Origin of the sequence: Streptomyces sp. NPDC059224, assembly GCF_042754285.1 — a bacterium.
In the GTDB taxonomy this organism is placed as follows: Bacteria; Actinomycetota; Actinomycetes; order Streptomycetales; family Streptomycetaceae; genus Streptomyces.
On record NZ_JBHZAN010000013.1, the window covers coordinates 57,672 to 113,252 of the forward strand.

General features: G+C 71.7%; 49 protein-coding genes, 7 tRNA genes, 1 other RNA gene and 6 pseudogenes (2 of these 63 running past the window's edge). 35 read left to right on the forward strand and 28 right to left on the reverse strand.

Annotated features, from left to right (window positions below; translation table 11 throughout):
- The 7 genes and pseudogenes from ACFXI4_RS15765 to ACFXI4_RS15795 all read left to right on the forward strand — a co-directional run.
- Positions 1-143 carry the final stretch of an Lsr2 family protein gene (locus tag ACFXI4_RS15765; RefSeq protein ID WP_351695523.1) on the forward strand. Its footprint begins 175 nt before the window's first position, so 143 of the gene's 318 nt are visible here — the last part of the coding sequence; the start codon falls outside the window, past its left edge; the stop codon is at positions 141-143.
- A gap of 135 nt (positions 144-278) precedes the next feature.
- A tRNA-Gly gene (locus ACFXI4_RS15770) sits at positions 279-350 on the forward strand.
- An 81-nt stretch (positions 351-431) separates the two neighbouring features.
- Positions 432-507 (forward strand) — tRNA-Gly (locus tag ACFXI4_RS15775).
- 173 nt (positions 508-680) lie between these two features.
- Positions 681-970 (forward strand): annotated as a pseudogene (locus tag ACFXI4_RS15780) (ATP-binding cassette domain-containing protein); the annotation flags it as partial.
- Positions 969-2,162 (forward strand): annotated as a pseudogene (locus tag ACFXI4_RS15785) (sensor histidine kinase); the annotation flags it as partial. The pseudogenes ACFXI4_RS15780 and ACFXI4_RS15785, both read left to right, overlap by 2 nt.
- Positions 2,159-2,739, forward strand: a pseudogene (locus ACFXI4_RS15790) (response regulator). The pseudogenes ACFXI4_RS15785 and ACFXI4_RS15790, both read left to right, overlap by 4 nt.
- Before the next feature lie 22 nt (positions 2,740-2,761).
- Positions 2,762-2,837, forward strand: a tRNA-Gly gene (locus ACFXI4_RS15795).
- Positions 2,838-2,876: 39 nt separating this feature from the next.
- Here ACFXI4_RS15795 and ACFXI4_RS15800 read toward each other — a convergent pair.
- The 6 genes from ACFXI4_RS15800 to ffs all read right to left on the reverse strand — a co-directional run bounded on the left by ACFXI4_RS15800 (position 2,877) and on the right by ffs (position 11,355).
- Positions 2,877-3,776 (reverse strand): phosphoribosylaminoimidazolesuccinocarboxamide synthase, encoded by a 900-nt coding sequence (locus ACFXI4_RS15800; RefSeq protein WP_384990812.1) that lies wholly within the window; start codon positions 3,774-3,776, stop codon positions 2,877-2,879.
- Positions 3,777-3,846: 70 nt separating this feature from the next.
- Positions 3,847-5,340 carry a N,N-dimethylformamidase beta subunit family domain-containing protein gene (locus ACFXI4_RS15805; protein WP_384990815.1) on the reverse strand — a complete coding sequence of 498 codons (1,494 nt, stop codon included), beginning with the start codon at positions 5,338-5,340 and terminating at the stop codon, positions 3,847-3,849.
- A 263-nt stretch (positions 5,341-5,603) separates the two neighbouring features.
- Complete coding sequence (locus tag ACFXI4_RS15810; RefSeq protein ID WP_384990818.1) at positions 5,604-7,391, reverse strand: hypothetical protein; 1,788 nt, start codon at positions 7,389-7,391, stop codon at positions 5,604-5,606.
- A gap of 278 nt (positions 7,392-7,669) precedes the next feature.
- Positions 7,670-8,941, reverse strand: coding sequence for a phosphoribosylamine--glycine ligase (gene purD, locus ACFXI4_RS15815; RefSeq protein ID WP_384990820.1), 1,272 nt, complete (start codon positions 8,939-8,941; stop codon positions 7,670-7,672).
- A 71-nt stretch (positions 8,942-9,012) separates the two neighbouring features.
- Positions 9,013-11,211, reverse strand: coding sequence for a DNA polymerase III subunit gamma and tau (locus ACFXI4_RS15820; protein ID WP_384990823.1), 2,199 nt, complete (start codon positions 11,209-11,211; stop codon positions 9,013-9,015).
- Between the two features lie 45 nt (positions 11,212-11,256).
- Positions 11,257-11,355, reverse strand: an RNA gene (gene ffs, locus ACFXI4_RS15825) — signal recognition particle sRNA small type.
- Positions 11,356-11,427: 72 nt separating this feature from the next.
- Here ffs and ACFXI4_RS15830 point away from each other — a divergent pair.
- A tRNA-Ser gene (locus tag ACFXI4_RS15830) sits at positions 11,428-11,515 on the forward strand.
- A gap of 260 nt (positions 11,516-11,775) precedes the next feature.
- Here the strand turns inward: ACFXI4_RS15830 and ACFXI4_RS15835 are convergent.
- Positions 11,776-12,581, reverse strand: a pseudogene (locus ACFXI4_RS15835) (ATP-binding protein); the annotation flags it as partial.
- Between the two features lie 490 nt (positions 12,582-13,071).
- Between ACFXI4_RS15835 and ACFXI4_RS15840 the strand changes: the two are divergent.
- A complete protein-coding gene (locus tag ACFXI4_RS15840) occupies positions 13,072-13,755 on the forward strand; it encodes a hypothetical protein (RefSeq protein ID WP_384990825.1) in 684 nt (227 codons plus the stop codon).
- A gap of 1,499 nt (positions 13,756-15,254) precedes the next feature.
- Here the strand turns inward: ACFXI4_RS15840 and ACFXI4_RS15845 are convergent.
- From ACFXI4_RS15845 to ACFXI4_RS15865, 5 genes are all read right to left on the reverse strand, one after another.
- Entirely contained in the window at positions 15,255-17,120 is a 1,866-nt protein-coding gene (locus ACFXI4_RS15845; protein ID WP_384990827.1) for a copper resistance protein CopC, read from the reverse strand.
- A gap of 86 nt (positions 17,121-17,206) precedes the next feature.
- Positions 17,207-17,965, reverse strand: coding sequence for an SDR family NAD(P)-dependent oxidoreductase (locus ACFXI4_RS15850; protein ID WP_384990829.1), 759 nt, complete (start codon positions 17,963-17,965; stop codon positions 17,207-17,209).
- Positions 17,962-18,435, reverse strand: a complete 474-nt coding sequence (locus ACFXI4_RS15855) for a cupin domain-containing protein (protein ID WP_384991105.1) — start codon at positions 18,433-18,435, stop codon at positions 17,962-17,964. Before ACFXI4_RS15855 ends, ACFXI4_RS15850 begins: the two co-directional genes overlap by 4 nt.
- Entirely contained in the window at positions 18,422-19,012 is a 591-nt protein-coding gene (locus ACFXI4_RS15860) for a GNAT family N-acetyltransferase (RefSeq protein WP_384990832.1), read from the reverse strand. The genes ACFXI4_RS15855 and ACFXI4_RS15860 overlap by 14 nt, the downstream gene beginning before the upstream one ends.
- Positions 19,009-21,096 carry a penicillin acylase family protein gene (locus ACFXI4_RS15865; RefSeq protein ID WP_384990834.1) on the reverse strand — a complete coding sequence of 696 codons (2,088 nt, stop codon included), beginning with the start codon at positions 21,094-21,096 and terminating at the stop codon, positions 19,009-19,011. Before ACFXI4_RS15865 ends, ACFXI4_RS15860 begins: the two co-directional genes overlap by 4 nt.
- A 136-nt stretch (positions 21,097-21,232) precedes the next feature.
- On the opposite strand from ACFXI4_RS15865, the gene ACFXI4_RS15870 reads away from it, so the two are divergent.
- The 4 genes from ACFXI4_RS15870 (at position 21,233) to ACFXI4_RS15885 (ending at position 23,286) form a co-directional block, all read left to right on the forward strand.
- Entirely contained in the window at positions 21,233-21,883 is a 651-nt protein-coding gene (locus ACFXI4_RS15870; protein WP_384990836.1) for an HhH-GPD-type base excision DNA repair protein, read from the forward strand.
- A 66-nt stretch (positions 21,884-21,949) separates the two neighbouring features.
- The gene (locus ACFXI4_RS15875) at positions 21,950-22,660 is read left to right on the forward strand and encodes an HdeD family acid-resistance protein (protein WP_384990839.1); all 711 of its coding nucleotides are present in this window, start codon (positions 21,950-21,952) and stop codon (positions 22,658-22,660) included.
- Positions 22,661-22,754: 94 nt separating this feature from the next.
- Entirely contained in the window at positions 22,755-23,099 is a 345-nt protein-coding gene (locus ACFXI4_RS15880) for a hypothetical protein (protein WP_384990841.1), read from the forward strand.
- A gap of 58 nt (positions 23,100-23,157) precedes the next feature.
- The gene (locus ACFXI4_RS15885; RefSeq protein ID WP_384990843.1) at positions 23,158-23,286 is read left to right on the forward strand and encodes a hypothetical protein; all 129 of its coding nucleotides are present in this window, start codon (positions 23,158-23,160) and stop codon (positions 23,284-23,286) included.
- 58 nt (positions 23,287-23,344) lie between these two features.
- On the opposite strand, the gene ACFXI4_RS15890 is transcribed toward ACFXI4_RS15885, so the two are convergent.
- Positions 23,345-24,865 (reverse strand): helicase HerA-like domain-containing protein, encoded by a 1,521-nt coding sequence (locus tag ACFXI4_RS15890; protein WP_384990845.1) that lies wholly within the window; start codon positions 24,863-24,865, stop codon positions 23,345-23,347.
- Positions 24,866-24,976: 111 nt separating this feature from the next.
- Here ACFXI4_RS15890 and ACFXI4_RS15895 point away from each other — a divergent pair, with 111 nt between their 5' ends.
- Together ACFXI4_RS15895 and ACFXI4_RS15900 are read left to right on the forward strand one after the other, a co-directional pair.
- Positions 24,977-25,273 (forward strand): type II toxin-antitoxin system VapB family antitoxin, encoded by a 297-nt coding sequence (locus tag ACFXI4_RS15895; protein WP_003999914.1) that lies wholly within the window; start codon positions 24,977-24,979, stop codon positions 25,271-25,273.
- A gap of 154 nt (positions 25,274-25,427) precedes the next feature.
- Positions 25,428-26,075, forward strand: a complete 648-nt coding sequence (locus tag ACFXI4_RS15900; protein ID WP_384990847.1) for a LytR C-terminal domain-containing protein — start codon at positions 25,428-25,430, stop codon at positions 26,073-26,075.
- Between the two features lie 159 nt (positions 26,076-26,234).
- On the opposite strand, the gene upp is transcribed toward ACFXI4_RS15900, so the two are convergent.
- Positions 26,235-26,870 carry a uracil phosphoribosyltransferase gene (upp, locus tag ACFXI4_RS15905; RefSeq protein WP_362731575.1) on the reverse strand — a complete coding sequence of 212 codons (636 nt, stop codon included), beginning with the start codon at positions 26,868-26,870 and terminating at the stop codon, positions 26,235-26,237.
- 117 nt (positions 26,871-26,987) lie between these two features.
- On the opposite strand from upp, the gene ACFXI4_RS15910 reads away from it, so the two are divergent.
- From ACFXI4_RS15910 to ACFXI4_RS15950, 9 genes are all read left to right on the forward strand, one after another.
- Positions 26,988-27,185 (forward strand): hypothetical protein, encoded by a 198-nt coding sequence (locus ACFXI4_RS15910; RefSeq protein WP_362731573.1) that lies wholly within the window; start codon positions 26,988-26,990, stop codon positions 27,183-27,185.
- A gap of 361 nt (positions 27,186-27,546) precedes the next feature.
- Positions 27,547-28,074 (forward strand): hypothetical protein, encoded by a 528-nt coding sequence (locus tag ACFXI4_RS15915; protein ID WP_351316212.1) that lies wholly within the window; start codon positions 27,547-27,549, stop codon positions 28,072-28,074.
- Positions 28,075-28,130: 56 nt separating this feature from the next.
- Complete coding sequence (gene tadA / locus ACFXI4_RS15920) at positions 28,131-28,562, forward strand: tRNA adenosine(34) deaminase TadA (RefSeq protein WP_384990851.1); 432 nt, start codon at positions 28,131-28,133, stop codon at positions 28,560-28,562.
- A 76-nt stretch (positions 28,563-28,638) separates the two neighbouring features.
- A tRNA-Ser gene (locus ACFXI4_RS15925) sits at positions 28,639-28,723 on the forward strand.
- A 227-nt stretch (positions 28,724-28,950) separates the two neighbouring features.
- On the forward strand, positions 28,951-29,127 hold the full coding sequence (locus ACFXI4_RS15930) for a hypothetical protein (RefSeq protein ID WP_362731395.1): 177 nt from the start codon (positions 28,951-28,953) through the stop codon (positions 29,125-29,127).
- 21 nt (positions 29,128-29,148) lie between these two features.
- Positions 29,149-29,442 carry a Dabb family protein gene (locus tag ACFXI4_RS15935; RefSeq protein WP_384990853.1) on the forward strand — a complete coding sequence of 98 codons (294 nt, stop codon included), beginning with the start codon at positions 29,149-29,151 and terminating at the stop codon, positions 29,440-29,442.
- A 212-nt stretch (positions 29,443-29,654) separates the two neighbouring features.
- Positions 29,655-30,542: an RNA polymerase sigma factor SigF gene (locus ACFXI4_RS15940; RefSeq protein WP_362731391.1), complete on the forward strand. Its 888-nt coding sequence runs from the start codon at positions 29,655-29,657 to the stop codon at positions 30,540-30,542.
- Positions 30,543-31,210: 668 nt separating this feature from the next.
- Entirely contained in the window at positions 31,211-32,125 is a 915-nt protein-coding gene (locus ACFXI4_RS15945; protein ID WP_384990858.1) for an RNA polymerase sigma factor SigF, read from the forward strand.
- Positions 32,126-32,175: 50 nt separating this feature from the next.
- Positions 32,176-32,940, forward strand: a complete 765-nt coding sequence (locus ACFXI4_RS15950; RefSeq protein WP_384990861.1) for a hypothetical protein — start codon at positions 32,176-32,178, stop codon at positions 32,938-32,940.
- Between the two features lie 114 nt (positions 32,941-33,054).
- Here the strand turns inward: ACFXI4_RS15950 and ACFXI4_RS15955 are convergent, their stop codons facing one another.
- A complete protein-coding gene (locus ACFXI4_RS15955) occupies positions 33,055-33,261 on the reverse strand; it encodes a hypothetical protein (RefSeq protein ID WP_362730095.1) in 207 nt (68 codons plus the stop codon).
- 193 nt (positions 33,262-33,454) lie between these two features.
- On the opposite strand from ACFXI4_RS15955, the gene ACFXI4_RS15960 reads away from it, so the two are divergent.
- The 4 genes from ACFXI4_RS15960 to ACFXI4_RS15975 all read left to right on the forward strand — a co-directional run bounded on the left by ACFXI4_RS15960 (position 33,455) and on the right by ACFXI4_RS15975 (position 38,054).
- Positions 33,455-34,030, forward strand: coding sequence for a MarR family winged helix-turn-helix transcriptional regulator (locus ACFXI4_RS15960; protein ID WP_384990864.1), 576 nt, complete (start codon positions 33,455-33,457; stop codon positions 34,028-34,030).
- A gap of 20 nt (positions 34,031-34,050) precedes the next feature.
- Positions 34,051-36,588: an MFS transporter gene (locus ACFXI4_RS15965; RefSeq protein WP_384990866.1), complete on the forward strand. Its 2,538-nt coding sequence runs from the start codon at positions 34,051-34,053 to the stop codon at positions 36,586-36,588.
- Positions 36,589-36,699: 111 nt separating this feature from the next.
- Positions 36,700-37,521: a YceI family protein gene (locus tag ACFXI4_RS15970; RefSeq protein WP_384990869.1), complete on the forward strand. Its 822-nt coding sequence runs from the start codon at positions 36,700-36,702 to the stop codon at positions 37,519-37,521.
- Between the two features lie 59 nt (positions 37,522-37,580).
- On the forward strand, positions 37,581-38,054 hold the full coding sequence (locus ACFXI4_RS15975) for a PPOX class F420-dependent oxidoreductase (RefSeq protein WP_384990872.1): 474 nt from the start codon (positions 37,581-37,583) through the stop codon (positions 38,052-38,054).
- Here ACFXI4_RS15975 and ACFXI4_RS15980 read toward each other — a convergent pair.
- The 8 genes and pseudogenes from ACFXI4_RS15980 to ACFXI4_RS16015 form a co-directional block, all read right to left on the reverse strand.
- On the reverse strand, positions 38,051-38,779 hold the full coding sequence (locus ACFXI4_RS15980; RefSeq protein WP_384991107.1) for a TetR/AcrR family transcriptional regulator: 729 nt from the start codon (positions 38,777-38,779) through the stop codon (positions 38,051-38,053). The genes ACFXI4_RS15975 and ACFXI4_RS15980 overlap by 4 nt on opposite strands.
- A gap of 35 nt (positions 38,780-38,814) precedes the next feature.
- Positions 38,815-40,184, reverse strand: a pseudogene (locus ACFXI4_RS15985) (MFS transporter).
- An 87-nt stretch (positions 40,185-40,271) separates the two neighbouring features.
- The gene (locus tag ACFXI4_RS15990; RefSeq protein WP_384990874.1) at positions 40,272-42,521 is read right to left on the reverse strand and encodes a glycosyltransferase family 39 protein; all 2,250 of its coding nucleotides are present in this window, start codon (positions 42,519-42,521) and stop codon (positions 40,272-40,274) included.
- A complete protein-coding gene (locus tag ACFXI4_RS15995) occupies positions 42,518-44,008 on the reverse strand; it encodes a glycosyltransferase (RefSeq protein ID WP_384990876.1) in 1,491 nt (496 codons plus the stop codon). Before ACFXI4_RS15995 ends, ACFXI4_RS15990 begins: the two co-directional genes overlap by 4 nt.
- Before the next feature lie 14 nt (positions 44,009-44,022).
- Positions 44,023-45,654: an ATP-binding protein gene (locus ACFXI4_RS16000; protein WP_384990879.1), complete on the reverse strand. Its 1,632-nt coding sequence runs from the start codon at positions 45,652-45,654 to the stop codon at positions 44,023-44,025.
- Positions 45,651-46,391: a response regulator transcription factor gene (locus ACFXI4_RS16005; protein WP_384990881.1), complete on the reverse strand. Its 741-nt coding sequence runs from the start codon at positions 46,389-46,391 to the stop codon at positions 45,651-45,653. The genes ACFXI4_RS16000 and ACFXI4_RS16005 overlap by 4 nt, the downstream gene beginning before the upstream one ends.
- Before the next feature lie 294 nt (positions 46,392-46,685).
- Positions 46,686-47,561: a DUF2797 domain-containing protein gene (locus ACFXI4_RS16010; RefSeq protein ID WP_384990884.1), complete on the reverse strand. Its 876-nt coding sequence runs from the start codon at positions 47,559-47,561 to the stop codon at positions 46,686-46,688.
- Positions 47,562-47,677: 116 nt separating this feature from the next.
- Positions 47,678-48,046, reverse strand: coding sequence for an HGxxPAAW family protein (locus ACFXI4_RS16015; RefSeq protein ID WP_384990887.1), 369 nt, complete (start codon positions 48,044-48,046; stop codon positions 47,678-47,680).
- Positions 48,047-48,219: 173 nt separating this feature from the next.
- On the opposite strand from ACFXI4_RS16015, the gene ACFXI4_RS16020 reads away from it, so the two are divergent.
- Together ACFXI4_RS16020 and ACFXI4_RS16025 are read left to right on the forward strand one after the other, a co-directional pair.
- Positions 48,220-48,696, forward strand: coding sequence for a MarR family transcriptional regulator (locus ACFXI4_RS16020; RefSeq protein ID WP_362728997.1), 477 nt, complete (start codon positions 48,220-48,222; stop codon positions 48,694-48,696).
- 83 nt (positions 48,697-48,779) lie between these two features.
- Positions 48,780-49,295, forward strand: coding sequence for a hypothetical protein (locus ACFXI4_RS16025; RefSeq protein WP_384990890.1), 516 nt, complete (start codon positions 48,780-48,782; stop codon positions 49,293-49,295).
- A gap of 558 nt (positions 49,296-49,853) precedes the next feature.
- On the opposite strand, the gene ACFXI4_RS16030 is transcribed toward ACFXI4_RS16025, so the two are convergent.
- Positions 49,854-50,075 (reverse strand): hypothetical protein, encoded by a 222-nt coding sequence (locus ACFXI4_RS16030; protein WP_362728991.1) that lies wholly within the window; start codon positions 50,073-50,075, stop codon positions 49,854-49,856.
- Positions 50,076-50,246: 171 nt separating this feature from the next.
- Positions 50,247-51,137, reverse strand: a complete 891-nt coding sequence (locus ACFXI4_RS16035) for a GNAT family N-acetyltransferase (protein ID WP_384990893.1) — start codon at positions 51,135-51,137, stop codon at positions 50,247-50,249.
- A gap of 158 nt (positions 51,138-51,295) precedes the next feature.
- Between ACFXI4_RS16035 and ACFXI4_RS16040 the strand changes: the two genes are divergently transcribed.
- Entirely contained in the window at positions 51,296-51,370 is a 75-nt protein-coding gene (locus ACFXI4_RS16040; RefSeq protein WP_384991109.1) for a 50S ribosomal protein bL37, read from the forward strand.
- A gap of 296 nt (positions 51,371-51,666) precedes the next feature.
- Here the strand turns inward: ACFXI4_RS16040 and ACFXI4_RS16045 are convergent, their stop codons facing one another.
- Complete coding sequence (locus ACFXI4_RS16045; RefSeq protein ID WP_384990895.1) at positions 51,667-52,902, reverse strand: ice-binding family protein; 1,236 nt, start codon at positions 52,900-52,902, stop codon at positions 51,667-51,669.
- Between the two features lie 345 nt (positions 52,903-53,247).
- Here ACFXI4_RS16045 and ACFXI4_RS16050 point away from each other — a divergent pair, with 345 nt between their 5' ends.
- On the forward strand, positions 53,248-53,427 hold the full coding sequence (locus ACFXI4_RS16050; protein WP_384991117.1) for a hypothetical protein: 180 nt from the start codon (positions 53,248-53,250) through the stop codon (positions 53,425-53,427).
- 4 nt (positions 53,428-53,431) lie between these two features.
- Positions 53,432-53,586, forward strand: a pseudogene (locus tag ACFXI4_RS16055) (protein kinase); the annotation flags it as partial.
- 218 nt (positions 53,587-53,804) lie between these two features.
- On the opposite strand, the gene ACFXI4_RS16060 reads toward ACFXI4_RS16055, so the two are convergent.
- Positions 53,805-53,877 (reverse strand) — tRNA-Arg (locus tag ACFXI4_RS16060).
- 195 nt (positions 53,878-54,072) lie between these two features.
- A tRNA-Ser gene (locus ACFXI4_RS16065) sits at positions 54,073-54,163 on the reverse strand.
- A gap of 168 nt (positions 54,164-54,331) precedes the next feature.
- Here ACFXI4_RS16065 and ACFXI4_RS16070 point away from each other — a divergent pair.
- Together ACFXI4_RS16070 and ACFXI4_RS16075 are read left to right on the forward strand one after the other, a co-directional pair.
- Positions 54,332-54,751 carry an SSI family serine proteinase inhibitor gene (locus tag ACFXI4_RS16070; protein ID WP_384990898.1) on the forward strand — a complete coding sequence of 140 codons (420 nt, stop codon included), beginning with the start codon at positions 54,332-54,334 and terminating at the stop codon, positions 54,749-54,751.
- A 300-nt stretch (positions 54,752-55,051) separates the two neighbouring features.
- Positions 55,052-55,581, forward strand: the start of a protein-coding gene (locus tag ACFXI4_RS16075) for a PAS domain-containing protein (RefSeq protein WP_384990900.1). It continues 3,409 nt past the right edge of the window; 530 of the gene's 3,939 nt are visible here — the first part of the coding sequence; it begins with the start codon at positions 55,052-55,054; the stop codon falls past the right edge of the window.

Below are 55,581 nucleotides of genomic sequence, written 5' to 3' on the forward strand. Positions count from 1 at the left end.
AGTCGGGCAAGGCGTACAAGCAGACGGAGGTCGCCCCCGACCCGGCGGCCGTCCGCGCCTGGGCGCAGGCGAACAAGATGGACGTCCCGGCGCGGGGCCGCATCCCGAAGAAGGTCTACGAGGCGTTCAGCGCCGCGCAGTGAGGCGCGGTCCGGGCTGTCCTCAGGGACCGTCACCGACCCCCGAGGACAGCCGACTTGCGCTACCCCCCTGCTGATCAGCTAATGTCTGGAGCACGCCGAGGGGCGCGGCCGAAAGGCCAAACCCACGGAGTACACGCGGGTGTAGTTCAGTAGTAGAACATCCCCCTTCCAGGGGGAAGGCGCAGTGTGCAATTCCTGTCACCCGCTCTGCACCGCCGGTCCTGATCAAGCTTGTGGATCAGGTAGGCTGGTGCTCGCACCGATCGGTGGGAGTCGATCGGAGGCAGTGCGGACGTAGCTCAGTTGGTAGAGCGCAACCTTGCCAAGGTTGAGGTCGCGAGTTCGAGCCTCGTCGTCCGCTCCAGCTCGAAGAGGAAACCCCAGTCATGCGACTGGGGTTTTTTCGTGTCCCATGGCGCGCGCTCTGACATTTGTCATGGCGAGTGATGACACCGCGCACTGCTGCCGGGCCCGGTCCCCGGGGACGCTCGTCCCATGGAAGCCATCGAAGACACCGTCGAAGACAACGGACACGTGATGGGCGAACACGTGATTGAGGTCACAGATCTCCGGCGTTCCTACCGAGGCGGGTTCGAGGCGGTCCGCGGAATCACCTTCTCCGTCGGCCGCGGGGAGATCCTCGCGCTGCTCGGCACCAACGGCGCCGGCAAGACCTCCACCGTCGGCTGGAGGGCCTCGCACCGCCGAGCGGGGGCCGGGTGCGGGTACTGGGCCGCGATCCGTACCGGGAGCGGGCCGCCGTACGGCCGCGCACCGGCGTGATGCTCCAGGAGGGCGGCTTCCCGTCCGAGCTGACCGTCGCCGACGTACACGAGGCGGTCGTTCCACTTCTTCGCGGTGATCGAGGTGCTGGCCATCGCGCTGCCGGCGGCCGGGCAGGCCCGGGGGCCGGTGGCGGTCTGGCTGATGACGACGGTCGTCGTCCACGCGGCGCCCTGCGCGGTGACCGCCTCCCGGTCGCTGGACTGGGCGCGCGGGCGGCGGGACCGGCCGGTGCGGCTGCTGTGGGCGCTCGGTGCGGTCACCTGCGTCCTCGCCGTCACGGCGCCGGCCCTGTGCGAGCACGGCACCCCGGACCAGGACACCGGGAGCGCGGCGACCACCGTCTTCGTCGGGATCCTCGCCTTTGGAGCGGGCACGTCGGCGCTCGGCGTCCGCGACCGGCGGCGGGTGCTCGCACAGCTCGCGGGTTCCGCCCTCGGAGCGGGCGCGGTCTCCCTCCCGCTGAAGTTCCCCGCGATGTCCGCGTCGGTCACGGCGTTCGTGGTGTTCCTCGCCGGCGGTTTCCTCGCGGCCACCTCGGTCTTCTCCATCTGGCTGCTCAACGCCGTCTACGCGCTCGACGAGGCCCGCGAGACCCGCACCCGGCTCGCCGTCGCCGAGGAACGGCTGCGGTTCGGGCGGGATCTGCACGACGTCCTCGGCCGGAACCTGGCCGTCATCGCCCTCAAGAACGAGCCGGCCGTGCAACTCGCTCGGCGGGAACGGCCCGGGGCCGTCGAGCAGATGATCGAGGTGCAGCGGATAGCCCAGGAGTCGCAACGCGAGGTCCGGGACGTCGTGCGGGGCTGCCGGGATGCCGACCTGGGCGCCGAACTCTCCGGAACACAGGGGGTGTTGACTGCCGCGGGGTTCAGCTGCGAGGTCACCGGCGAGAGCGCCTGACTGCCCGCCGAGGTGCAGTCGGCCCTCGGCTGGGTGGTCCGGGAGGCGACGACCAACGTGCTGCGGCACGTGGACGCGGGACGGTGCACGGTGGGACTGCGGGTACAGGAGGGGTGCGTGGTGCTGAGGGTGGAGACCGACGGGGTGGTACGACGGGACGGCGGGGGCACCGGGCGCGGCGGGTCCGGGCTGGCGGGGCTGCGGGAGCGGCCGGCAGGGGTGGAGGGCACGTTGGAGGCGGGGCCGGCGGGGACGGACGGGTTCCGGGTGGTGGCATCGGTGCCGCCGGCCGGACGGACGGCCGACGTGCGTGTGAGCGGAGTCACCTCATGACGGCCGCGGTCCGGCTGCTGCTCGTCGACGACGAGTTTCTGATCCGGGGTGCGCTCGCCGCGCTGCTCGGCCTCGAGGACGATCTCGTCGTGGTCGCGGAGGCCGCCACCGGCCCGACGTGGCGGTCCTGGATCTGCAGATGCCGGGGGCGGACGGTGTGAAGGTCGCCACATCGCTGCGGGCCGAACTGCCCGGTTGTCAGGTGCTGATCGTGACCGGTCACGGCCGCCCCGGACATCTGAAACGGGCCCTGGCCGCCGGGGTGCGGGGGTTCGTCCCGAAGACGGTCAGCGCGCAGCGGCTCGCGGAGATCATCCGTACCGTGCACGCGGGAAACCGCTACGTCGACACCGAGTTGGCCGCCGACGCGATCTCCGCCGGGGACTCGCCGCTGACCGCGCGGGAGGCGGGGGTGCTGGAACCGGCGGCCTACGGGGCGCCGGTCGCGGAGATCGCCGAGCGGGCCGCGCTGTCGCCGGGAACCGTCCGGAACTACCTCTCCTCCGCCGCCACCAAGCTCGGTGCGGAGAACCGCCATACGGCAGTGCGTCTCGCTCGGGAGCGAGGTTGGGTATAGTTGCTCTCGCGCCACGGCGCATGCGGACGTAGCTCAGTTGGTAGAGCGCAACCTTGCCAAGGTTGAGGTCGCGAGTTCGAGCCTCGTCGTCCGCTCCACGAAGAAGGCCCCCGGTTTCCACCGGGGGCCTTTCGCGTTCACGACCAGGTGTTGCCCGTCAGGCGCTCGTACGCCTCGATGTACTTCGCCCGGGTCGCCTCGACCACCTGCTCCGGCAGCGGGGGCGGCGGCTGCTCGCTCCTGCGGTCCCAGCCGGACCCGGCCGAGGTCAGCCAGTCGCGCACGTACTGCTTGTCGAACGACGGCTGGGCGCGGCCCGGCTCCCACTCGTCGGCCGGCCAGAAGCGGGAGGAGTCCGGGGTGAGGACCTCGTCGGCGAGGACGAGGGTGTCGCCCTCGAAGCCGAACTCGAACTTGGTGTCGGCCAGGACGATGCCCCGGTCTCGGGCGATGTCCCGGGCACGTCCGTAGACCGCGAGGGTGGCCTGGCGCAGCTGGGCGGCCGTCTCGGCGCCGACCTGCCGGGCGACCTCCTCGTATGACACGTTCTCGTCGTGCTCGCCGACCTCGGCCTTGGTGGCCGGGGTGAAGATCGGGGCGGGCAGCTCGGAGCCGTCGACCAGGCCCTCGGGGAGGGCGAGCCCGCAGACCGTCCGGGACTCCTGGTACTCGGCCAGGCCCGAGCCGGTGAGATAGCCGCGGGCCACGCACTCGACCGGGAGCATCTTCAGCGACTTGCAGATCAGCGTGCGGCCCGCCCAGTCGGCGGGGGCGCCCTCGGGCAGCTCCGTGCTGAGGACGTGGTGGGGCACGAGGTCGGCGAGCCTGTCGAACCACCACAGGGAGAGCTGGGTGAGTACCCGGCCCTTGTCGGGGATCTCGGTCGGCAGCACCCAGTCGTAGGCGGACATGCGATCGCTGGCGACCATCACGAGGTCCCCGGCCGCGTTCTGGTACAGCTCGCGCACCTTGCCGGTGTGCAGATGCACCAGGCCCGGCACCTCGACGGGCTCGGGCTTTTCGACGAATCCGGACACGGTTCCTCCCCGTGGTTCTGTACAGGTGCCCCCGATTCTCCCGTATGCCGGGTTGTCCTCGGACACGGGGTCAGTCCCGTTTGCAGATGCGGTCCAGGAGGTTGGCGGTGGCGCGCTGGACGCGGGGGTCCACATGGCCGGGGCGGTCCAGCGCCGGTGACCAGGCGAAGGTGCCCGAGGCGAAGACCAGGGCGCCGGAGGGAGCCCGGTACAGGGAGGTCTCCTGGTGGCGCACGACGCCGTCACCGTCGGTGTAAGGGGAGTGGGCCAGCAGCATGCGTTCCTCGTGCTCGGGCAGCGCGGTGCGCGGGAAGTAGCGGTCGGCCTCTCCCGCCACCAGGCCCGGCAGTTCGTCGCCCTCCTGGGCGCCGGTGGCCTCCCAGAGCCAGTGGCCGGCGTTGCGCACGATCAGGGGATGCGGCTCGGGCACCCGTCCCGCGTACTGGATGCCGACCGTCTGCTGCTCGGACCGGTCGATCTCGCGCCAGAGCACGGGCCTGCCCGGCCCCTTGCGCTTCCGGCAGGTGAGCAGGCGGTCCTCGACACCGGACGGGGACGGCCCCAACTCCACCTGCCAGTACATGGTGTTGGCGGAGAGGAAGACCAGCGAGGTGCCGCTGTCCCGGGCCAGGTCGACCGTGCGGCGCATCCGCGGGGACCAGTACTCGTCGTGGCCCGGAAAGACCAGGCCCCGGTAGCGGGCCGGGTCGATGCGGCCGGCGTGCAGGTCGCGGGCGTCGGCATAGGCGAGGTCGTAGCCGTAGCGCTCGGCCCAGCGGATGAAGTCGTACGCGTGGCCGACGTGCAGGGGCAGGCCCGCGCCCGCGTACGGCCGGTCGAAGGAGACCGTGGTCGCAGCGTCGGCCTCGCCGAGCAGCCGGCCCCGTTCGTCCCAGGCGTGGTAGAGGCTGGCGCCGGTGCGGCCGTCCTCGGGGTAGAGGTTGTAGGCCTGCCAGGTGATGTCCGGCAGCAGCAGGAGCAGGTCGGCGGGGTGGTTGTCGCGGATCGTGAAGGGCACGTGCGAGCGGTAGCCGTCGGCCGTGGTGAGGACGGCGACGTACGCGCCGATGCTCCAGTACGAGGGGACCTGCAACCGCCAGGACAGCCACCAGTGGTGGCAGGAGACCGTCCGGTCGGCGGCCAGCGGCGGCGGCTGCACGATGCCGGACAGCCGCGGGCTGGTGGTGATCTTGGCGGCGCCGTCGCCGCCGTAGTGGCCGATGCGGTAGATGTCGACGCTGAATTCCTGCGGCGGGTCGACGGTGATGTGGAAGTCGACGGCATCGCCGGGGGAGACCGCGCCGGTCGAGGTGAATCCTTTGATCTGCCGGTGCACGTCGTCCGCCGAGCGGGGCCCGACGGCACTGCGTGGCGCCGGGATCCGCGGGTTCTCACCGGTGGGCTGCGGCCGGCTCGGGTCGACGTACCAGGGGACGACATGACCGGTGTCGTCGAAATAGGTCTCGCTGCCGCGCAGCCAGGGCACGGGACCCTGGCCGAAGGGGTCCGTGACGGCGTGCGCGAGTGCTCCCGACTCCCAGCGGCGGATGTGGTCCGATGCCATGGTGGCTCCCCTCCCTCGTGCCCCCGTGAAGTGCGCTGATACCAGTCGTCGTGCGGGGTGCGGTGGTGCCGTGTGCGGTGGTGCGGTGCCTCGTGGCCGAGCGTGTGCCGTTCCGGACCGTGGCGTATGTCGTATGTCGGATGCGCTTGCCAGTTCACCGAACGATCCCAGCACATCACATAACGCACGCGTACGGTCACGATTCGTTGCGAATTCGCCTTAAGTGGAAGGGTTCGCTCCGCTACAGCGTCGAAACGCCGAGGTCAGACCAGCCGTACGGGCTTCTCCGGACGTATCCCGGACTCGACCAGCCAGGCCCGCAGCGGGGCCGGGTCTCCCTCCTCGACGAGGCTGAGGACTCTGGGCGTCAGGTCGGCGGCTCGTTCGCCGTCGACCAGCAGGGACGGTCCGTCGAGCCAGTCCAGACCGGGGGCGGCTCCGGCGGTGTCCATGGCCGCGCAGCACACCATCGCCGTGACGTGGTCGGCGAGCAGCTCGCGGGCGGTGCGCGGGGGCTGGAGGGGGAAGAGGGGCAGCGCGCGGTCGTCCCACAGGGCGCTGTCGGGGCCCTGCCCGGCGGGCGCGGACGTCTCGGGGGCGGGGCTGACGGCGGCGGCTTCCTCACGGGCGAGGGCCGCGGCGAGGCCGGCGGCCAGAACGGCGCTGCACTCGGTGCCGGCGGCTTCGTCGCCGTCCTCGTCGTAGGCCGGGAGTTCCCTGGGCCGGCGGTGGGCGGCCGGGTCGGTCAGGTGGTCCAGGACCCGGGCCAGCGTGGGCCCGCCGGGGTCGGGGGCGGCGGGGTCGGGGGCGACGGGGTCGGGGGCGACGGGGTCGGGGGCGGCGCGGACGCCGAGGGAGTCCAGGACGCGGTGCAGCCGGGCCGCCTCGGTGCGCCAGGTGCGGTCGACCACCTCGTCCGGATACTCCTGCCAGGCCACCGGCGACCAGTCCGGTCCCGGCTCGGCGGGGCCGCCGTGGAAGAGGCGCGCGGCGAGCAGCGAGGCGGCCTCGTCCACCAGGCCCGGCTCCTCCAGCAGGTCGCAGGCGGGCCGCTCACCGAGCCGGGAGGCGAAGCCCTCGGCCAGCCGGTCCCGCCGGGACAGCTCGGTGAGCGCGGCGACGACTCCCGCGTCCAGCCGGGAGGGCCAGCGCCCCATCCGCCAGGCGGGCAGCGCGACCCGGGTGAGCAGGCGGTCCCAGCCCGCGTAGGCGAGGCCGACCTGTTCCTGGGCGACGATCCGCAGTCCGTAGTCCACGGCCTGTGCCCGCTCGGCGGCCGCGGCGGCGACCCCACGCTCCATCAGCGCCGCGTGCTCCCGGCAGCCCCGCAGCAGCAGCCGGGCCACCCAGCCCAGGCCCGCGCACAGGAGGCGGGTCGCCCGACATCGGCCGGTCGCCGAGGAGACGGCGACCGTCGCGTCCAGCCCGCGCACGAAGCGGCGGGCGGCGGCTATGTCCGGGTGCGCCGAGGGTCCCGTACCGGCGACGACCGGGGCGAGGACCGCACGCAGCTCGCCGACGCGCATCCACCACAGGAACGGGGAGCCGATGACGAGCACGGGTGCGGCCGGGACACGGCGGTGCGGGCCGGGGTTGCCGAGCTCGTCGCCGCCCTTGGGCGCGGGCGGGCCGTGCGCCGGATGGGTGCGGTCCTCCAGCCAGCTGTCGCAGTCGGGGGTGAGCGCTATCGCCGAGGGCACCGGGACGTCGAGGCGGTCGGCGAGGTCGCGCACCATCCGGTACAGGTCGGGAGCGGACTCCTCGGGGATCGGGACCGTCGGGCTCACGGCCGGCCGGGCACGGGCCACGACCACGGAGATACCGGCGGCGGCCAGCAGGACCAGGACGGCGATCATGCCGACGGTCCAGCGCGCCGTGTCCCAGCCCGGGCCCACGAAGTGACCGGTGGAACCGCCGGTCAGCAGGATCACCGTGGCCGCCGCGGGCAGCAGCGCCACGGCCAGGGCCCGGCCGCGGACGCGCAGCACGGCGAGGGCCCGGGTACGCGCTGCCTGCGCTCCCGCCTCCACACCGATACCGGTACTGGTCACGTCCGGACCTCACCCCCTCCCTGCTGTCCTCGGCCTGTCCTGGCTGTTGCTCACTCCCCCACTGTGGCACCCGCCGCTGACATCGCAATGCCGGTGGGCCAAGTGCCGGAACGCTTGCGCCGCACCCTAGTTGGGGCCTCGGCCCCCGTCAGCCGGTTAGAGCATCGGTCACTCGATGGAATGGCTTTGGTCAGAGGTGATCGACAGACAGCAACGATCAGGCCCCGGATTTCTGGGGTCCGGGGCCTGATCAGGAGCGGTGCACGCGTGAACGGCGCTCAGGCCCCGCCCACCTCGGCCGCCTCCGCCGCCGCCTTCGCCGCGATGTCCGTGCGGTACTGGGAACCGTCGAGCCCGATCCGCCCCACGGCCGCGTAGGCCCGCTCACGCGCCTGGGTCAGATCCTCACCGGTCGCGGTCACGGAGAGAACGCGGCCACCCGCGCTGACGACCGCCTCGCCGTCCCGCCTCGTCCCCGCGTGCAGGACGTAGGCGTGCGGGGCGTCCTCGGCGGCGACCGCGTCCAGGCCGGTGATGCGATCACCGGTGCGCGGGGTACCGGGGTAGTTGTGGGAGGCGACGACCACGGTGACCGCGGACTCCTCGCGCCAGCGCAGCGGCGGGAGGTCGTCGAGGGTGCCGTTCGCGGCGGCGAGCAGGACGCCGGCCAGCGGGGTCTTCAGGCGGGCGAGGACCACCTGGGTCTCGGGGTCGCCGAAGCGGGCGTTGAACTCGATGACCCGGACACCGCGCGAGGTGATCGCGAGGCCGGCGTACAGGAGCCCGGAGAAGGGGGTGCCGCGCCGCCGCATCTCGTCGACGGTCGGCTGGAGGACGGTCTCCATGACCTCGTCGACCAGCTTGGGGTCGGCCCAGGGCAGCGGGGAGTAGGCCCCCATGCCGCCGGTGTTCGGCCCCTGGTCGCCGTCCAGGGCGCGCTTGAAGTCCTGGGCCGGCTGGAGCGGGAGGACCGTCACGCCGTCGGTGATCGCGAAGAGGGAGACCTCGGGGCCGTCGAGGAACTCCTCGATGACGACGCGGTCGCACCCGGCGGCGTGCGCCGTCGCGACCGCCAGGTCGTCAGTGACGACGACACCCTTGCCGGCGGCGAGACCGTCGTCCTTGACGACGTAAGGCGCTCCGAAGGCGTCGAGTGCCTCGGCGACCTCGTCGGCGTCCGTGCAAACGTACGAACGGGCGGTGGGCACCTGGGCCGCCGCCATCACGGCCTTGGCGAACGCCTTGGACCCCTCGATCTGCGCGGCTTCCCCGGAGGGTCCGAAGACCGGGACACCCGCCTCGCGCACGGCGTCGGCGACCCCTGCCACGAGCGGGGCCTCGGGGCCCACGACGACGAGGTCGGCGCCGGTCTCCCGGGCCAGGGCGGTGACGGCGGCACCGTCCAGGGCGTCGACCGGGTGCAGTTCGGCGACCTCGCCGATACCGGCGTTGCCGGGGGCGCAGTGCAGCGCGGTGACGTCGGAATCGAGGGACAGAGAGCGGCACAGGGCGTGTTCGCGGGCGCCGCCGCCGATGACGAGGACCTTCACGGGGGCCAGCGTAGCCGGGCGCACCGACTGGAGGTTTCTACAAGGGGGTGCGGGCGGGCCGCGGCCGCCCGTCACTCGTTCCGGAACTCGTCCACCACGGTCGCCCCCAGCTCCCGCACGATCAGTTCGTGGCCGGAGAGGGCCGACTCGTCGAGGTCGGGGTCGTCCTCCTCGGGGATGTCGTCCTCGGGGGACACCGGGGGCGGTTCGGGAGCCGCGGACGGCGCGGTCGGGGCCGCCGCCATCGGTGCGGACGGCGAGGCGCCGCGGGGCGGAGCCGCTTGCGGTGCGGGCTGCGGAGCGGCCGTACGGGCCGGGGCGGCCGCGGCGGGGCTGCCGTAGCCGGACGCCGCCGCGGGTGCGCCGCCGTACCCGGGGCCGGCCGGGGCCGCGCCGCCGCCGGTCGGGTCGACGACCGCCTCGATCCGCCACTGCACGCCGAACTGCTCGGTCAGCGCCTGCCGCAGCACGTCCTCGCTGCCGCTGCTCGCGAAGTTGTCGCGGGCACCGGCGTTGACGAAGCCGAGCTGGAGGGTGGTGCCGTCGAAGCCGACGACCTGGGCGTTCTGGCTGAGCAGGATCCAGGTGAAACGGCGGCGGTTCTTGACCGCCTCCAGGATGTTCGGCCAGAGGTCACGGGGGTTCGGCCCGCCGGCCGGGGCGGCGGCGGGGGCGGCCGGCGCGCTCGGGGCCGGGGCCGCGGCCGGCTGAGCCGCCGGGGTTCCCGTGGCGGTGGCCATGGCCGTGGGCCAGCCACCGGGGCGACGGGCCACACCGCCGCCCGCGGAAGCGGCCGTCGGCCAGGCACCGGGGGCGGCCGCCGTGGGAGCGGGGGCCGGCGGAGCCGCCGGGGCTGGCGCGGGCGGCTGCGGGGCCGGTGCCGCCTGCGTGGGTGCGGGTGCGGGCTCGGGCGCCGCTCCCCCTCGTACCGCCGCGCGGGCGGCCGCGGGCCCGCTCCCCTGCGGAGCCGGAGCCGGAGCCGGAGGAACCGAACCTGGAGCCGCTCCCGTCGGAGACCCTCCCGGGCCTCCCGGGCCTCCCGGCGCCGCCAGGTGTGCCTCGGGTCCGGGGACGTACCCCATCGCGGGCGCGGCGCCCCCGCCCGAGAAGCCGATGCCCCGCTCCAGCCGGTCGAGGCGGGCCATCAGGGACCGCTCGTCGCCGTACGCGGCCGGCAGCAGCACGCGCGCGCAGATCAGCTCCAGCTGGAGGCGGGGGGAGGTGGCCCCGCGCATCTCGGTCAGGCCGTCGTTGACGAGGTCGGCCGCGCGGCTGAGCTCGGCGGCGCCGAACGTGCCGGCCTGGGCCTGCATCCGCTCCAGGACGTCGGCGGGGGCGTCGAACAGTCCCTTCTCGGCGGCGTCAGGCACGGCGGCGAGGATCACCAGGTCCCGCAACCGCTCCAGGAGGTCGGCGACGAAGCGGCGCGGGTCGTTGCCGCCCTCGATGATGCGGTCGACGACCTCGAAGGCAGCGGCGCCGTCCCCGGTCGCGAAGGCCTCGACGACGGAGTCGAGCAGCGATCCGTCGGTGTAGCCGAGGAGGGAGGTGGCCATCGCATACGTCACACCCTCCGCTCCGGCGCCGGCGAGCAGCTGGTCCATGACGGACATGGAGTCACGCACGGACCCGGCGCCGGCCCGCACGACGAGCGGGAGCACTCCCTCCTCGACGGGGATGTTCTCCTTGCCGCACACCTCGCCGAGGTACTCCCGCAGCGTGCCGGGCGGCACCAGCCGGAAGGGATAGTGGTGGGTCCGTGACCGGATGGTCCCGATGACCTTCTCGGGCTCGGTGGTGGCGAAGATGAACTTCAGGTGCTCCGGGGGCTCCTCGACGACCTTGAGCAACGCGTTGAAGCCGGCCGACGTGACCATGTGGGCCTCGTCGATGATGTAGATCTTGTAGCGGCTCCCAGCGGGCCCGAAGAACGCCTTCTCGCGCAGCTCACGGGCGTCGTCCACACCACCGTGAGAAGCCGCGTCGATCTCGATGACGTCGATGGATCCCGGGCCGTTGCGCGCGAGGTCCTGGCAGGACCGGCACTCCCCGCACGGGGTCGGTGTCGGCCCCTTCTCGCAGTTCAGACACCGGGCGAGGATCCGCGCGCTGGTCGTCTTCCCGCACCCACGCGGCCCGCTGAACAGGTACGCGTGATTGACCCGGTTGTTCCGCAGCGCCTGCTGCAACGGGTCGGTGACATGCTCCTGCCCGATGACCTCGGCGAACGACTCCGGGCGATAGCGGCGGTACAGCGCGAGAGACGACACGCTTACGAGGTTATAGGCGCCCACTGACAACCAGCCCCGCCGGCAAACGCAAGCGCCCCCCACGCACCCGCCAGAGCCAACCTACCCTTGCTGCCTTCCGGCCCTGGGGGAGTTCAGTCAGATAGCGCCGCGTGAGGGGCTCTGCACAGAGTACCCGACGTCAGCGGCTGGGAACGAGTTCGCGAGCACTCCTCTCGGTCATGTAATGTTCCGACCGGAGGATTCGCCTAGAGGCCTAGGGCGCACGCTTGGAAAGCGTGTTGGGGGCAACCCCTCACGAGTTCGAATCTCGTATCCTCCGCCAGTGCCTCACCGGGCACGATGTCGAAGGGCCCCCTGGAAACAGGGGGCCCTTCGACGTTGTCCTCAGACCCCGTTGTCCTGGTCTTTGTCCACAGCGGGTGTCTCCGGAGATCCCCAGATGGCTTCGGCGATCTTCCGGGCCACGTCCTTGAGCATGGCGTCCGGCACGTGCAGGTACCGCGCCCGCATGCTCGCGGAGGTGCCCGGCTCCCATCCCATGATCTGGTCGATTACCCGGGCCGGGACGCCGAGCAGCATGAGCACAGTGGCAGCGGTGTGCCGGGCGTCGTGCAGCCGGCCGCCCCACGGCGCCTTGCCCTTCTTGTAGTCGGCGGTCATCGTCTCGTCGGTGACCAGCGGAGACGGACCGATCGGCTCATCCAGCGCACCCGAGTCGGCGACCCACAGGCGGACCGTGCAGGCGGCCGGCGGGATCGTGATGAACACCTCGTGCTCGTGCCGGGTCAGGTTCTCGGCAAGCTTGCGGCGCCGGTTCTGCACCTCGATCGTGGACACCCCGGAAGGCAGCGTGACGTCCACCTCGACACCACAGCCCGCGATCCGGATCGGCCCCAGCATGCTCGCCCCAGCGTCGCCCATCTCCTTGATGGCGTTGCGCAGCGCGGGCACTCCGAGGTCGCGCAGGGCATTGACCACGATCGACGGGGTGATCGGCTCGCCGTCGCTCGATCGGTGCTGCTCGGGCAGCGACCACGACGGGGCCGCTTTCTAGTGGGCGCCGACCGACCAGAGGGCGAGCAGGGCGAGGAACGGGCCGATCGAGAGGGCCGGGCCCAGACGACCTGAACAATGGTGATCATCAGGTTGATGAACTTGATGACCGCCATGAGCGGGGTGATGACCTCGGTGGCGTCCTTGGTGGCGATGGCCATGCAGACCCCGAGCGCGACCAGTAACCCGACCCCGGTGCCGGCGGACACGGCGGCGCCCTTGGCTGCCTCCACGGGCGAGTGGAGGAAGTCCATGCGGCGGCGGTGGCGTGCCTCGCGGAAGTGCTGGCCGCGCTCTTCCCACTCGCGGGCCTCTTCCAGGTTCCCGGCCGCATCCGGTCGCGCTGGCCCAGCGGCACCGGCCTTCGCCGCGTAGATCACCCCCCTGCAGGCCCGCCTGCGGGCCGGCGCACACTCAACAACCAGGAGGCGATCACGCTTCACGCTCAGGCCCGCCTCGGGCCGATACACCGGACCAGGCCTGATCCCGACCCCAGTCTCCACACCGCCAGGCCCGACCTGGGCAGAGGGTGCCCCGCACGCTGTCGTGCGGGGCACCCTTCACGTAGCGGTTCCGGCCATTGCGGTCGGCAAAGCGGCTCGAAAAGCTCCATGAACGCTCACCACTGCTCGTGTACCGGCCATACCCAGTGTCCGCCACATCGGGGCCGCTTTCCCGTTTCTTGAGCAACTGATGAACAACCTTCGATTACGCGTCTCAGATCTCCCTCAAATCGTTCGCATTTACTTGACCAACTGAAGAGTCATAGATGAGTGTTCTGCGCATGCCATCTCCCACGGGGGGAGAGACGGCGAAAGGATGAACATGCATCTCGCTGCGAAGCGTGCTGGAACCATCGCCTCTGCCGCGCTGCTCATCGCGCTGGGGGCTGGAGGAGGCATCGCATCTGCAGATGACACGCCCACCGACACTGACGTAGTGATCAACAGCGCGCCGCCGCAAGAAACTGATCCGGCGGACACGGACCTCGTGGACGTCCCCGCAGACCAGGTGAACGTTGAGCCCGATATTCCGGGCAGCGACAGCACTGGGGACGGAAACCACCCGGGCGCCCAGAGGTGCGAGGTACAGCGTGTCTACACTCCCACCAACAAGGGCGGGGACCATCACAAGGGCGTCGGGGCTCCCCAGGCCAACACCAACAACACTCCACACAACGCCAAGTCGACCTTCACTTCCGAGGTCTCCGGCACGGTGGGGGTGACGTATACCGGGCATCTCTCCATCAGCGTGGAGGCCATGATCGGTAAGGTCGAGGCCAAGTGGGACTTGAGCCTGTCAGCTTCGATGACAGCAAGGCTGGGCAATTCGATACAGGCTGACACTCCGGCACACAAGATTACCCACGCTTCGTACGGCGTCTACCGTGTACGGACCCAGGGCACGAGCTACGTAATAACCGAAAACTGCAAAATCACTTCGAAGAGCAACGTCACGAGCTACACCCCTCATTACGTCGGCTGGTACATCTGGGAGTCGAACGCCTGATGGCGACCATGCGGCGGTCCGTCCGCCTAGCCGGTTGTGTGTTTGCTGCCGCTTTGGCGACAGCAAGTTGTAGCTCCGGTCATCGCGAAAGCACCTCGGCAACCCACCCTGTCCGAGGTACCACTCCATCACCCATCCCGTCGTCGGACAGTGCAACGTCGGATCCTCACAGTCCTTCTGTCCACAAGGCACCGACGATCAGTTCTGACGGAATTACGGCCTTGGTCAGCGGCACTGCGGTCAAAAGCAACGCCATCTACCCGATTCCCGGTGGGATCAAGGCGGGCAAGACCCTTGCGATCGCCATCAACTGCCAAGGTCCGGGTCGCCTCACTGTCCAGGTGAAGCCAACAAGCGCTTCCTTTCCGCTGCTGTGCGAAAAGGGCAGGGTTTTGCCCACGATGAACGAGATACACATGTCGGGGAACCACTCAACTAGTTCTCTGCATTTCACTTCGGAGCCCGGCGTCACGTGGTCGTTCGCAGTCGGCTGGGATCCTGATCCGCCCAAGCAGCAGTAAGTCATCCGCCTCGTCACCATCTCGGCAGGAGTCCCATGCTGCTTTTCGAGCTGGCCGCCAGCGTAACCGCCTAGTCACCGGCCAGTGGCACCGGCGGGCACGACGCTGAGGCGATCCGCCTACCAAGGCAGACAGATCCCGTGCCAATTTCGTGCCAGAACGGGCGACGACTCACGGGGAACCGCAAGGCCGAGCGGGGCGACGAGATGAGACCGGCCTAAGTGCGGACCTCGCAGGTCACGCCCGTGATCGTCCAACCTCGCTCCTCAAAGCGGGTGTTGGTCGCCTCGTTGTCCTGGTCTTTGTCCAGTGCACCCACGGCCACCACCGTTCACGGGCGTACGCGCACCCCGTGTGCCTGCCCCGCGGACCCCCGCGAACGCCCCGGGATGGCCGCGCGGACAGTTGGAAAGCGTGTTGGGGGCAACCCCTCACGAGTTCGAATCTCGTATCCTCCGCCATTGCTCTCACCGGGCAATACGTCGAAGGGCCCCGCTGTTCGCAGCGGGGCCCTTCGGCGTTGTCCTCGTGTGAGTCGGGCGGTGCCGCCGGTTCTGCGGGAGCGATAAGGTCCCGGGCATGGGTGGGGAGATCAAGGCGCACGGTGCCGTCGCAGGGGAAAGCAGTACGTCCGCGGGCGACGCCGAACCACCTTCGGCACGGCGTGCCGGGCGCGCGTTCTCGTGGCGCGGTGTCGCCGGGAAAGCAGCGGGCGCAGCAGTTGTCCTGGCCGTGGCGGCGGACCGGTTGGGCCTGCACTCCTTTCTGTTCTGCGCGCGCGTCGCCGTGCGTGCCTATTCGTGGTTCGGCCCTGGGCACTGAACCGGAGCCGCTCTGCCGGACCGGGCAGGCCGTGCGAACGCGGGTGGCCGTCTCCCGGTACGGCCGGGCCCGCCTCCGAGGCGAGACACACCCAGGTTCCGGACGCCCGCTCGTGATCCGGGCAGGGCGTCACGCGGCACGGCTGTCCGCCCCCGGTCAGCCGGCGATCCGGATCCTGTGTGTCACCGTCACCTGGTCCAGGTCCGACACCCGTACCGTCAGGTTCATCGTCCACTCGCCCGCGATCGGCAGGTTGACGGAGTCGGCGGCCCAGTAGCCGCCGCGGTCCGTGAGGCCGGCCGGGAGGGGGCCGATCTTCTGGGCGGCGAGGGTGAAGGAGAGGCGGAGCTCGGGGACGGCGGAGATGCCGTCGTCGGGGCCGAAGACGACCGCTTGTACGGAGTTGTCGCCGACCCGGCCGGGGTCCAGGGTGATCTGCACCTTGCCGTGGCCGTTCGGGGTGCCGACGTCGAAGGGGACCATCGCGACGGAGGCCGCCGGGATGCCGCCGGCCGTGGCCGTCGCCGTTCCCGAATCGGCGGCTTCGGCGGCCGCGCGGCCGGGCAGCGTGCCGGTCAGGATCGTGGTGACGACCAGGACGGCGACGCCGACGGCGACTTCGGCGAGGACCGAGCGGCGCAGCGCCCGGTGGTCCGGCGTGGGGGCCGGCTCCGCCTCGGCCGGCGGGGTCTCCCGGGGCGGTGCGCCGACCGTCTGCGGGACGCGGTCGCGGGCCGTCGCCGCGGCCGGTGTGCTCACCAGCCTCGCCGTCCAGCGGCGGGACTGGGAGGCCGCAGCCAGCAGCAGGGTCACGGCGGCGAGTTTCACGAGCAGGAGACGGCCGTAGGTGGTGTCGGTGAGTGCCTGCCAGGAACCCAGGCCGCGCCAGGACTGGTAGACGCCGGTCACCACGAGGACCGTCACCGAGGCGAAGGCCACCCGGGAGAAACGGGTGACGACGGCGGCCGGGAGGGGGGCGGCGGTGGCCCGGTGGAGGGTGGTGAGGAGGGCCGTGAGGCCGCCCAGCCAGAGCGACATCGCCAGGAGGTGCAGCACCGAGGACGTCATCGCCAGGGGCACCTGGATGCCGGCCGACGCGTGTTCCGCCGTCGCCCAGGTCAGGGCCAGGGCGACGGCGAGGACGGCGGCCGTCACCAGGAACGGGCGGGACGGCGGACGGAGCCGGTGCTCCCGCCCGCGGACGAGTAGGGCGTACAGGCCGGCCGTGATCGCCAGCAGGGCGACCCTCGCCAGTAGCACCAGGCCGGGGCGGCCCGTCGCGGTCCTGCCGAGCGCGGCGAGGTCGAGGGCCGTCGCCGGGGAGGTGCCCTCCTCGTACGGGGAGCGGAGGACGAAGAGGAAGAGGGTGGCGGCCAGCAGGGTCCACCAGGCCGTCCGGACCGGTTTGCGCAGCGGGGCCGTGTCCGGCGGGCGGCACAGGGCCATGAAGGCGACGCCGCCTGTCAGCAGCGCCACGGCGAGGTACGCGACGTAGCGGCCGATGTCGTAGAGGCTGCCGGTGGCCGGGTTCTCGTCCGGGCCGGTGGGGACGGCGGCCGTGGTCGCCGACGGTTTGCCCACGGAGAAGGTGAGGGCACCGGAGACGGGGTGGCTGTCCGCCGACACGACCCGCCACGCCACCGTGAACGTGCCGGTGGCGAGCTTCTTCGGGAAGGTGATCCGGGCGGTGTCCGCGCCTGCGGGGCCGTGTTCGGCGTCGCCGGTGGTCACCCGGTGGTTGGTGGGGTCGTACACCCGGAACGAGTCGGCGAGCAGGCCGACGGACTCGGTGAAGGTCAGGGTGACGGACCCGGGCGACGACTTCAGTACGGCGCCGTCGGCCGGGTCGCTGCCGCGCAGGGCCGCGTGTGCGGAGGCGGGCGCGGCCGAAGCCAGGAGGAGAGCGGTGAGGAGGCTGCCGAGGAGGGCGAGGGCGCGCAACGCTCCGCGCGGGGCTGCCCTGTGCCACCAGCCTTGTTCTTCGCTCACGTCACCGTCCTGAGTTCGGAAGCAGGCGTTCATGGGTCATACGGATGGCAGGCGTGCGGTGCTCATTGTGCCGAGGGGGCGGGGGTGTCAACGCGGCCGAGGGGTGCCGAGGGGTGCCGTCACCACGTCGGGCGGGCGGACACCCCGCCGTCCACCACCAGGTCGTGGCCGGTGATCCACGACGCCAGCGGCGAAGCCAGGAAGACCACCGCGTCCGCCACGTCCCGCGGACGGCCCAGGCGGCCGGTCGGCACCGCCTCCTGCCATCGGCGCACCCCCTCCGGCCAGGCGTCCGCCAGGCCCTCCCGGTCGATCAGGCCGGGGGAGACCGCGTTGACGCGGATGCCGAGGCGGCCGTACTCCAGGGCGGCCGCTCGCGCGTGCATCACCACCGCCGCCTTCGCCGCGCAGTAGTGGGCGTGGCCGGGGGCCGGGTGGGACGCCTCGATGGAGGCGATGTGGGTGATCGTGCCGCCGCCGGGCCGGCCGCTCATGATCTCGGCGGCCGCCTGGGTGCAGGCGAAGACACTGCCGAGGTCGGTGTCGACGACCGCACGCCAGTCGGCCGCGGTCATGCCGGGCAGGGGCTGCACGGGTTGCACGGCCGCGTTGTTGACCAGCGCGGTCAGACGGCCGCCGCACCGGTCCGCGGCCTCGTGGACGACCCGGTGGCAGGTCTCCTCGTCGCTCAGGTCGCCCTGCACGACGACCGCCCGGTCACCGATGGCCGAGGCGACCTCACGCGCCGCCGTCACCGCCGTACGGCAGTGCACGGCCACCGTCGCGCCCTCCTCGGCGAGGCGCAGCGCGATGGCCCGGCCGATGCCGCCGCTCGCGCCCGTGACCAGGGCGACCTGTCCGTCCAGTAGGTGGCTCATGGACGGCAGAGTCCCGCGATGCGGTCGGCTTCGGAGGGGTAACGCGCCGTGAGGTGGCCCGCGTTCCCGTGTTCGTACCCCTCGAAGGTGAATCCGGGGGCCATGGTGCAGCCGAACAGCGTCCAGGCTCCGTGCGGTGCCACCCGGGCGCCCATCCAGGTGCCGGCCGGGACGGTGAGCTGGATCTGCTGGCCGCCCAGCAGGTCGGGGCCGAGGACGGCGGTACGGGTGGTGCCGTCGGGGGCGAGGAGCAGCAGGTCGAGGGGGTCGCCCAGGTAGTGGTGCCAGATCTCGTCGGTGGGGAGGCGGTGCAGGGCCGAGAAGTCGTCGGCGGTCAGGAGGCCGACGATCGCGGTGCCCTCGGGGCGGCCGTCGGCACGTTCGGGGCCGGCCCAGGTCTCCCGGAACAGACCGCCCTCGCGGGGGATCGGCTCCAGGGCGTAGTGGGCGATCAGGTCATCGGGGGTCAGCATCCGGGAAGGCTACCGCCCGGGTGAGGAATGCCAGCTGAGCGTGCTTCTCGGGCAGTTGGACGTCCGGGAGGTCGATCTCCGGGAGAAGGACGGCCGGGCCGCGGGTGAAGCCCTGGCGGGTGAAACGGGCGATCGCCTTCGCGTTGCGGACGTCCGGGTCCACGACGACGCGGTCGCGGTCGAGGGTGCGCAGGGCGAACTCCGTGAAGGCGGACAGGAGGGAGTCCGTCCAGCCGGAGCGGGGACCCTCCGGTCCGGCCGGGGCGAGCAGGACGTGGATGCCGATGTCGCCGGGGCGGACGTCGTAGCACTCGCTCACCCGGTCTGCCGCCGGCTCGTACGTCTGGAGGAGCGCCACCGGGGTGCCGTCCTTCTCCGCGAGATGGGCGTGGTGGGTGTCGAGGGTGGCCATGTGGGCGTAGACCTCGGCGACCTGGGCGCGGGTGAGGCCGGTCATGCCCCAGAAGGCGGCGCGTTCCTCGCCTACCCAGGAGTGGACGACGTCCGCGTCCCGCTCGGGGTCGAGGGGGCGGAGCCGGACGGTGCCGAAGCCTCCGACGGTGTACTCGGTCATGGGGTCTCCTCCACGAGGTCAAGCCGGTCCCAGTCGGTGCTGACCGGGGCCAGCCCGCCCTGGAGCCACAGGGCGAGCTGGTCGGTGTGGTGCGGTGCGCCGGGGACGCCGTCGGCGCCGAACGGCACCACCCAGGCGCTGTTGTCCCGGTCGGCCAGGTCCCAGACGTACCGGGCGGCCGGGCCCCGCGCGGAGAGGTCGGTGAGACCGGGGACGGCCGAGGTGCACAGCACGCAGTCGTGGTCACCGGACAGGGCCGGCCCGACGTACGACGGTTCGGGCAGCGCCCGCCAGGGGGCGAGGCGGTGGGTGTCGCCCCAGGTGCCGGCGGGTCCGCTCGCGGCGGCTTCCTCGACTGCCGCACGGACGGCGGCGGGACGGTCGATGCCGAACAACTCCTCCGCCTTCAGGAGGTGTTCGAGGGCGAAGGCGATCCGGGGGGTGAGGGCCAGCCAGGGGAGCAGGACCTCGGGGTGGGCGGGTGGTGCGGCGAGGGCGGCGAAGGCGGGGTGGGCGGCGAGGTGCCGTACGACCGCGGTGCGCACGGCCGCGTAGGCCGCGGCGCCGGTGCTGCCGGCGTCCATCCTGCGGTCCCAGGCGAGGAGTCGGTCGCGGAGTCTGGCGGCGCCGGGGGTGAGGTCGTCGAGGGCGGCCAGATGATCGAGAAGGGAGGCGGCGGAGGCCAGGTGGGTGTCGGTGTGGATCGCGGGCAGGTCGGCGGCGGACCAGGTGCGGCGCTCGTCGAGGAGGGCGCGGATGCGGTCGGCGCGGTGCGGCGGGGCGAACTCGACGCCCAGGGGGGCGGCCGGGCCGCGCTGGTTCGCCATCACGGCCACGCCGTCGGTGAGTTCGCCGTACGGCATCTCGTGCCAGCCCTGCCAGGCGTGGCCGGGAAGCCAGGCAGGGGCGAGGCGGGTGCGGTTGGTGCGGGAGCGGACGGGGACACGGCCGGCGACGCGGTGCAGGGTGCCTCCGGCGGTGTCGGCGGCGTGGACCACGTTGACGGGCTCGGTCCAGGCGTCGAAGGCGCGGTCGACGTCGGTGACGTGGCGGGCCCGGAGGAGGGGGAGCAGGGCGCTGAAGCCGAGGTCTTCGGTGACGCGGGGCGGGTAGCGGAGCGCCAGCGCCTCGGCCTCACCGTCGGCGTCGGCGTCGGCGACTGCCGGGGCGGGGGACGTGATCACCGGGCCCCGTTCGGTCTCGATCACCTCGATCCCGAGCGGCGGTTCGCCCGCCACCTCCACCGTCTCCGTGTGCCGTTCCGCGCGGTGCCAGGCGCCGTCCGGGCCCAGGGCCTCGATCCCGGCCGCCGTGCGGCGCAGGCGTTCGCGGTAGAGGTCCTGGTAGTCGGCCATCGCGTGGGTGACGGACCAGGCGACCGTGCCCGTGTGGGCGAAGTGGGCGATGCCGGGGACGCCCGGGACGGCCAGGCCGATCACGTCGAACTCCGGGCACGAGAGGCGGATCTGCTGGTAGACGCCGGGTGCCTCGATGAAGCGGTGGGGGTCACCGGCGAGGAGGGCCTGACCGGTGGTGGTGCGGGAGCCCGCGAGGAGCCAGCCGTTGCTGCCCGCGGTCCCCGGCCCGTCCGTGGCGAACAGGGGGACCGCGTCCTCCCCCAGGTGCCGTATCGCCTCCTCGCGCCACAGCTTGGCCGGGAAGCCGGCGAACAGGATGTGCGTGGCCAGCCAGACGCCCAGGGGGTGCCAGGGCTCCCAGGTGCCGGGGTCGAGGCCGGTGCGGGCGAACTCGGGCGTGCGGGCGGTGCCGGTCGCCAGGCCCTCGTTCACGCCGGTGACGTACGCCCGCACCCAGTCCGCCGTCGCCGGGTCCTGTCTCTCCAGCGCCTCGAAGCAGCGTCTGGCCGTGTCCGCGAGGCGGGCCCGGCGGGCGAACACGTCCCAGGCGACGGCCGCCGAGCCGAGGTAGGACGCCGAGGTGCCCTGCGCCCGGTGCCGTTCCGTCTCCAGTTGCCAGGCCCGGTCGTGGGCGGTGACCCGGCCCTGCGCACGGGCGAGTCCACGGGCGTCGGCGGCTCGCAGGTGCGGGATGCCCCAGGGGTCTCGGTAGGTCTTGACGGTCACCCTGCGACACCTCTCGTCTAAGGTTAGGCTTGCCTAAGTTGAATCGTAGGGGAATCGTACGTGAGGGGTGCCGAAGCGGCGCGTGCCGGGCCACGGCGAGCGCGCGCGGCCGCCGCGGGCGCGGGATCATCGGGCCATGGACGCCAACCCCGAGGCCGGCACCGAGCCCGCCACCACGGCCCACGCCACGACCCTGCGCCTCGCCCAGGACCCCGAGGCGGACGGACTCCTCAGCCGCAGCAAGCTCGCCGCGCTCACCGGCATGCTGCTCGACCAGCAGGTTCCGATGGAGTGGGCGTTCAAGGGACCTGCGGCCATCGCCCGGCGGATGGGGACGGACGAACTGGACGCGCACGAGATCGCCGCCCAGGAACCCGAGGCCTTCGCCGCGCTGCTCTCCGAGAAGCCGGCGGTGCACCGCTACCCCGGCTCCATGGCCAAGCGGATCCAGCAGCTGTGCCAGTACCTCGTGGAGCACTACGACGGGGACGCCGAGGGCATCTGGCGCGACGTCGGCAGCGGCGCGGAACTGCTGAAGCGGCTCCAGGAACTGCCCGGCTTCGGCAAGCAGAAGGCGCAGATCTTCCTCGCCCTGCTGGGCAAGCAGCTCGGGGTCCGGCCGCAGGGCTGGCGGGAGGCGGCGGGGGCGTACGGGGAGGCGGAGTCGTTCCGTTCCGTCGCCGACATCACGGGGCCCGAGTCGCTGGCGAAGGTGCGGGCGCACAAGCAGGAGACGAAGGCGGCGGCGAAGGCGGCGAAGGCCGGGGAGAAGCAGCCGGGACGGTAGCGGATCCGTCACCCGATCGGCCGTCTCCTGCTGGCAGGGGCGATCCCACCGGTTTCAGCTGGAGACATGACCGAGCCTCCCAGCACCGGCCCCGCCGACGACGACCGCACGGCTCACATCGCCCCGGCCTCGGCCGCAGCCCCCGCGTCCGCCCCCGTCTCCACGCCCGCGCACACGCCGGCGACCGCCTCGCGGCATGAGCCCGAGCCGCCCTTCGAGGGGCCCCTGCACGCCCTCTCCAAGGCGGCCTGGCAGACCGTGCTGCTCACCGGGATCGCCTCCCTGGTCCTGGGCGTCCTGGTCCTCGTGTGGCCGGGCGCCTCGCTGCTCGCCGCCGGTGTGCTCTTCGGCATCTACCTGCTGATCAGCGGCATCTTCCAGCTGGTCTCGGCGTTCGGCACGCACAAGACGACCTCGCTGCGCGTGCTGGCCTTCATCAGCGGCGCGCTGTCGATCCTGCTGGGCCTGTTCTGCTTCCGCGGCCCGCTGGAGTCGATCCTGCTGCTCGCCCTGTGGATCGGGATCGGCTGGCTGATCCGCGGCATCACCCAGACCATCGCCGCGGTGCACGACCCCGGGATGGCCGCCCGCGGCTGGATGGTCTTCCTCGGGATCGTCACCTTCATCGCCGGCATCGTGCTGATCGTCTCGCCGTTCGAGTCGGTCGCCGTACTGACCCTGGTCGCCGGTATCTGGCTGGTGATCGTGGGCATCGTGGAGATCATCTCCTCGTTCGGCATCCGCAGCCGGGCCAAGCACATCCCGCAGGCCCTGTGAGCGGCGTCAACCTCGCGCCTCACCGGTACGCCGAGCGGGCGGATCTCGCGCCGGGTGCGGGGAACACCGCCCACCGCATGGGGAGATGACCGCCATGAGCAGCGGTTCCCCCTCCGGGCGCCCGCGGCCAGGACACACCTGGCCGCGGGCACTCGTGCTGCTGCTCACCCTGCTGCTGGCCGGCGCCCCGACCGCGGCCGGGGCCCTCACCGCGAGCGCCGCCCCGGCCGGCTCCGCCGAGACGGCCGAGTACGACGTCCTCGACACGCCGCTACGGCTCCCCGCCCGCGCCGTCCACCGGGCCGACGTACCCCAGCGTCCCGCGCCGCTCCCCGACGCGGCACCCGCCGGCCCGGCGGACCGCGGCCGGCCTCCCGCGGCGGCACCGTGTCCGCCGTACGCCACGCCCCTGCTGCGCACCGTGGTCCTGCGCTGCTGACCGACCGACAGGTCCCGCCGTCCCCCAGGTCAGTCAGCCCTACGCAAGGAACACAGTCATGTCCTCAGACCCGTACGCGGTCCTGCGCGCCCTGCTGCGCGCGGAGGCCGTCCGCAGCACGCCGAAGCCGCAGGCGAAGACGGCGCAGCCGCCGAGGCCGCTTCATCAGGAGCAGAAACGCGGTTGATCCCGGTACCGGTGGCCGGGCGGCCCGTGCGGGGCGCCCGGCCCGGGCCGCGCCCGGCTCACCTGCGCCGGCGCGCCGTACCGAACAGCGAGCGGGTGATCTCACGGCCGAGCTGTGTGCCCACGGAACGGGCGAGGGACCTGAACATGCCGCTGCCGACCACTTGTTCGACGAGCGAGGGTTCTTCCTCGGGGGCGGACCCGCTGGTGCGGGGCGCGGCCTTCGGCGCGGCGGCCGGGGCCCGCCGCAGCTTCTCGTACGCCGACTCCCGGTCCACAGCCTGTGCATAACGTCCGTGGAGCGCGGAGGCCCGTACCGCCTGGTCGAGTTCCGCCGCGTCGACCGGGGCCATCAGGGACTCCGGGGCCCGCAGCCGGGTCGCCGCGACCGGTGTCGGGGCGCCGTTCTCGCTGAGCACGGTGACCACGGCCTCGCCCGTGCCGAGGCCGGTCAGCAGCTCTTCGAGGTCGTACGACGACTTCGGGAAGGTCTGCACGGTGGCCCGCAGCGCCTTCTGGTCCTCGGGGGTGAAGGCCCGGAGCGCGTGCTGGACGCGGTTGCCGAGCTGGGCCAGGACGTCGGACGGTACGTCCTTCGGGGTCTGCGTGACGAAGAAGACGCCGACCCCTTTCGAGCGAATCAGGCGCACCGTCTGGGTGATCGCCTCCAGGAACGCCTTCGAGGCGCCGCTGAACAGCAGGTGCGCCTCGTCGAAGAAGAAGACCAGTTTCGGCCTGTCGGCGTCGCCGATCTCGGGGAGGTCGTGGAAGAGGTCGGCCAGCAGCCACATCAGGAAGGTGGAGAAGAGCAGCGGCTTGTCCTGCACGGCGGCAAGTTCCAGGACCGAGACGACGCCCCGGCCGTCCGGTGCCGTACGGAGGAGGTCGGCCGTGTCGAACTCCGGCTCGCCGAAGAAGTCCGCCATGCCCTGTGCCTCGAAGGCGGTCAGGGAACGCAGGATCACCCCGGCCGTGGCCGTCGACAGCCCGCCGAGATCCTTCAGCTCGGCCCGGCCCTCGTCGGAGGTCAGGAACGCGACGACCGCGCGCAGGTCCTTGAGGTCGATCAGCTCCAGGCCCTTGGTGTCGGCGTAGTGGAAGATCAGGCCCAGGGACTGCTCCTGGGTCTGGTTCAGCCGGAGCACCTTCGAGAGCAGGACCGGACCGAAGCTGGTGATCGTGGCGCGGACCGGGACGCCGTGGCCGAGGCCGCCGAGGGCCAGGAACTCCGCGGGGAAACCGGTCGCCGTCCACTCCTGCCCCACGTCAGCGGCCCGTTGGAGGACGCTCTCGGCACGCCGCCCCGGGCGGGCGATGCCCGACAGGTCGCCCTTGACGTCCGCCAGGAACACCGGGACGCCCTGCGCCGAGAGCTGCTCGGCGATCAGCTGCAGCGTCTTGGTCTTGCCGGTGCCGGTGGCGCCGGCGACCAGGCCGTGCCGGTTGAGCATGGGGAGCGGGACACGGACCGGGGCGTCGGCGTGGCACCGGCCGTCCCAGAGGACGGCACCGAGGTCCAGGGCCTGGCCGGTGAAGGCGTACCCGGAGGCGATCGCGGCGGCTTCACCGGCACTCGTCATCGGACCCCCTGTTCCGTTTTGCCTTTTTGATGACCTTTACGGCGTCTTTTCCAGCGTCGCACTCCGTCGCCATGGCTGCGCCCGGAACGTCAGGACCGGTAGGCTTTCCGTGTGATCTTCAAGCGCATCGGAAACGGCCGGCCGTACCCCGACCACGGCCGGGAGAGCACCCGGCAGTGGGCGGACGTCGCACCGCGCCCGGTCCGCCTCGATCAGCTCGTGACGACCAAGGGACAGCTCGACCTGGAGACCCTCCTCGCCGAGGACTCGACGTTCTACGGCGACCTCTTCGCGCACGTCGTGAAGTGGCAGGGCGACCTGTACCTGGAGGACGGGCTGCACCGTGCGGTCCGCGCCGCCCTCCAGCAGCGTCAGGTGCTGCACGCACGCGTGCTCGAACTGGACTGACCCGGCTCGGCCGGATCGACCGGTCCGGCCGACACCCGGCCGACGCCCGTGCGCCACCCGCCGTTTCACGCCGGTTGCCCCTTTCGGGTTGGACCGTGCGACGTCGGATGATCATCTATTAGTCAACGCACCCGTGGCGCACTACGCTGCGCTCATGAGCATGCTGACTCCCCCCGGCATGGGCGGCCAGTACCGGATCACTGGGGACAAATACCCTCGCATGCGCCCACGCCGGCGGCGTGCCCGGCTCGTCCTCTCCATGGTCGCCTCCGTCACCGCGCTCGGCCTCGTCGGCTGGGGCACCCTGCAGCTCATCGACGTCTTCACGGGCGGCGACAAAGAGGTTGCGGCGGCCGGTTCCACGGCGTGCGTGAAGCAGGCCGCGGCGAGTACGGGTCCCGCGGACGGCGCGTCCGCGGCGGCACTGCCGAAGCCCGCCCAGATCACGGTGAACGTCTACAACGCCACGACCCGTACGGGCCTGGCCAAGGACACCGCGGACGAACTCAGGAAACGCGGCTTCAAGATCGGCGACGTCGGCAACGCACCGGCGAAGTTCGACGCGAAGGTCAAGGGCACGGCGATACTGCTCGGACCGGCCTCGGCCCTGCACACGTCCCTGCCGGTGCTGGCCACCCAGCTCACCGCACCGGACCAGCGCACGGAGGCGGGCCGCAAGGGCGCCGCCGTGGACCTGATCCTGGGCAACGCCTTCAAGGCCCTCACACCCCAGGCGACGGCCGCGAAGGCCATCACGGCCCTGTCCCACCCCGAGCCGAAGGCGTCGAAGAGGAACTGCTGAGCCACGGGATGCCGCGCGCGGAGCGGGGGACGGGGGCGAGATCCGAACGCCGCCCGAGGCGTCCGCCCGCAGGGGCGCGGGGGACTGCGCGAGCAGCCCGCGACGGAGCCGCGGAACCCGACGCGCCCCGCACCCCTGCGGTGCCGGGACGAACGGCTCCTACTCGGCCGCGCCGTACAGGCGGTCGCCCGCGTCGCCCAGGCCCGGGACGATGTAGCCGTGCTCGTTGAGGTGGTCGTCGACGGCGGCCGTGACGACCGTGACCGGCGTCCCCGCCAGCTCCCGCTCCATGACCTCGACGCCCTCCGGCGCGGCCAGCAGGACCACCGCCGTCACATCGTCCGCGCCCCTCCCGATGAGCTCACGGATCGCCGCGACCAGGGTGCCGCCCGTGGCCAGCATCGGGTCCAGGACGTACACCTGGCGCCCGGAGAGGTCCTCCGGCATCCGTGAGGCGTACGTGGACGCCTGGAGCGTCTCCTCGTTGCGGATCATGCCCAGGAAGCCCACCTCGGCGGTCGGCAGCAGCCGGACCATGCCGTCCAGCATGCCGAGCCCGGCGCGCAGGATCGGCACCACCAGCGGGCGGGGACGGGCGAGCTTGACGCCGGTCGTACGCGAGACCGGGGTCTGGACGTCGACGGCCTCGGTCCGCACGTCGCGCGTCGCCTCGTAGGCGAGCAGCGTGACCAGTTCGTCGGCGAGCCGCCGGAACGTCGCGGAGTCGGTGCGCTGGTCGCGCAGGGTGGTGAGCTTGTGGGCGACCAGAGGGTGGTCGACGACGTGGAGACGCATGCCGACAACAGTAACCGCGTCCGCGCACCCCTCGCGCGGGGCCCACATGAGGTCACGGTGGCATCAAACCCCCCGTCCGGGGGAACGTGGGAGTGACCGGACTGGGGTGGTGTGACCGTGTCTGATCAGCCTGAACCTGACGACCGCGCGTACGGCGCGCCCGAGGGCGAGACGGAGGCCGAGCGGCGTCGCCGCCGCGCCCGCTTCCTGCGCGATCTCGCCGAGGCCAGGGCGCTGCGCGACCGGGTCCAGCCGCGCCGCGTCAAGACGGCCCGGCTGCGACACGCCATGCGTATGCGGACGTTCCGCTGGTAGGAGTCGGCAAATCCGTGAGAACGGCGAGAGCCGTGAAGCGGATCCTTCGGCAAAGATCCACCGCTTGGGGCGCGTTGCGGTCCGGCACGGGGAAGGCCGTGCGTGGACCGCGGGAAAACCCGCGTACGATCCGCAGGTGGCGGCAACGAGTGCGCTGGTGACCCCGTACGCGGTTACCTGGACGTCTCTTTGCATACGTGCGATCAAAACTGCCGGACACAGGGAGCCGAAGACGTCCCCTGAGCGCCTTGTTTCTGCCACGATTCCGAGTGGGTGGGGCTCGGAGCCCAGCTCTCCCCGCCCATGACCTCCGCCGGGGGGACCCCCAACCGGCACGCCTAAGACCAGTGGGAGAGTCACGGTGTACTTCGCCGCACTGCTCGCGCGCACCGAAGACGGGTGGGAAGCGAGCGACACAGAGCTCGACGATGTGGAGACCTTGTCGGACCTGGCCGACCTGGCCCGGGAATCGGCGCCGGACGCCGACGACACGGTGCTCGTCTTCATCGAGCAGGAAGACGCGTGGTTCGGCGTCGTGCGCGTGGACGGCGAGGAGGACCCCCGGGTCTTCGTCTCCAACGCGGCCGCCGCCGCCCGTAGCTCGTACGGCGAGCTCCTGCTCACCGACGAACTGCTCGGAAGGGAGCCCAAGGACGAAGACGACGACCTGGACGCCCTCGACCTCGACGGCACCGAGGACGGTGAGCCGGAGGCCGAGGACGACGAGGACACGGACACGTCCGCCGTGCCGTCCGGCCCGGTCGGTGACAGCGGGATCCTCGACGACCTGGGGGTGAGCGCGAAGGAGCTGCTCTCGCTCAGCGACGACGCGCTCAGCGAGATCGCCGAGGTCCTGGGCGCCGCCGAGGTCCTGGAGACCGTCCGCTGACCTCCCACGAGGCAGCCGGGTCCCCGGACCCGGTACGCGACCGCTGGCGGGCCGCCATGCGGCTCGCCCTGGACCAGGCCGGACAGGCCGTCCGGGGCGGGGACGTCCCCGTCGGCGCCGTCGTGCTGTCCCCGGACGGTACGACGGTGCTCGCGACCGGTCACAACGAACGCGAGGCCACCGGCGACCCGACCGCGCACGCCGAGGTCCTCGCGCTGCGCCGGGCCGCCGCGGCCCTCGGGGAGTGGCGGCTCACCGGCTGCACCCTCGTGGTCACGCTGGAGCCCTGCACCATGTGTGCCGGGGCCCTGGTCCAGTCCCGGGTCGACCGGGTCGTCTACGGCGCCCGCGACGAGAAGGCCGGGGCCGCCGGCTCGCTCTGGGACGTCGTGCGCGACCGGCGTCTGAACCACCGTCCCGAAGTCGTCGAGGGCGTCCTGGCGGAGGAGTCCGCCGGGCTGCTCAGGGAATTCTTCCGGGACCGCTGAGGGCCGCTCCCGGCGCGCTCCAGGACCCCGAACAGTGATTTCAGAGCACGGCCCCCCGTGCTGTAAGGTCTCTCTCGGTAGCGTGTCCGAGCGGCCGAAGGAGCTCGCCTCGAAAGCGAGTGTGGCGCAAGTCACCGAGGGTTCAAATCCCTCCGCTACCGCCGGAGAAGGGCCCCGTCGAAAGACGGGGCCCTTTCTGCGTCCATCCCCGGACATGCGCGGACCGCGTCCGTCGCGCGCCCCCGTTCACGCCCCCTGATCCGGCAACGGGCCGCGACCAGCGGGCCGTTGGCCGCGGAGGGGGGCGCGAAGGTTACACTCGCGGCCGGCAGCAGGGTCCACAGGCTACGCAGACACGCCGGCAGAGGCAGGCACAGGGGAGGCCGCGGTGGCGGTGAATGCCAAGAAGATCGCCACGTACGTGCTCGTGGTCTTCGCGCTCTACGTGATCATTACAGACCCGGCCAAAGCAGCCGATTACGTCCAGATAGGATTCGAGGGCATATCGGACGCGGCCAAGGCCATCGGATCGTTCATGACCTGGCTCGTCGACGGAGCCAAATAGCGCACCACCCCGGGAGCAGCCATGATCCGCCACCTCGCCCTCTTCAAACTCGACGAGGGCGTCGGGCGCGACGATCCGCGGGCCGTCGCGGGCGCCGCGGCCTTCGCCGCGCTCGGCGGCCAGATCGAGGACCTGCGCCACTGGGAGTGCGGCTGGAACATCACCGAGCGCCCCATCGCCCACGACTTCGCGATCAACTCGGCCGTCGAGGACGCGGACGCACTGAAGCGGTACCTGGAGCACCCGGCCCACCAGGCGGCCGCCGCGCAGTGGCGGGAGTTCGCCACGTGGGTGATCGCGGACTACGAGTTCTGAGCCGTACCGCGCCTCCTCGACGGCCGCGCGACGGCTTCTGGAGACAGGCCCTCCACCGGGAACGGTGGGGGGCTTTTCTGTGGGTTATGCCCCAACTTGCCGACTTTCACTCTCAACACGACGTTATGGGGTGCTTGCGCACGGTGCACATGTCTTGTGATGCTATGACCGCTTTTGACGGATGATTGACCGATGAAGAGGTGGCGTTGACCGTGTCGGCCAGTTCTGCGCCGCCCCAGGAAGAGGCGCCCGCCCCCGCTCCCCCCACTGCCCAGCCTCCCGCCCAAGGAACGGTCCAGCCCCCCGCCCAGGCGCCCGCGCCGCCCCCGGAGAAGCGTCGCGGCGCCGACACCCGGGCGCTGACCCAGGTGCTCTTCGGGCAGCTGAAGGACCTCAAGCCGGGCACGCCGGAGCACAACCGCGTGCGGGCGGCGCTCATCGAGGCGAACCTCCCTCTCGTGCGCTACGCGGCCGCCCGCTTCCGCTCCCGCAACGAGCCGATGGAGGACGTCGTCCAGGTCGGCACCATCGGCCTGATCAACGCCATCGACCGCTTCGACCCGGAACGGGGCGTGCAGTTCCCGACCTTCGCGATGCCGACCGTCGTCGGCGAGATCAAGCGCTACTTCCGGGACAACGTCCGCACCGTGCACGTCCCGCGCCGGCTGCACGAGCTGTGGGTCCAGGTGAACAGCGCGACCGAGGACCTGACCACCGCCTTCGGGCGCTCCCCCTCCACCGCCGAGATCGCCGAACGGCTGCGGATCAGCGAGGAGGAGGTGCTGTCCTGCATCGAGGCCGGCCGGTCGTACCACGCGACCTCCCTGGAGGCCGCCCAGGAGGGCGACGGGCTGCCGGGTCTGCTGGACCGCATCGGCTACGAGGACCCGGCCCTGGACGGTGTGGAACACCGCGACCTGGTCCGCCATCTGCTGGTCCAGCTCCCTGAGCGGGAGCAGCGGATCCTCCTCCTGCGCTACTACAGCAACCTCACCCAGTCGCAGATCAGCGCGGAGCTGGGCGTCTCCCAGATGCACGTCTCCCGTCTCCTGGCCCGCAGCTTCCAGCGACTGCGTTCGGCGAACCGCATCGAGGCCTGACCCACCGCCACCCCTGCCCCGAGTCCCGCGCCGGGCCCCGCCTCGCGGCCCGCCCCCGCGCCGTGCACCGCGGCCCGCCCCGGGCCCGCCCCCAGCCCCACGACAGGATCCGCCCCGAAGCCCGCACCGCGCCGCACCGCGCCGCGCGGCAGCGCCCGGCGGACCGCGCCGAAGCCCGCCCGCCGCCGCGGCCTCTGCCGGGCCCCGCCCCGCAACGCGCCCCCCCGGCGCCGCCGGGCCCCACGGCGGCATCCACCCCGCACCCCCGCCCAGCCGCCGGAGGCCGCCACGCGCGACGGCGCATGCGCCGTCGCGCGGTCCTCCGCACGCACCGGCGCAGCGCCCGCAGGCCGGCCCGTTACCGGTCCGAGACGCGCTTCAGGTGACTTGGCGCGGCCATAACCGCAAGCAGGATCGAGCCATCACCGTCGCGAGCGAATCGCTCACCAGCACACTTCCCGACAGTTGGGGGTCGAAATAGCGTCAGACCCCTTGCACGCAGGGCCGATTCGGTTCTTACATGTCGACATGTCACTACAGCGTGTTGCCGACATGTGACATTCTGCGGGAAGCGCGTTTGCCGGGGCTTCGGCTCCGGTATTCAGGTGAAGGCGCCGTTCCTCGTGAGGGGCGTCGCCGCGACCGTCCCGCGACCCAAAGGGGGTGGCATGTCCGCAGACCAGGGCAGCTCGAAGGTGCTTACGCTCACGAAGAGCGAGGCAGCGCCCAAGGAGCTCGACGCCATCGACGTGCTCGACAGCATCGACGGCGCCCCGGCGCTGGAGACCCCTCCGACCCCGGAATCCCCGGTGGCCTCGGGAAACCTCGACACCCGCACCCTGTCCCGCTCCCTGTTCCTGCGCCTCGCCGCACTCGATGAGGACAGCCCCGAGCGTGCCTACGTCCGGGACACCCTGATCGAACTGAACCTCCCCCTCGTGCGCTACGCGGCGGCCCGCTTCCGCAGCCGCAACGAGCCGATGGAGGACATCGTCCAGGTCGGCACCATCGGCCTGATCAAGGCGATCGACCGCTTCGACTGCGAACGGGGCGTGGAGTTCCCGACGTTCGCGATGCCGACGGTCGTCGGCGAGATCAAGCGGTTCTTCCGGGACACCTCCTGGTCGGTGCGCGTCCCGCGCCGGCTCCAGGAGCTGCGCCTGGCCCTCACCAAGGCCAGCGACGAGCTCTCCCAGAAGCTGGACCGCTCCCCGACGGTCACCGAACTGGCCGCGGTGCTCGGCGTGTCCGAGGAGGACGTGGTCGACGGTCTGGCCGTCGGCAACGCGTACACCGCCTCCTCCCTCGACTCCCCGGCCCCCGAGGACGACGGCGGCGAGGGCTCGCTGGCCGACCGCCTCGGCTACGAGGACACGGCCCTGGAGGGCGTGGAGTACCGCGAGTCGCTGAAGCCGCTGCTGGCCAAGCTCCCGCCCCGCGAGCGCCGGATCATCATGCTCCGCTTCTTCGCGAACATGACCCAGTCCCAGATCGGCGAAGAGGTCGGCATCTCCCAGATGCATGTCTCCCGCCTGCTGACCCGCACCCTGGCCCAGCTCCGTGAGGGCCTGATCGCGGACTGAACCGGTTCCGACGGGTTCCTTACTGACGGAGCGTCAGCCACACTGGCGCGATGCTTCTCCGTAGGACACCGAGTGGCCGCCGGGGCGCCGTCACGGCTTCGGCGGCCGCCCTCTGCCTGGCCTCGGCACTCACGGCGTGCGGAGGCGGTGACGGCGGCGGCTACACGGCGGTGGGGGCGGCGGGCGCCAGCGCGGGGCCGCCCGGGACGTCGTCGGGACCCACGGGATCGGTGACGCTGGTCCCGCTGGACGGCTCCTCGGCGGGGACGGCGCACAGGTCGCCCCCGGCCGGAGACGGCCCGGCGGACACGGCGGACACGGCGGACACGGCGGGCGGACCGGCCGGTCCCGCGGCCCCGACGCCCTCGCCCGGCTCCTCCGGCCACGACGACACCCGGCCCCGACGGTCCGCTCCGTCGGCACCGGCCCCGTCACGGCCGTCCGCCACTTCACCGACCGGCGCCACACCCGGCGCCCCATCCGGCACCGCCCCACCCGGCCGCACCTCGCCCGCCGCCCTCACCTGGAGCGCCCCCACCCGCGAGCCCACGGACAAACGGTGGTGCGAGAAGGTGACGGTCGAGTTCCGCAACTCGGGCGGCACGGCGGTCCGTTCCGGCACGGTCACGCTCGGCACGCACATCATCGGCCTGCTGGGCATCGACTGGGCGACGATCGGGTCGACACGGCCCGTGCCGGCGCCGGTCGCGGCCGGCGCCCGTACGAGCGCGACCTGGACGATCTGCGTGGACGACTGGCGCGTGCCCCTGGGCATGCACATCGAGACCCGGGTCGTGACGGTCGACTGGAACTGAGCCGGCGGATCCGTACGGGCACGACGAAAGCCCGGGGCAGCGGACCCCGGGTGCTTCGTCGCGCCGCCGCCCCGGCCCTCGTACCGCCCGAGGGGCCGAGCGGGCGGCGGGTGACTACTTGAGTGCCAGCCAGGCCACCGCCGCGACCACGACCACCACGGCGACGACGCCGAGGATCAGGCCGATGCGGGGGCCGCCGGAGGCGGTGGAGGGGGACGCCGTCTGCTGGGAGGTCTGCGGGGCCTCGTCGACGAACGCGCGGAACATCTGGGTGCTGCCGGCGGGGTCGTAGTTGCCCTGCGGGCCCTGGGTGTTAGCCATGCCCCGAGACACTAGCGAATCCGGTGGTCCGGCCCAAGTGGGGGGCCGCCCCGAAGTACAAGCCGCCCCACCTGGGTGTTTACGATCGCAATATTTGTCTTTGCCAAGTTTTTGTCCCCATTGCCGCCCGCTTATTTGCCTGTGGCAACCAAGCATTCTATGGTTGCCCCAAGCAACGAATACGGGAGGTGTGATGGCGGAGCAGGCGCAGTTCGAGGAGCTGGCGCGTCAGCTCAGCGCCGTCGGAGCTGTGAAGCGGGACCTCGCGCGGATCCTGCCGCACGACTGCCCGGCCGGTTCCGCGGCCGTGCTGACGCTGCTCGGCCGCTATGGATCCATGCGCATGAGCAAGCTCGCCGAGCTGCTCGCCGTGGACATGTCCGTGACCAGCAGGCACGTGGCGCATGTCGCCGAACGCGGCTGGATCGAGCGGTCCCCCGATCCGGCGGACAAGCGGTCCCGCATCCTGCGCCTCACCCCCGCGGGCGAGGCGACGCTGCGGGACCTGTCCCGGCGCAGCACCGAGCTGCTGACCGAGCGGCTGGGCGACTGGAGCGACGAGGAGGTCGACCAGCTGATCCGGCTGATGACCCGGCTCCGGGACAGCTTCGGTGACTGCCGGACCGCCGTCGCCCATCCCCGTCCGGCCACGGCGGGCCCGGCCGAGCCGCTCCCGGTGGCCGCGAAGGCCGCCACGGCCCCGGTCGGCTCCGCCGCCCGCGCCCCCACCACCCCCGTACTCGAACCGACCACCCGTACACCCGCGTAGGACGTAAGAAAAGGAAGCCCATGGCAACGACCACACCAGCCGGTGTGCGGGCCCATGCAAAGCACGGGGGAGGCTCCGTCGAGCAGGCTGCCCCGATGACACACCGGCAGATCATGGAAGCGATATCCGGGCTGCTGCTCGGCATGTTCGTCGCGATCCTGTCCTCCACGATCGTCACCAACGCCCTGCCGCACATCATCACCGACCTGGGCGGCGGCCAGTCCGCCTACACCTGGGTCGTCACGGCGGCCCTGCTGTCGATGACCGCGGCCACCCCGCTGTGGGGCAAGCTCGCCGACCTGTACAACAAGAAGGCGCTCGTCCAGATCGCCCTGGTCATCTACGTCCTGGGATCCGCGGCCGCCGGTCTGTCGCAGAACGCCGGCATGCTGATCGCCTGCCGTGTCGTCCAGGGCGTCGGCGTCGGCGGTCTGTCGGCGCTCGCCCAGATCGTCATGGCCGCGATGATCTCGCCGCGTGAGCGCGGCCGTTACTCCGGCTACCTCGGTGCCACCTTCGCCGTCGCCACCGTCGGCGGCCCGCTGCTCGGCGGTGTCATCACCGACACCTCGTGGCTGGGCTGGCGCTGGTGCTTCTACGTCGGCGTCCCCTTCGCCGTCGTCGCGCTGATCGTGCTGCAGAAGACCCTGCACCTGCCCGTGGTCAAGCGTGAGGTCAAGGTCGACTGGGCCGGCGCGTTCTTCGTCGCCGCCGCCGTCTCGCTGCTGCTGGTCTGGGTCACCTTCGCCGGTGACAAGTACGACTGGATCTCCTGGCAGACGTACGCGTTGATCGGTGGCGCGATCGTCCTCGGTCTGATCTTCATCCTGGTCGAGTCGAAGGCCAAGGAACCGATCATCCCGCTGCGGCTGTTCCGCAACCGCACCATCACCCTGGCCTCGCTGGCCTCCCTGTTCGTCGGTGTCGCGATGTTCACCGGCACGGTCTTCTTCAGCCAGTACTTCCAGCTGGCCCGCGACAAGTCCCCGACGATGTCCGGCGTGCTGACCATCCCGATGATCGGCGGCCTGTTCGTCTCCTCCACCGTCTCCGGGCAGTTCATCACCCGTACCGGCCGCTGGAAGGCCTGGCTGGTCAGCGGCGGCGTGCTCGTGACGGCCGGCCTCGGCCTGCTCGGGACCATCCGGTACGACACGGCGTACTGGAAGATGGCGATCTTCATGGCGCTGCTGGGCCTCGGCATCGGCATGATGATGCAGAACCTGGTGCTCTGCACGCAGAACCAGGTCGAACCCTCCGACCTCGGCTCGGCCAGCTCCACGGTCACCTTCTTCCGTTCCCTCGGCGGTGCGGTCGGCGTCTCGGCGCTGGGCGCGGTGATGGCCCACCGGATCACGCACTACGTGACCGAGGGCGCCGCCGGCCTCCCGCACAAGTACCAGGCCGCGCTGGCCGGTTCCAGCTCGTCCAGCGACAGCATCCCGGACCTGGGCAAGCTGCCGGTCCCGCTGCGCACCCTCTTCCAGAGCGCCTACGGCCACGGCATCGCCGACGTCTTCCTGATCGCCGGCTGCCTCGCGGCCCTCGCGTTCCTGATCACCCTGTTCATCAAGGAGGTCCCGTTGCGGACCAAGGGCGCGCTCGCCCAGGCGGCCGCCGCCGAGCAGGGCATCGAGGCCGCACCGGCCGCCGCTGCCGCCGTGCCGGCTCCCGCCGAGGAGACGGTCCCCAGCTGGGCCGCCCCGGTCGTCAGCGGCACGGACACCGCCACGGAGGCCACCCGGCAGTTCGCCGCCGTGGCGACCATCGCCGCCCCCGAGCAGTCGGCGGGCTCCGGCGGTGTCCCGGTGCACGGCTTCGTGCGCGGTGCCGAGAGCGCCCCGGTCGCCCAGGCCGCGGTCACCCTCATCTCGCTCTCCGGCCGCCAGCTGGGCCGTGCGGTCGCGGGCCACGACGGCTCCTACCGCCTGGACGCCCCCGGCGCGGGTTCCTACGTGCTGATCGCCTCCGCCGACGGCTACCAGCCGCAGGCCTCCACCGTCCTGGTGGGCGAGGACCCGCTGCCGTACGACATCCTGCTCAGCGGCACCAGCGGGCTGAGCGGTGTGGTGCGCGGTGCGGGCAGCGCGCTGCCGGTCAAGGACGCGATGGTGATCGTCACCGACGTGCGCGGTGACCTGCTGGCCACCGCGGCCACCGGTGAGCAGGGCCAGTTCGCCTTCGGCGACCTGGTGCCGGGTGTGGTGACGGTCGCGGTGAACGCGGCCGGGTACCGTCCTCGCGCGCTGCCGGTCCAGATCGGCACCACCGGGGTCACCCGGATCGAGGTCGACCTGGACGCCGGCGCCCAGCTCCAGGGTGTGGTGAGGGCCCCGCACGGGCCGCTGGCCGACGCCCGCGTCACCCTTGTGGACGCGGCCGGCAACGTGGTCGGCACGTCCACCACCGGCCTGGACGGCGCGTACGCCTTCGCCGACCTGGACGGCGGCGACTACACCGTGATCGCGACGGGCTACCCGCCGGTCGCCACCGCCCTGAACGTCACCGGCGCCGGTGTCGACGGGCACGACATCGAACTCTCCCACCCTGGCGAGTAGTTCGTCCCGGCCCGGGGCAGCGATGGTTCATCGGCTGCCCCGGGCCGTCGCAATCTGCGCGATTTATAGGCCTTTTCACTCCTCCAGATCGGTTTTCAGGGAGAATTCGGGATGGGACTCACCGCCAGGATCCGCACCCGGGACGGATGGGCCGTGTCGCACGCGGTCGTCACGGTGACCGACATGACCGGCACGCAGGTGCTGCGCGTCGAGGCGGACGAGGAGGGCAGGGTGCGGGACCCGAACCCGCTCGCGCCCGGGTCGTACACCGTCATCGTCACCGCCGTGGGCTACGCGCCCGCCGCCTCCAGCGCCATCGTCACCGCCGGCGGCCGGGCCGAGATCGGCAAGGTCACGCTAGCCCGGCAGGGCGGCACCGAGCTGCCGCCGCCCGGCCCGTGGACCGTCGACCCGGCACACTCCACCGTCGCCGCGGTCGCCCAGCACCTGGGCATCTCCAGTGTCCGCGGCCGTTTCACGGACTTCACCGCGGCCATCGAGATCGCGCCCGACGACGTCACCAAGTCCCGCGTCCAGGCCGTCATCCGGGCCGCCTCCATCGACACCGGCAACGGCACGCGCGACACGCATCTGCGCTCGGCCGACTTCCTGGACGTCGAGCGGTACCCCGAGCTGACGTACACCTCGACGGGGCTGACGGTGGCCGGCTCCGACCGCTGGACGGTCCACGGCGAGCTGGCCATGCGCGGTGTCGTACGCCCCGTCGACCTGCACCTCGCCTACCTCGGCACCGGCGCCGACCCCTGGGGCGGCACCCGGGCCGCGTTCCGGGCGACGGCCGAGCTGCATCGCGAGGACTTCGCGATGAACTACAACCAGGTCGTCCAGGCGGGCATCGCCGCCATCGGTACGACCCTCAAGGTCGAGCTGGAGATCCAGGCGGTGCAGGGCGAATCCCTGCCGCAGGCGTAGGACCGGCAGGGACAGGCAGCGACCGGGCGGCGCGGTGCCCGGCGGCCTAGGCTGACGGCATGGCACCGAACATCGCGACGAACACCGCCGTCTCCCTCGACGAACTGCTGGACTTCGTACGGCCCCGCCACCGCGCGATCCTGCTCACGCGCCGTGCCGACGGCAGCCCCCAGGGGTCACCGCTGGCCTGCGGGGTCGACGACTCCGGGCGGATCGTGGCCTCCACGTACCCCGAGCGGGCCAAGACCCGCAACGCCAAGCGGGACGAGCGCGTCAGCGTGATCGTCCTGAGCGACGACTGGGACGGGCCGTGGGTCCAGATCGACGGCACCGCGGAGGTGATCGACTCGCCGGAGTCGGTGGAGCCGCTGGTGGAGTACTACCGGAACATCGCCGGGGACCATCCGGACTGGGACGAGTACCGGGCGGCAATGGTGAAGCAGGGCAAGTCGATCATCCGGGTCACCCCGGAGAGGTGGGGTCCGGTGGCCACCGGCGGTTTCCCGGCGCGGCTGGCCACGCCGGAGGCCTAGCGAGTCACCTTCGCCTCGATTCCCGCGATCAGCAGGTCCAGGGCGAAGGTGAAGTCCCTGTCCAGCATCTCGGCGACCGTGTCGCCGCCCCTGGCCGCCCTGAGGTCCGCCGATTCCTCGATGATGGCGGCCGGGCCCGGGACCTCGGTCACCGCGGTCATCGCGGTGTTGAAGTACTCGTCCGCGGTCATGCCGGCCGCCGCCACCCGCTCGGCGAAGTGCCCCTCGATGGTGCCGTAGCCGTAGACGAACTGGAAGACGGCCGAGATCGCGCCGGTCACCCCGTGTGCGGGCAGGCCGGCGCGGCGGACGACCTGCTGGACCGCCCGGGAGAAGGCCAGCGAGTGCGGGCCGATGTTCAGGTAGCGGCCGGCCAGCGGGGAGAGCCAGGGGTGGCGGACCAGCAGCGCGCGGTACTCCGTGGCCAGCGCCCGTAGTTGGTCCCGCCAGCCGTCGTCGGCCGGCTCCGGCAGGCGCAGTTCGCCGAAGGCCGCGTCGAGGGCGAGTTCCAGCAGGTCGTCCTTGGTGTCGACGTACCAGTACACGGACATGGCGGTCACCTTGAGCTCGGCCGCCAGCCGCCGCATGGAGAACTTGTCGAGCCCGTCGGAGTCCAGGAGCCGGACGGTGGCGGAGGTGATGCGGGCCCGGTCGAGACCGGACGGCTGACCGCTACGACTGCCCTTGCCGGCCTTCTCCCCCAGCCACACACTGGCCCGCGCCATCGCGGCCTCCTCCTCGACGATCACTTCCGACGATGCTACGGCCGCAACACCCCCCAGGCGACATCCCTCTCCGCCTTCCTGAGCAGCCCCGCCGCCACGAACCCCCCGGTCACCACGGCGACCGCGCCCACCAACTGCCCGGCCCCGAGCCCCGCCGACAGCGACTTCCCCGACGCCACCCAGGAGGTCAGCACCGCGCCCAGCACGGCCACCCCCAGCCGCCCGTTCCCGAACTCCGCCAGCGTGCCGTTGATCCCGGCGCCCACCCCGGCCCTCTCCGGAGGGATCGCGCTCGTGACGGCGTGCGCCATGGCCGGGTTGGCGATCGCGCACCCCGCTCCGATCAGCAGCAGACCGAGCAGCGTGCCGCCGTACCCGCTCGAATCGAGTACGGCGATGGAGACCAGCCCGAGCGACATCAGCAGCATCCCCAGGGCTACCGCCACCGGCGTACCCAGCCTGGCCGCCCACCTGGCCGACAGGCCCGAGAAGTCGAGGGCGGCGACCGTGAGCGCGAGCGGCGCCGTGCGCAGGCCGGCCTCCAACGGGCCGTAACCGAGGACGAACTGCAGGTGCTGGGTGAGCAGGAAGAGCGCGCCGCCCATGCCGAAGGTGATGAGCACCGCGCCCGCGACGGCACCCGTGAAGCGGCGGTCACGGAAGAAGTGGGGGCCGAGCATCGGGTGGGGATCCGGTTCTCCCAGTACGCGAACAGGGACAGGGCCGCCGCCACGGCCGCCGCGCCCAGTACCCGCGCCGGCGTCCAGCCGTGCGAGGGGCCGGAGACGACCGCGAAGACCAGTGCGGCCATGCCGATCGTGGAGAGCAGCGCGCCGAGGAGGTCGGGGCGGTCGCCCTGCGGGTTCTTCGACTCGGGGACCAGGACGACGACCGCCACCAGGGCCAGGGCCGCGACCGGGAGGTTGATCAGGAAGACCGCGCCCCACCAGAAGTGGTCGAGCACGAACCCGCCGATCAGCGGCCCGGCCGCGAAGCCCAGCGCGTTGACGGCGCTCCAGACGCCGATGGCCTTGGGCTGTTCGTCCCGGGCGAAGATCTGCATCACCACGGCCAGGGTCGTGGTGAGCAGCAGTGCGCCGCCCACGCCCATGCCGGCCCGTGCGGCGACCGGTTGGGCCGCGGAGCCGGCCAGGCCCGCGGCCGGCGAGCCCGCGCCGAACAGGACGGGTCCCGTGATCAGCGTCCTCCTGCGGCCGTAGCGGTCGGCCGCGCTGCCCGCGGTGAGCAGCAGGCCGGACCGCATGAGCGAGTACGCGTTGATCATCCACTGGATGTCCGCGGTGGCCGCGTGCAGCTCCCGGGTGAGGGAGGGGATGGCCACGTTCAGAACGGTGTTGTCGAGCAGCACGGTGAGCTGCGCCAGACAGATCACACCGAGGATCAGCCGGTGCTGAGGGTGGCCCCCGAGAAGTCATGTTGTACACCGCAGGAGGATTCCTGTACGGCGTACAACTTGATTCCCGGGCCGCTGTCAGCCTGCGCTCGCCTGCTGCGTCAGGTCGTAGAAGGTGGACGAACCGACCGTCACCTTCTTGAAGTTCTTCTCGACCCACGCGGTGATCTGCGCGGACGCGCCGCTGCTGCTGCCACCCGCGCCGACGCCGGTGCCGGAGGAGACGAAGTAGTGGATCCTGCCGTCCGCCACGTACTTCTTGAACTGGGCCGGCGTCGGGGACGGGTCGGTGCCGTTGAAGCCGCCGATCGCCATCACCGAGTCGTCGGTGGCCAGCTGGTAGCTCGCCGCGTTCTGGGCGCCGATGGCCGCCGCGACCCAGGTGTACTCGGACGCGTCCTTCTGCAGGAGCCTCTTGGCCTCGGGGCTGACGGTCGCGCCGTTCAGCAGGCCGCCGACTCCTGCGCCGCCGCCCATGCCGCCGCCTTCGCCCGTCCGGACGCCGCCCGGGAAACCGTTGCCGTTCTGCGTGGTGCCGTTGCCGTTCTGGCCCTGGCCCTGCTGGTTCCGGCCCGGCATGCCGCCGCCCGTGCCACCTCCGGGGAAGCCGCCGGTGCCGTTGCCCCCACCCGGGAAGCCGTTCTGGCCCTGCTGGTTCGGGCCGCCCTGGCCGAAGCCGCCACGGCCGCCGCCGGGACCGCCGCCGGGACCGCCACCCCCGCCGAAGCCCATCATGCTCGCGCCCGCCGGACCCGCCGTCGGGATGGAGCCGGTGTGCGCGGAGCCGACCGTGCTGAGGGTGTACGCCGTCGGGCCCGCCAGCGCGGCCACCAGGCCCACCGCCGCCGCCCCGAGGGCGAGCCGGCGGCTGATCCGGGCGGCGAAGACCAGACCGAGCGCGGCGGTCAGACCGCCGACCAGCACCAGCCACTTCAGCCAGGGCAGGTAGGCGGAGGTGCGGTCGAGGAGCACGTACCCCCAGACCGCGGCCGAGACCACGGCGGCGGCGAGGGTGATCGACGCCCACAGCTCGGCGCGCTTCTCCCACAGCAGCCCCGCGCCCATGCCGGTCACGGCGGCGAGGTAGGGGGCGAGGGCGACCGTGTAGTACTGGTGGAAGATGCCCGCCATGTAGCTGAAGACCACCATGGTGATCAGCAGCGAGCCGCCCCAGACCAGGAACGAGGCCCGGGTCACCGAGGTCCGGCGCAGCCGGCGCGTCGCCACCAGGCCCGCGACCAGCAGGATCAGCGCGGCCGGGAGCAGCCAGGAGATCTGGCCGCCGATCTCGGAGCCGAACATCCGGTCCCAGCCGGTGGCACCCCACTGCCCGGAGCCGGTGCCGCCGCCACCGCCGCCGACGCTGCCGGTCTCGTCGCCGCTGAGGCGGCCGAGGCCGTTGTAGCCGAAGGTCAGCGACAGGAAACTGTTGTCCTGCGAACCGCCGATGTAGGGGCGGGAGGAGGCCGGCCACAGCTCGACGACCGCCACCCACCAGCCGCCCGAGACGATCAGCGCGCCGGTCGCGAGCGCCAACTGGCCGGTCCGCTTCCGCAGCGTGTGCGGGCCGACCGCCGCGTACACGAAGGCCAGCGGGGGCAGGATCAGGAAGGCCTGCAGGGTCTTGGCGAGGAAGGCGAACCCGATCGCCACGCCCGCCCGCACCAGCCACTTCGTCTTGCCGTCCTCGACCGCGCGGACCACGAAGTAGCAGGCCAGCGCCATCAGCAGGGCCAGCATCGCGTCCGGGTTGTCGAACCGGAACATCAGCGCCGCGACCGGGGTGAGCGCGAGCACGGCGCCCGCGACCAGACCGGCCGCGGGGCTGAACCGGCGCCGCACGGAGGCGTACACGACCGCGACCGCGGCGACGCCCATGAGGACCTCGGGGCCGAGGATCGTCCAGGAGTTCAGGCCGAAGATCCGGGCCGCGATCTCCATCGGCCACAGGAACGCCGAGGGCTTGTCGACGGTGATCGCGTCGCCCGCGTCCAGCGAGCCGAAGAACATCGCCTTCCAGCTCTTGGTGCCCGCCTGGACGGCGGCCGAGTAGAAGGAGTTGGAGTACCCGTTCGCGCTCAGGTCGTAGAAGTAGAGCACCGCGGTGACGAGCAGCAGGCCGAGGAAGGCCGGGCGCGCCCAGCGGGGGTCCTCGGGGCGGCCGCGCCACAGTCCGCGGGCGAAGGGCTGCCTGGGCTCGCCCGAGCCCGGCCGCGGCACCGGCCCGGCGGGAACGTCCTGGACGTCCGGCGCGTGCCGGGGCACCGAGGGGGCTTCGGGGGACGGGCCCCCCGCGGCGGTCGGACGGCCGGTGTGGGTGCTGCTCATCGGGGACCCCCCGGATCGGTGTCATGGGGGCGCACCGGCTGCACCTGCACGGTGGCGTCCCTCCAGGTGCCGTCCGCGGCTTCGCCGGCGCGGAGCCGGGTGGTCGTGCCGGCGCCCTGGGCGTAGGGCGGGTGCGCCGGCCGCTGCGGGAGCGGACCCTGCGGCTGGTGTCCGCCGGGGACCGCGGTGTACGTCGGTGACGACGGGTTGTGCCCGGCCAGCACCGTGGAGGAGGCCTCCCGGCCGCCGTCCAGGTCCGGGAAGACCCAGGCGCGGAAGAGCAGGAAGCGCAGAACGGTCGCGGCGAGGTTGGCGGCGACCAGTACCGCCAGTTCGGTGGAGTGCGCGGGGTCGCTGCTCGCCGCGTTCAGGGCGGCGAGCGAACCGCTGGTCAGCGCCAGGCCGATACCGAAGACGACCAGGCCCTGCGCCTGGTGCCGGACCGCCCCGCCCCGGCCGCGCACCCCGAAGGTCAGGCGCCGGTTGGCGGCCGTGTTGGCCACCGCCGACACCAGCAGCGCGAGCGCGTTGGCGGTCTGCGAACCGGAGAACTCCCGGAAGAGGCTGTAGAGGACCAGGTAGAAGAGGGTCGACAGCGCGCCGACCACGCAGAAGCCGACGAGCTGACGGGCCAGCCCCTTCGGCACGTCCTGGATGTCGCGGTCGCGCGGGTCGTCGCCGAACGGGCGGGCGATCCGGTCCAGCGGCAGCGAACCGGTGGCCAGCGCCTTGCCGACCCGCCACACGCCCCTGAGGTCGTCGGTGGCCGTCTTCACGATGTGCACCGTCGAGTCCGGGTCGTCGACCCAGTCGACCGGCACCTCGTGGATGCGCAGGCCCGCGCGCTCGGCGATCACCAGCATCTCGGTGTCGAAGAACCAGCCGGTGTCCTCGACCATCGGCAGCAGCACCCGCGCGACATCGCGCCGGATCGCCTTGAAGCCGCACTGCGCGTCCGAGAAGCGGGCCTGCAGTGAGCCGCGCAGGATCAGGTTGTACGAGCGGCTGATGAACTCCCGCTTGGCGCCGCGCACCACGCGTGACGAGCGGGCCAGCCGGGAACCGATCGCCAGGTCGGAGTGGCCGGAGATGAGCGGCGCCACCAGGGGCAGCAGCGCGTTCAGGTCGGTCGACAGGTCCACGTCCATGTAGGCGAGGATCGGTGCGTCCGAGGCCGACCAGACGGTCCGCAGCGCACGTCCGCGGCCCTTCTGCTCCAGCCGGAACGACGTGACCTCGGCCAGCTCCGCCTCAAGTCGCCCCGCCACCTGTGGAGTGGTGTCCGTGGACGCGTTGTCCGCGACGGTGATGCGGAACGCGTACGGGAAGGTGCGCTTGAGGTGGTCATGCAGTCTGATGACGCATGGGCCGAGGTCCTTCTCCTCGTTGCAGACGGGGATCACTACGTCCAGGACAGGCGTGCCGGCGACTCCGGCCGGGAGGTGCTCCCGCGCCGGCAGGGTGCCGGGAGAAGAGTCGGTTCGCATGGGAACGACTCTGGTCAGGCGCCCTGTTGCACCCATGTGGTGGCACTGTGCTGTGCCTGTGAGTGCGATTGCCAGTTCGTTTCGGGGTCCGGCTGCGGGGCCGCGGGGGCGAGCGCGGGCAGGTAGAGGGTGAACACCGTGCAGCCGGGGACGCTGTCCACGGTGACGGCACCGCCGTGCGCGGACGCGACGGCCTGCACGATGGCGAGCCCCAGACCGGTGGACCCGCTGGACCGCGACCGCGCGGAGTCGCCGCGCGCGAACCGCTCGAAGACGTGCGGCAGGAACTCCGGCGGAATGCCCTGCCCGTTGTCCTCGACGTCCACGCACAGCCAGGGCCCGCGGCGCTGGATGCGGGCGGTGACGATGGTCCCCGGCGGGGTGTGCTTGCGCGCGTTGCCGAGCAGGTTGACCAGCACCTGCTGGATCCGGGCCGAGTCGGCGGCCACCAGGGCCGGTTCGTCGGGCAGGTCGAGGCGCCAGTTGTGGTCCATGCCGGCCGCGCGCGAGTCGCTGATGGTGTCGACGACGAGCGGGATGAGGTCGGTGTGCTCGAACTGCAGCGGGCGGCCCGCGTCCAGCCGGGCGAGCAGCAGCAGGTCCTCGACCAGGAGGGTCATCCGGCCGGCCTCGGACTCGATACGGCCGAGGGCGTGCCGGGTGTCGGGCCCGACCTCCTCCCGGCCCCGCCGGGTCAGTTCGGCGTAGCCGCGGATGGAGGCGAGCGGGGTGCGCAGCTCGTGGCTGGCGTCGGCGACGAACTGCCGTACCCGCATCTCGCTCTGCTGGCGGGCGTGCAGGGCGCCGTGCACGTGGTTGAGCATGCGGTTGAGCGCGGCGCCGACCTGGCCGACCTCGGTGTGCGGGTCGCACTCCGTCTCCGGGACCCGCTCGCTGAGGTTGACCTCGCCGGTGTGCAGGGGGAGTTCGGAGACGCGGGTGGCGGTGCTGGCGACCCTGCGCAGCGGCCGGGTCGCCACGCCGACCATGACGGTGCCGGCGAGGCAGGCGGCGATCAGACCGGAGAGGGTGAGGCTGATCTCGACGATGATCAGGGTGTTGATCGTGCCGTCCACGTCGGAGGTCGGGATGCCGACGTAGAAGGTGCCGTTGTTGCCCACGACGTACTGGACCTGGTAGGTGCCGAGGCCCGGGAGGCCGACCGTGTGCGCCCGCTGGTCCTGGGAGACGGAACCGAGGGCCTTGATCTGGGCCTCGTCGAGATCCTCGGGGGTCATCTGGGTGAAGCCGGCGGAGTTGTTCTCCTTGGCGCCGACCTTGCCGCTGGTGATCGACCCGTTCTCGACCTGGGCCGCGACGGTCCGCTGCGGCTGCGGCCCCTGGGTGACGAAGTCGCCGAGGCCCTTCGTCTGCTTCGGCTTGAGGGCGGGGACGTCGCCGCCCGGGGGGTCGCCCTTGCCGTCGAAGCCGCCCACGGGTCCGCCGGCCGCGCGCAGCGCGACCTCGCGCAGGTTGCCGTTCAGCTGCCCGTACAGATGGTCGCGCAGCACCAGGGTGGTGACGGTCCCGATCACCGCGCAGACCACGGCGATCAGGGTCACGGACACGACGACGAGCCGGGTCCGCAGGGTGCGCGGCTGACCTACTCGTCGCTTCTGCGCCCGCGGCCGTCGTCGCCCGCTCATGACACGGCGGGCTTGATCAGATAACCGGCCCCACGCCGGGTGTGGATCATCGGCTCCCGGCCTGCGTCTATCTTCCTGCGCAGGTACGAGATGTAGAGCTCGACCACATTGGCCTGTCCGCCGAAGTCGTAGGACCACACACGGTCCAGGATCTGGGCCTTGCTCAGCACGCGCCGCGGGTTGCGCATCAGGAAGCGCAACAGCTCGAACTCGGTGGCGGTGAGGTGGATCGACTCACCCGCCCGCGAGACCTCGTGGCTGTCCTCGTCCAGGGTGAGGTCGCCGACGACGAGCACCGACTCCGACCGGCGGTCGGCGGCGCCCGAGCGGCGGATCAGTCCGCGCAGCCGCGCCACGACCTCTTCGAGGCTGAAGGGTTTGGTGACGTAGTCGTCGCCGCCCGCGGTGAGACCGGCGATCCGGTCCTCCACCGCGTCCTTCGCGGTGAGGAACAGCACCGGCACGTCGGGCAGTTCGCGCCGCAGGCGACCGAGAACGGCGAGGCCGTCCATGTCGGGGAGCATCATGTCGAGGACGACGGCGTCGGGCCGGAACTCCCGGGCGGTCTGGACGGCACCCGTGCCGTCACCCGCGCTCCTGATCTGCCAGCCCTCGTAACGCAGGGCCATGGAAAGGAGTTCGGTGATCGACAGCTCGTCGTCCACCACAAGCACTCGGACGGGGCTCCCGTCCGGCCTCAGCAGTTCGGTGCGCCCCTGGGGCGAGGTCGTGGTCATGGTGGACACCTTGTCGGGGTCCTGTGAGAACACGCTTTCGGTAATCTGTGTTTTCCCTGAGAAACACACAGGTACCTCTCAGGGAACGCCTGGGAATCCCCCTCGCCCACGCACGGAACCGTGCCCGTGCCCGCCCTCCGGGCTGTACGGACCGTGTACGTCCGGTGTGCGTCCCGGCCCGCCGACGAGACCTCGGCGAACCGCTGATGAGAGCGTAACGGGGCGGCCCGCGCAGCGCCTGCCGGACTACTCCCGGCGGTCCTCGGCAGGTCCGTTCCGGGTGTCCGCCGCGGTTCAGAACAGCCCCTCCTGGGGTGCCGTGAACTCGCGTACGGGCACGCTCATTTCACCCTCGTCCTCCGCTCCGGCGGCGGCCAGCTCCCACCCGGGCAGCAAGCGCGTGTCAAGGACGACGACGCCTCGCCGGGTGGCGAGATGCAGATCCGGGCCGGCGGCCGCGACGAGTTCACCGCTGACCACACCGCCCGGGACCAGCTCGACCACCTCACCGACGGCGGCGGGCGCCGCGTCCAGCCCGAACACCCGGACATGGTCCACGACTTGGCAGGGCTCGGGCACGAGCGCCTCCGGCCACGCCCCGAGCGCCAGCGCCCGCGCGTGCGCCACGACGACTTCGGCGGCCCGCTCGGTGTCACTCCCGGGCAGAGCGGCCCGTACGACGCGCTTGGCGCCGTAGGGGATCCGGTCGGGCACCTTGAGCGCGGCCCGCAACAGCTCCTCGGCCCGCCGCGCGGCCATCAGCGGCCCGGCGCCCAGCCAGCTGAAGCACACGGCCCCCTGTTCCAGCAGCCGCGCCGGCCCGCGCTCGACGGCGGTGATCCCGACCTTGACCATCCCGGGCCCGAACCACGCGAGATACACGTGGTACGGCCGCGGGTCGTCGGCGATGCCGTCGGCGGCCACCGAGTGGGCCCGGTCCAGTCGGGCACACTCCTCGCAGCGCGCGCCGGTACTCCGCCCGGACACGGACGCGCGGACCGCGCAGGGGTGCCCGCGCGCCCCCACGCACTCCCGCGCCCCGCCTCCGCCGGCCGTACGGAAGGCGACGCGCCTGCCCGGCCCGAGCACACTGCGCCGCCCGCCGCTCCACATCAGCACGGGCCCGTCGTCCGACCACCGCAGCCCCGAACATCTCCACACCTGTGCCATCGCTCACGAGCGTAGAGGTCGGCACTGACAACACGGGCGGAGCGGGGCGGGCCGGGTGGAGCGGGGTGGGGCCGAGCAGGGCCGAGCGGGGCCCGGCGTCGAATGCCGGCTCCCGGTCAGCCCCCTGCTCGGGCGGTCGCCGGATCGGCCTCCCCCGCGGTGGCCATCGGTTCGAGAACCGACCCGGCACGCCGCCCCCGGCCCGCGAGCCGGCACCCCACGCATCCGGGGTGGCCGTCGCGTGCGCCGGTGTCCCGGGCGCCGAGGGCCCACCGCGCCCGGGGCCGGGGGCCGGGCGGCTTGCCCCAGCCCGCGAGGTGCAGATACCAGGTGACCAGGACGCTCACGGCGGTCACCGCGCCCCCTGCGACCAGGGCCGGGACCGAGACGGCACACACCCCCCACCCCAGCAGACCGCTTCCCGCGGTCGCGATCGCGGTACCCGTCCACCCTGCGACCGTGTGACCTTCATCGTGCAGACTCACTGACCCGCCTCCCCTTCCTAGGCAGCGGTGACTTCACCGGCGGCGCAGACACGGCGTCCGGCGTGAGGACGACTAGACTCTCTCACTGGCTTAGAAATTTACCCCCTATATCTCTCACGGGCTAAGGGAATTCGCCAGAGGACCGGCGCATCTCCAAGGAATCGGGAACGCCCATGCACGGCAAGCCGCGACCGCCCGCGGACCCCGCCCGCGCGCTGTCCGCGATGGACCACCTCATCGCGGCCCATCTGATCGGCCAGCAGGAGCTCGCCCGGCGGCTCGGAGTCAGCGTCACCGACCTCACCTGTTTCGGCTTCGTCCTGGAGGCGGGCGAGGACCTGCTGACCGCGGGCGACCTGGCCGCCCGGGCCCATGTGACGACGGGCGCGGTGACGGGCATCCTCAACCGCCTGGAACGCGCGGGCTACGTGACCCGGCGCCCCGATCCCGACGACCGCCGCCGGGTCCGGGTGGCCGCGGTCCCGGACGCGGTCAGCCGCGTCGGAACGGTGTACGCCGACCACTACCGACGCCTCACCGATCTCTTCGCCGACTACACACCCGACGAACTGGCCACCCTCACCGACTGGTTCACCCGCGCGACGAGCCTCGCCCACGAATCCCTGCAACGGCTGTCCTCCCCCGGGTAGAGCAGCCGCATCCACCCGTTTTCCACCCTGCTTCCACCCATGGGTCCACGTGCCGGACGGGTCCGGAACCGGATAGTCGAGGCATGACGATTTCGGACTGGATCATCGATGTGGCACTCATCCTCGTGGTCATCAGGCAGATGCGGGAGGAGAGGCTGACGGCCTTCAGGCTGCTGCTGCCGCTGGGACTGATCACCTGGGTGGCGACCAGCTACCTGCACGACATCCCGACAGCGGGCAACGACCTCGTCCTCACAGGGGCGTTCGCCGGGATCGGCATCGCCTGCGGCGTGGCCGGCGGCCTGCTCACCCGGGTCCGCTTCGCGGACGGGCACGTACGGGTCAAGGCGACCCTGGGCGCGGCGGCCCTGTGGGTACTCAGCATGGGCTTCCGGCTGGGCTTCGCGGTCTGGACCTCGCACTCCTCCGGCGAGACCCGCATAGCCCGCTTCTCGGCCGCCCACGACATCACCAGCGCACAGGCATGGGTCGCCGCCCTGGTCCTCATGGCCGTCAGCGAGGTCGTCGTCCGGCTGGGCATCATCGTCCTGCGCGGCCGGACCCTCCGCGGCCGCACCGGCGTCCCCGCCACGGCGTGAGCCACGGCCCACCTCCCGGTCGCGGCGTCGTACAAGATCACCCGGAACACCGTCCTGAGCGCCTCGTTCGCCGGTGACCACCGCTACGCGGCACGCACGGTGACCACCGCCACGACGCTCACGCCGACGGCCCGGACGCAGCTGCAGTGGCCGCCGTCCATGGGCACCCGGACCGGCAGCACATGGACCGGGTGGACCTACCTCACGGTCCGCCCCGGCCACCCCTCGCAGGCCGGAAACAGGCGGTCACTTCGCCGCCCCCCGCAACGCCAAAGGCCCCGGACGAACCCGGGGCCTTTGCTGTCGGTGCTACGCAGCCTTGGAGCGGGCCGCAGGCGTGCCCTGGTCGGGCTCCTGCGCGACCTCGGACCAGGGGATCTCGTCCTCTCCGAAGTCCGGGGCCTGGAAGGGCTTGATCGTCGGAGGCGGCGATACTGCGGTGGAGCGGCGGGGTTGCCCTTCCACGGCGGAGAACAGCGACGTCGAGTCGATGAGAGGTCTGCCTTTCGTTACAGGTCCCTGACGGGACCTGGCGTGCCGTGACCGGGCACAGCGGTCCTACAGCTTGGTCATCTTGGCGTACGGGCTCAGGATCCGCATTTGCGCCGAGCCGAAGTCCACGAGCGCCGCGGTTCCGTCCTCGACACCGATCACCCGGCCGAGTCCGTACACGTCATGAGTGACCTGGTCGCCCACGGAGAAGTGCTTGGGGGCCGGCGCGACCGGGGCCTTGAAGGGGCTGGTGGGCAGATGGCGCTTCGGCGCCGCAGGCTTTGTCATGGCTCAGTATGAGCCTACGCGTGGCCCGTTTCGCTGTGGTTGTCGGCACAGATCCACAAGCGAACCCGCACATCATGCCGCTGACCTGGCGTTTCCGGCCCAATCAGGTTCGTATATCCCAGACTGCTTTTCTTTTCGGCTGCCTTGCCCACGGGGACCGGGCCGCTCCCGTCAGCGTTCGAGGTCCCGCTCGAACCAGTGGTCGGCGTACTGCTCCGCGCTGAAGGCCTCGACCTCCACGAATCCCGCGGTCTCGTAGAGGCGTCTGGCCTCCGCGAGCGTGCGGTTCGTCTCCAGCCGTAGCGTCTTCATCCCGCGGTCGACCGCCTCGTCCGCGAGCCGCTCGATGATGCGGCGGCCGAGGCCGAGGCCGCGCACGTCCGGGGACGTCCACATCCGCTTCACCTCGGCGATCCGCGTCCGGGGGTGGAGCTTGAGCGCCCCGCACCCCACCGGATTGCCCTGCGCGCTCGCCACCAGCAGCAGCCCGTCCGGCAGCGTCATCTCCTCGTCGCTCGCCGACAGGCTCCGGGCGGGGTCGAAGCCTGTGTCGAAGCGCCGTCCCAGTTCCTCGAAATAGGAACGCAGGCAGTACCGGGCGTCGGGGTCGCGCGGGCTCGTGATCTCGATCCGCACCTGTGAGGCCAGCAGCAGCCGCCCCACCTCCGCCATCGCCGTCACCAGGCGCGCCCGCTGACCATCGGTCAGAGGACCGAGGACCGACTCCGCGAGCCCGTCCGACGCACGGTCCAGCACCGCCCGCTCCGCGATGCCGGCGCCGGTCAGCCGTACCTTCCGCACCCGTCCGTCCTGCGGGTCCGGGTCCGTGGTCACCAGGCCGTCCGACTCCAGTCGCCGCAGCTGCCGGCTCAGATAGCCGGAGTCCAGACCCAGTCGCGAGCGGAGAACGCGCACCTCGGATCCGTCGGGCTCGATCTCCCACAGAAGGCGCGACAGGCCGAGCGAACGGTCCCGCGACAGATACGCGTCGTCCAGAGCACCGACCCGCTGCGTGACCACCCGGTTGAACCTGCGCACGGCATCGATCTGCTCTCGCTCCATTCTCTGATAATAGTCAGAGAAATCCGGAACGGACGGCGGACAGCGTTCTGGGGGGCCGGTGCGCGGGAGAGGTGTCCGCGGCACCCCCGATGCGGGCACCCCGGGCCGAATCTAGACTGACCGAGGGTGGAAGATCCCGAATCGGGGAGGTATGCACCATGGCCAAGCGAGCGAACAAGCGGCGCGCCCGCAAGAAGAAGAAGGCCAACCACGGCAAGCGCCCCAACACCTGAGCCGGCCCTCACCGCGGCCGCCGCACATCCCGGAAACGCAAGAGGCCCCGGATCTCTCCGGGGCCTCTCACCTGTGTGCACTCGGCAGGATTCGAACCCGCAACCTTCTGATCGGGGGTCGTGGTCACACGGGGTCCGCCGGCTTTCTTCCACGCGTCAAGGCCACTGCTCGCGGCGCGCACGACCGGCTCCCCGGGCCACTCGCCCTGTGTGCCGACAGCATGGCCCCGACGCAACCGCGCCGGGGCCAGAACCGCAACACTTGTGGTGCTCTTCCAGCCCGTGTGGCCGTCGCCCTAGCTCCAACCACCCTCGTGGCCAGGCTTGGGGGACTTGGTCGGCTTGGGGGTCTTGGTCGGCTTGGGGGTCTTGGTCGGCTTGGGAGGCTTAGGGGTCTTGGTCGGCTTGGGAGGCTTGGGGGACTTGGTCGGCCCAGGGGGCCCGGACGGTCCAGGAGGCCCGGACGGCCCGGGAGGCCCAGACGGCCCAGGAGATCCGGACGGACCGGGAGGCCCGGACGGCCCGGGAGGCCCAGACGGCCCAGGAGATCCGGACGGACCGGGAGGCCCGGACGGCCCAGGAGGCCCAGACGGCCCAGGAGATCCGGACGGACCGGGAGGCCCGGACGGCCCAGGAGGCCCAGACGGCCCAGGAGGCCCGGACGGACCGGGCGGGCCCGTCATGCAGACCGCCCTCGTGATCACGTTGCTGTCCAAGGTGACCGCGCCATTACGCGCCAGCGCCCGACCCTCGACCGCGGCGTTGGTATTCACCGTGATGGACGTCAGGGCCAGAATGTTGCCCTTGAAGAAGGAGTTCGTGTCAAGGGTGGCCGAGCTCCCCACCTGCCAGAACACGTTGCAGGCCTGTGCCCCGTTGACCAGCAGGACATTGCTCGCCGGCGCCGTGATCAGAGTGGAGCCGATCTGGAAGATGAAGACGGCGTTGGGGTCACCCTGGGCGTCAAGAGTGACCGTCCCGGTGAGGTTCAGCGACGACGAAGCCTTGTAGACGCCCGGCGTCAGCGTGAGTCCGCCGATGTCGCCCGGGGAGGTCAGGATGGTGGTCGGTGTTCTGCCGGCCGCGTCGTTGTAGGCAGTGGTCAGATCGGACTGGGCCTGAGCGGCGGCGGCATCGGCGACATGCTGCACCCCGTTCACGATTCCGGGCGGGAAGCCCGTCACCGAGGAGCCGGGACTGACTCCCAGGTCGCCGTTGACGACCGTGGGGCCCGTATTCGTGACCGCTGAACCGGCCAAGACCGCGTAGCTCAGGTCGGTTCCGAGCCCCACCGGGGCCTCAGCTGCGCTCGCGAGGTTCGAGATCAACGTGATCGACATCAGCAACGCGACCGCGGGCAGCGTGACGACAGTCGCTCTGAATCTCAGCCTTCGGCGTCTGCCGGGGGGAGCGGAGGGGTGGCATCCACTGCCATCGACCAGTCCTTTCTTGTCATCGTTGAACGCGGTCGCCAGGCTTCCGAGCGCTTGAGGCGGCTCGGTCGGATGGCTGCCACCGAGCTCGCAACACATCGCATGTAATCAAGGCATAACCTCACTTACCTCAATAAATTGCTCCCACACGCAGAAGAGCCGTAATGAGGCCGAAAGAGTTGCGACGGCATGGCGTCGCCTGCCAGTGGGGATGCCCGACGGCTTGCTCGGACCATGGGTTCAGCACCGTGTCGACACAACACACCGTCGTCTCTGGGGTCCTGATGATGTGACAGCACCGACTCATCACGGACTCGGGCTCCGGGATGCCTGCCCATTTGTCTGGCCTGGTGGAGGAGAGTGCCCCGGCGGAGGCGGGACCACGAAGCCCCGGAAGAGACAGGTGACGCCGGCCCCATCAAGACCCTGGAACGCCGAACCGGAATGGGATCACCGACTCACAGCACCACGCCTCCCGCACACGCCGCTCTCTGCGACCGGTACGCGGGCCGCTTCCTCCACCCCAACACCATGCCGGGCGGAGGAACCCGTGACCCGAAGAAGGCCGCCGCCACCGCGCACGCGCTGAAGGCGGCCGGGTTCATGGTCTTCGACGGCCTCTGAACCATCTACGCCCGACCGGCCCGCCCAACCCTGGACGGCACTCGCCGCCGCCCGCGAAGGCGCCGTGCTGCACCGGCTCGGTTTCGATGACTTCGCGTACCGCGAATGGGAGCGGGGCACCTGGAACTTCCAGCCAGGTGCGAAGGGCCTGACCTCTACGGCACGGGGGCGGTCAGGCGGTCCACCTTCGACCGTCCCGCCTCGAGGTGGACTGAGGGTGTCGGCGACGGGCCGGACGAGACGACGGTCCGGCCGGTGTCCTCGAAGTGTCTGAGCGAACCCCTCGCCCGCTCGCTGAACCGGTTGCCGTCGGACACTGCCGTCAGGGCAAAAGCCAGAGGCCCTGTGGATCTCTCCACAGGGCCTCTGGTCTACTGTGCACTCGGCAGGATTCGAACCTGCAACCTTCTGATCCGTAGTCAGATGCTCTATCCGTTAAGCTACGAGTGCTTGTTCTCTTGTTTTTCTGTCTTCGTTCCCGGCCCTTCCGGCCCGCTCGCGGCGACAGGAAGAACATTACATGACTGCCGCCGCCATGTGAAATCCGTTAGCCGCATCCCTTGTGACCTGCGGAAACACCGAATCTGGGCCATGAACGACTCAGGGAGCCCGGACCGGAATGGTCGGGGCTCCCTGAGTCAGGTGCGGAGGCGGAGGGATTTGAACCCTCGATGGGATTGAAGTCCCAAACCGCATTAGCAGTGCGGCGCCATAGACCGGACTAGGCGACGCCTCCAGCACAGCCGCCCGCGCGAGCGCGAGTGGTGCGTGCAGATGATGACACAGTCGAGCGTGCTGTCACCAATCGGCTCCCACGGTACTAGGCAGCCGGGTCGCAGGGCAAAGGTCTTCCCCAGGTCGGGGCGCCGCGCAACGTCCGGGCCGGCGGCGCGTTGGGCAGGGCATGTCTCACTTCGCCGTGCGGGGCGCCCTCGGGGCCGTCGCCGCCGTTCTCGGATCCCTCCCCGCCTTGCCCGCCTCTTCCGCCGCCGGCCAGGGCGACCACCTCACCGTCACCGTCCGGCACGCCGGGGACGGGCGGACCGGGACGTACGAGCTGTCCTGCCATCCGGGCGCCGGAAGTCACCCGGACGTGAACGGGGCCTGCCAGGCGCTCGACCGGAACACCCGCTGGGGACGCGACGCCTTCGCCCCGGTCGCCCCCGGCACCACCTGCACCATGCTCTACGGCGGCCCGGCCACCGCCCATGTCACGGGCAGCTGGGCCGGCCGCCCGGTCGACTCGACCTACGACCGCAGCAACGGCTGCGAGATCGGCCGCTGGAACCGCATGGTGCCCCTGCTGCCCGATCTGGGTGCCTGACCTGGGCGCCTGGGCGTTCGGCGCGCTGCCGAACCGCTTGGTGCCGGGACGCCGCGGCCAGCACGACCGCACAGCCGACGCATGGCGGAAGCCCCGCTCCCGTAAAAGTCCCGCGCAGGTACGGCGGAGGTGAAGTGGGTCGGTCACATGTTCACCGTCACTTCGTCGTGCGACCTCCCTCTCATCCGGCGCCGTGAGCGCAATCGGTGCCTTTAGACTCCCTCGCGTGACACGTCGCGGGCCGGTTGGCAAGATGGCCCGAGCGGTCGGCAAGGTGCGGTAACAGGGAGGAAGCGTCTCGTGAGCAGCAGGCCATCCCGAGGCGCTGCTCGCCTCGCAGCCATACTCGATGCGCTGCCGGACGCGTTGGTGCTGGTCAACGCCAACGGAACCGTGGTCAACGCGAACACGATCGCTCTGGAGGCGTTCGAGGCACCGGGTACCGCGCTGGTCGGGCGAGGGCTGCTGGATCTGCTGCCCGAATTCGACTCGCGGCTGATCCCCGGGTCGATGCGACGGCCCGACCACATGGACCCGCGCGGACGCACCAAACCGACCCGCATGGTCGCGCGGCGGACGGACGGTTCCGAGTTCCCCGTCGAGGTGACCAGCGCCAACCTGGAGAACGGGCAGCAGGCGTACGACGGTTACGGCTACGGCGCCGACGAGCTGCTGATGCTCGTGGTGCGCGACCTGACCGGCACCGTGGACACCGAGGCCGAGCTGGCCCGCTCGCAGCGGCAGACCGAGATGATCCTGCGGGCCGCGAGCGAGGGTGTCGTCGGCACGGACACGGACGGGCGGATCGTGCTCGTCAATCCGGCCGCCGC

Bases quoted from the DNA above. Each gene is read 5' to 3' on its own strand.
- ACFXI4_RS15950 (WP_384990861.1), top strand. From the start codon at position 32,176: ATGCTTCTCCGTAGGACACCGAGTGGCCGCCGGGGCGCCGTCACGGCT.
- ACFXI4_RS16025 (WP_384990890.1), top strand. From the start codon at position 48,780: ATGACGATTTCGGACTGGATCATCGATGTGGCACTCATCCTCGTGGTC.
- ACFXI4_RS15935 (WP_384990853.1), top strand. From the start codon at position 29,149: ATGATCCGCCACCTCGCCCTCTTCAAACTCGACGAGGGCGTCGGGCGC.
- ACFXI4_RS15980 (WP_384991107.1), bottom strand. From the start codon at position 38,779: ATGGCGCGGGCCAGTGTGTGGCTGGGGGAGAAGGCCGGCAAGGGCAGT.
- ACFXI4_RS16005 (WP_384990881.1), bottom strand. From the start codon at position 46,391: ATGACCACGACCTCGCCCCAGGGGCGCACCGAACTGCTGAGGCCGGAC.
- ACFXI4_RS16070 (WP_384990898.1), top strand. From the start codon at position 54,332: ATGTCTCACTTCGCCGTGCGGGGCGCCCTCGGGGCCGTCGCCGCCGTT.
- ACFXI4_RS15870 (WP_384990836.1), top strand. From the start codon at position 21,233: ATGGACGCCAACCCCGAGGCCGGCACCGAGCCCGCCACCACGGCCCAC.
- ACFXI4_RS15965 (WP_384990866.1), top strand. From the start codon at position 34,051: ATGGCAACGACCACACCAGCCGGTGTGCGGGCCCATGCAAAGCACGGG.
- ACFXI4_RS16020 (WP_362728997.1), top strand. From the start codon at position 48,220: ATGCACGGCAAGCCGCGACCGCCCGCGGACCCCGCCCGCGCGCTGTCC.
- ACFXI4_RS16030 (WP_362728991.1), bottom strand. From the start codon at position 50,075: ATGACAAAGCCTGCGGCGCCGAAGCGCCATCTGCCCACCAGCCCCTTC.
- ACFXI4_RS15880 (WP_384990841.1), top strand. From the start codon at position 22,755: ATGAGCAGCGGTTCCCCCTCCGGGCGCCCGCGGCCAGGACACACCTGG.
- ACFXI4_RS15875 (WP_384990839.1), top strand. From the start codon at position 21,950: ATGACCGAGCCTCCCAGCACCGGCCCCGCCGACGACGACCGCACGGCT.
- tadA (WP_384990851.1), top strand. From the start codon at position 28,131: ATGCGGCTCGCCCTGGACCAGGCCGGACAGGCCGTCCGGGGCGGGGAC.
- ACFXI4_RS15885 (WP_384990843.1), top strand. From the start codon at position 23,158: ATGTCCTCAGACCCGTACGCGGTCCTGCGCGCCCTGCTGCGCGCGGAG.
- ACFXI4_RS15975 (WP_384990872.1), top strand. From the start codon at position 37,581: ATGGCACCGAACATCGCGACGAACACCGCCGTCTCCCTCGACGAACTG.
- ACFXI4_RS15970 (WP_384990869.1), top strand. From the start codon at position 36,700: ATGGGACTCACCGCCAGGATCCGCACCCGGGACGGATGGGCCGTGTCG.
- ACFXI4_RS15945 (WP_384990858.1), top strand. From the start codon at position 31,211: ATGTCCGCAGACCAGGGCAGCTCGAAGGTGCTTACGCTCACGAAGAGC.
- ACFXI4_RS15900 (WP_384990847.1), top strand. From the start codon at position 25,428: ATGAGCATGCTGACTCCCCCCGGCATGGGCGGCCAGTACCGGATCACT.
- ACFXI4_RS15840 (WP_384990825.1), top strand. From the start codon at position 13,072: ATGCATCTCGCTGCGAAGCGTGCTGGAACCATCGCCTCTGCCGCGCTG.
- ACFXI4_RS15960 (WP_384990864.1), top strand. From the start codon at position 33,455: ATGGCGGAGCAGGCGCAGTTCGAGGAGCTGGCGCGTCAGCTCAGCGCC.
- ACFXI4_RS16000 (WP_384990879.1), bottom strand. From the start codon at position 45,654: ATGAGCGGGCGACGACGGCCGCGGGCGCAGAAGCGACGAGTAGGTCAG.
- ACFXI4_RS15955 (WP_362730095.1), bottom strand. From the start codon at position 33,261: ATGGCTAACACCCAGGGCCCGCAGGGCAACTACGACCCCGCCGGCAGC.
- upp (WP_362731575.1), bottom strand. From the start codon at position 26,870: ATGCGTCTCCACGTCGTCGACCACCCTCTGGTCGCCCACAAGCTCACC.
- ACFXI4_RS16045 (WP_384990895.1), bottom strand. From the start codon at position 52,902: ATGTGTTGCGAGCTCGGTGGCAGCCATCCGACCGAGCCGCCTCAAGCG.
- ACFXI4_RS15845 (WP_384990827.1), bottom strand. From the start codon at position 17,120: ATGAACGCCTGCTTCCGAACTCAGGACGGTGACGTGAGCGAAGAACAA.
- ACFXI4_RS16010 (WP_384990884.1), bottom strand. From the start codon at position 47,561: ATGGCACAGGTGTGGAGATGTTCGGGGCTGCGGTGGTCGGACGACGGG.
- ACFXI4_RS15805 (WP_384990815.1), bottom strand. From the start codon at position 5,340: ATGGCATCGGACCACATCCGCCGCTGGGAGTCGGGAGCACTCGCGCAC.
- ACFXI4_RS15995 (WP_384990876.1), bottom strand. From the start codon at position 44,008: ATGCGAACCGACTCTTCTCCCGGCACCCTGCCGGCGCGGGAGCACCTC.
- ACFXI4_RS15890 (WP_384990845.1), bottom strand. From the start codon at position 24,865: ATGACGAGTGCCGGTGAAGCCGCCGCGATCGCCTCCGGGTACGCCTTC.
- ACFXI4_RS16050 (WP_384991117.1), top strand. From the start codon at position 53,248: ATGGGATCACCGACTCACAGCACCACGCCTCCCGCACACGCCGCTCTC.
- ACFXI4_RS15860 (WP_384990832.1), bottom strand. From the start codon at position 19,012: ATGACCGAGTACACCGTCGGAGGCTTCGGCACCGTCCGGCTCCGCCCC.
- ACFXI4_RS15850 (WP_384990829.1), bottom strand. From the start codon at position 17,965: ATGAGCCACCTACTGGACGGACAGGTCGCCCTGGTCACGGGCGCGAGC.
- ACFXI4_RS15990 (WP_384990874.1), bottom strand. From the start codon at position 42,521: ATGAGCAGCACCCACACCGGCCGTCCGACCGCCGCGGGGGGCCCGTCC.
- ACFXI4_RS16035 (WP_384990893.1), bottom strand. From the start codon at position 51,137: ATGGAGCGAGAGCAGATCGATGCCGTGCGCAGGTTCAACCGGGTGGTC.